Source organism: Streptomyces sp. NPDC054872, assembly GCF_053610705.1.
Window position 1 is genome coordinate 225,206 of the sequence record NZ_JBSGYY010000008.1, and the last position, 42,068, is coordinate 267,273.

At 70.9% G+C, this 42,068-nt stretch carries 33 protein-coding genes and 1 riboswitch (1 of these 34 cut by a window edge); of the genes, 9 read left to right on the plus strand and 24 right to left on the minus strand.

The genetic code is table 11. The features are described 5' to 3' along the window. The 10 genes from ACWGIH_RS12955 to ACWGIH_RS13000 form a co-directional block, all read right to left on the minus strand. On the minus strand, window positions 1-995 hold the 5' portion of the coding sequence (locus ACWGIH_RS12955) for a quaternary amine ABC transporter ATP-binding protein (RefSeq protein ID WP_453448026.1). It extends 115 nt beyond the left edge of the window; the window shows 995 of its 1,110 coding nt (coding positions 1-995); the start codon lies at window positions 993-995; its stop codon lies beyond the left edge, outside the window. Then, window positions 992-2,539, minus strand: coding sequence for a GMC family oxidoreductase (locus ACWGIH_RS12960; RefSeq protein ID WP_453448025.1), 1,548 nt, complete (start codon window positions 2,537-2,539; stop codon window positions 992-994). Before ACWGIH_RS12960 ends, ACWGIH_RS12955 begins: the two co-directional genes overlap by 4 nt. Before the next feature lie 138 nt (window positions 2,540-2,677). After that, window positions 2,678-4,198: an aldehyde dehydrogenase family protein gene (locus ACWGIH_RS12965; RefSeq protein WP_453448104.1), complete on the minus strand. Its 1,521-nt coding sequence runs from the start codon at window positions 4,196-4,198 to the stop codon at window positions 2,678-2,680. Window positions 4,199-4,370: 172 nt separating this feature from the next. Further along, the gene (locus ACWGIH_RS12970; protein ID WP_453448024.1) at window positions 4,371-4,916 is read right to left on the minus strand and encodes a hypothetical protein; all 546 of its coding nucleotides are present in this window, start codon (window positions 4,914-4,916) and stop codon (window positions 4,371-4,373) included. Continuing rightward, a complete protein-coding gene (locus ACWGIH_RS12975; RefSeq protein WP_160506754.1) occupies window positions 4,913-5,161 on the minus strand; it encodes a helix-turn-helix transcriptional regulator in 249 nt (82 codons plus the stop codon). The genes ACWGIH_RS12970 and ACWGIH_RS12975 overlap by 4 nt, the downstream gene beginning before the upstream one ends. A gap of 56 nt (window positions 5,162-5,217) precedes the next feature. Further along, window positions 5,218-5,880, minus strand: coding sequence for a hypothetical protein (locus ACWGIH_RS12980; protein WP_453448023.1), 663 nt, complete (start codon window positions 5,878-5,880; stop codon window positions 5,218-5,220). 133 nt (window positions 5,881-6,013) lie between these two features. Next, complete coding sequence (locus ACWGIH_RS12985; RefSeq protein ID WP_365823383.1) at window positions 6,014-7,003, minus strand: malate dehydrogenase; 990 nt, start codon at window positions 7,001-7,003, stop codon at window positions 6,014-6,016. A gap of 484 nt (window positions 7,004-7,487) precedes the next feature. Then, window positions 7,488-8,582, minus strand: coding sequence for an XRE family transcriptional regulator (locus ACWGIH_RS12990; RefSeq protein ID WP_453448022.1), 1,095 nt, complete (start codon window positions 8,580-8,582; stop codon window positions 7,488-7,490). 583 nt (window positions 8,583-9,165) lie between these two features. Then, entirely contained in the window at window positions 9,166-9,852 is a 687-nt protein-coding gene (locus tag ACWGIH_RS12995; RefSeq protein WP_453448021.1) for a response regulator, read from the minus strand. Further along, on the minus strand, window positions 9,853-11,007 hold the full coding sequence (locus tag ACWGIH_RS13000; RefSeq protein ID WP_453448020.1) for a sensor histidine kinase: 1,155 nt from the start codon (window positions 11,005-11,007) through the stop codon (window positions 9,853-9,855). It abuts the gene before it with no gap. 265 nt (window positions 11,008-11,272) lie between these two features. Between ACWGIH_RS13000 and ACWGIH_RS13005 the strand changes: the two genes are divergently transcribed. Then, complete coding sequence (locus ACWGIH_RS13005) at window positions 11,273-11,680, plus strand: peptidoglycan-binding domain-containing protein (RefSeq protein WP_453448019.1); 408 nt, start codon at window positions 11,273-11,275, stop codon at window positions 11,678-11,680. A gap of 81 nt (window positions 11,681-11,761) precedes the next feature. Here ACWGIH_RS13005 and ACWGIH_RS13010 read toward each other — a convergent pair whose 3' ends face one another. Together ACWGIH_RS13010 and ACWGIH_RS13015 are read right to left on the minus strand one after the other, a co-directional pair. Beyond that, window positions 11,762-12,295: a DUF3017 domain-containing protein gene (locus ACWGIH_RS13010; RefSeq protein ID WP_453448018.1), complete on the minus strand. Its 534-nt coding sequence runs from the start codon at window positions 12,293-12,295 to the stop codon at window positions 11,762-11,764. A 19-nt stretch (window positions 12,296-12,314) separates the two neighbouring features. Further along, window positions 12,315-13,181 carry a bifunctional methylenetetrahydrofolate dehydrogenase/methenyltetrahydrofolate cyclohydrolase gene (locus ACWGIH_RS13015; RefSeq protein WP_453448017.1) on the minus strand — a complete coding sequence of 289 codons (867 nt, stop codon included), beginning with the start codon at window positions 13,179-13,181 and terminating at the stop codon, window positions 12,315-12,317. A gap of 266 nt (window positions 13,182-13,447) precedes the next feature. Between ACWGIH_RS13015 and ACWGIH_RS13020 the strand changes: the two genes are divergently transcribed. Further along, complete coding sequence (locus ACWGIH_RS13020) at window positions 13,448-14,080, plus strand: hypothetical protein (protein ID WP_453448016.1); 633 nt, start codon at window positions 13,448-13,450, stop codon at window positions 14,078-14,080. Window positions 14,081-14,149: 69 nt separating this feature from the next. On the opposite strand, the gene purH is transcribed toward ACWGIH_RS13020, so the two are convergent. Further along, window positions 14,150-15,721 (minus strand): bifunctional phosphoribosylaminoimidazolecarboxamide formyltransferase/IMP cyclohydrolase, encoded by a 1,572-nt coding sequence (gene purH, locus ACWGIH_RS13025; protein WP_453448015.1) that lies wholly within the window; start codon window positions 15,719-15,721, stop codon window positions 14,150-14,152. Beyond that, complete coding sequence (gene purN / locus ACWGIH_RS13030; RefSeq protein ID WP_453448014.1) at window positions 15,718-16,347, minus strand: phosphoribosylglycinamide formyltransferase; 630 nt, start codon at window positions 16,345-16,347, stop codon at window positions 15,718-15,720. The genes purH and purN overlap by 4 nt, the downstream gene beginning before the upstream one ends. A 282-nt stretch (window positions 16,348-16,629) precedes the next feature. On the opposite strand from purN, the gene ACWGIH_RS13035 reads away from it, so the two are divergent. Further along, on the plus strand, window positions 16,630-17,463 hold the full coding sequence (locus tag ACWGIH_RS13035; protein ID WP_453448013.1) for a hypothetical protein: 834 nt from the start codon (window positions 16,630-16,632) through the stop codon (window positions 17,461-17,463). Window positions 17,464-17,839: 376 nt separating this feature from the next. Here ACWGIH_RS13035 and ACWGIH_RS13040 read toward each other — a convergent pair whose 3' ends face one another. Next, on the minus strand, window positions 17,840-19,423 hold the full coding sequence (locus tag ACWGIH_RS13040) for a cell division protein PerM (RefSeq protein WP_453448012.1): 1,584 nt from the start codon (window positions 19,421-19,423) through the stop codon (window positions 17,840-17,842). 150 nt (window positions 19,424-19,573) lie between these two features. Between ACWGIH_RS13040 and ACWGIH_RS13045 the strand changes: the two genes are divergently transcribed. Next, window positions 19,574-20,791: a helix-turn-helix domain-containing protein gene (locus ACWGIH_RS13045; protein WP_453448011.1), complete on the plus strand. Its 1,218-nt coding sequence runs from the start codon at window positions 19,574-19,576 to the stop codon at window positions 20,789-20,791. 160 nt (window positions 20,792-20,951) lie between these two features. On the opposite strand, the gene sucD is transcribed toward ACWGIH_RS13045, so the two are convergent. The 7 genes from sucD to ACWGIH_RS13080 all read right to left on the minus strand — a co-directional run bounded on the left by sucD (window position 20,952) and on the right by ACWGIH_RS13080 (window position 30,780). Continuing rightward, a complete protein-coding gene (gene sucD, locus ACWGIH_RS13050; RefSeq protein ID WP_160506736.1) occupies window positions 20,952-21,836 on the minus strand; it encodes a succinate--CoA ligase subunit alpha in 885 nt (294 codons plus the stop codon). A gap of 22 nt (window positions 21,837-21,858) precedes the next feature. Next, window positions 21,859-23,037: an ADP-forming succinate--CoA ligase subunit beta gene (sucC, locus tag ACWGIH_RS13055; RefSeq protein WP_453452420.1), complete on the minus strand. Its 1,179-nt coding sequence runs from the start codon at window positions 23,035-23,037 to the stop codon at window positions 21,859-21,861. 383 nt (window positions 23,038-23,420) lie between these two features. Next, window positions 23,421-24,362, minus strand: coding sequence for a hypothetical protein (locus ACWGIH_RS13060; protein ID WP_453452421.1), 942 nt, complete (start codon window positions 24,360-24,362; stop codon window positions 23,421-23,423). A gap of 132 nt (window positions 24,363-24,494) precedes the next feature. Next, the gene (locus ACWGIH_RS13065; RefSeq protein ID WP_453452422.1) at window positions 24,495-25,490 is read right to left on the minus strand and encodes a hypothetical protein; all 996 of its coding nucleotides are present in this window, start codon (window positions 25,488-25,490) and stop codon (window positions 24,495-24,497) included. Between the two features lie 155 nt (window positions 25,491-25,645). Then, window positions 25,646-26,797: a VWA domain-containing protein gene (locus ACWGIH_RS13070; RefSeq protein WP_453452431.1), complete on the minus strand. Its 1,152-nt coding sequence runs from the start codon at window positions 26,795-26,797 to the stop codon at window positions 25,646-25,648. A 251-nt stretch (window positions 26,798-27,048) separates the two neighbouring features. Then, complete coding sequence (locus ACWGIH_RS13075) at window positions 27,049-29,526, minus strand: DUF5682 family protein (protein WP_453452423.1); 2,478 nt, start codon at window positions 29,524-29,526, stop codon at window positions 27,049-27,051. A 75-nt stretch (window positions 29,527-29,601) separates the two neighbouring features. Then, window positions 29,602-30,780: an ATP-binding protein gene (locus ACWGIH_RS13080; RefSeq protein WP_453452424.1), complete on the minus strand. Its 1,179-nt coding sequence runs from the start codon at window positions 30,778-30,780 to the stop codon at window positions 29,602-29,604. A gap of 155 nt (window positions 30,781-30,935) precedes the next feature. Between ACWGIH_RS13080 and ACWGIH_RS13085 the strand changes: the two genes are divergently transcribed. Then, a complete protein-coding gene (locus ACWGIH_RS13085; RefSeq protein WP_453452425.1) occupies window positions 30,936-32,318 on the plus strand; it encodes an SWIM zinc finger family protein in 1,383 nt (460 codons plus the stop codon). Between the two features lie 192 nt (window positions 32,319-32,510). Then, window positions 32,511-34,187, plus strand: a complete 1,677-nt coding sequence (locus ACWGIH_RS13090; protein WP_453452426.1) for a DUF5691 domain-containing protein — start codon at window positions 32,511-32,513, stop codon at window positions 34,185-34,187. 128 nt (window positions 34,188-34,315) lie between these two features. Here the strand turns inward: ACWGIH_RS13090 and ACWGIH_RS13095 are convergent, their stop codons facing one another. Next, entirely contained in the window at window positions 34,316-34,732 is a 417-nt protein-coding gene (locus ACWGIH_RS13095; protein ID WP_160506729.1) for a cobalamin B12-binding domain-containing protein, read from the minus strand. A 404-nt stretch (window positions 34,733-35,136) separates the two neighbouring features. On the opposite strand from ACWGIH_RS13095, the gene ACWGIH_RS13100 reads away from it, so the two are divergent. Together ACWGIH_RS13100 and ACWGIH_RS13105 are read left to right on the plus strand one after the other, a co-directional pair. Further along, on the plus strand, window positions 35,137-35,991 hold the full coding sequence (locus ACWGIH_RS13100) for an esterase/lipase family protein (protein ID WP_453452427.1): 855 nt from the start codon (window positions 35,137-35,139) through the stop codon (window positions 35,989-35,991). 207 nt (window positions 35,992-36,198) lie between these two features. Beyond that, entirely contained in the window at window positions 36,199-37,845 is a 1,647-nt protein-coding gene (locus tag ACWGIH_RS13105; RefSeq protein WP_453452428.1) for a M23 family metallopeptidase, read from the plus strand. 21 nt (window positions 37,846-37,866) lie between these two features. On the opposite strand, the gene pcrA is transcribed toward ACWGIH_RS13105, so the two are convergent. Further along, on the minus strand, window positions 37,867-40,395 hold the full coding sequence (gene pcrA, locus ACWGIH_RS13110) for a DNA helicase PcrA (RefSeq protein ID WP_453452429.1): 2,529 nt from the start codon (window positions 40,393-40,395) through the stop codon (window positions 37,867-37,869). Between the two features lie 243 nt (window positions 40,396-40,638). Further along, a riboswitch (cyclic di-AMP (ydaO/yuaA leader) is annotated at window positions 40,639-40,795 on the plus strand. 8 nt (window positions 40,796-40,803) lie between these two features. Here pcrA and ACWGIH_RS13115 point away from each other — a divergent pair. After that, window positions 40,804-42,006: an NlpC/P60 family protein gene (locus ACWGIH_RS13115; RefSeq protein WP_453452430.1), complete on the plus strand. Its 1,203-nt coding sequence runs from the start codon at window positions 40,804-40,806 to the stop codon at window positions 42,004-42,006. The last annotated feature ends 62 nt before the right edge of the window (window positions 42,007-42,068 follow it).

Consider the following 42,068-nt stretch of genomic DNA (forward strand, 5'->3'; position numbering starts at 1 on the left):
TACGCGCCGCTGCGGGCCACGGCCTCGATCGCGTCGACGACCAGCGTGTCCGGGCCGACCGCGGCACCGGACTCGGCCTCGTCGCCCTCGGCGGGGCGCATGGCGCGGCGCACGGTGATGACCTGCTCGCGCGACACGTCCTGGACGAAGTCGCGTACGTAGTCGTCGGCCGGGTTGGCGACGATCTCCTCGGGGGTGCCGAGCTGCACGATGGCGCCGTCCCGCATCAGCATGATGCGGTCGCCCAGGCGCAGCGCCTCGCTCAGGTCGTGGGTGATGAAGACCATCGTGCGGCCCTCTTCGCGGTGCAGGCGGATGACTTCTTCCTGCATGTCCCGCCTGATCAGCGGGTCGAGGGCGCTGAACGGCTCGTCGAAGAGCAGGACTTCGGGGTCGACGGCGAGGGCGCGGGCCAGGCCGACGCGCTGCTGCTGGCCGCCGGAGAGCTGGGTGGGGCGGCGCTCCTCCATGCCTTCGAGGCCGACCTTGGCGACGACCTCCAGGGCCTTGGCGCGGCGCTCGGCCTTGCCGACACCCTGGATCTCCAGGCCGTACGCGACGTTGTCGAGGACCGAGCGGTGCGGCAGCAGGCCGAAGTTCTGGAAGACCATCGCGGCCTTGTGGCGGCGCAGTTCACGCAGCTGGTTCTTGTCCATGCCGAGCACGTCCTGCCCGTCCATGGATATGGAACCGCTGGTCGGCTCGATGAGCCGGGTCAGGGTCCGCACCAGGGTCGACTTGCCCGAGCCGGAAAGGCCCATGACGACGAAGACCTCGCCCCGCTTGACGTCGAAGCTGACGTCCCGCACGGCGGCCGTGCAGCCGGTGCGCTCGCGCAGCTCGGCGGCGGAGAGACCCGCGAACTCCTCGTTGCCCGGGACGCGCTGGGCCTTGGGCCCGAAGACCTTCCACAGGTCCCGGACGGCGAACACGGACGCGGCCTCGTCGGACGCGGGCGTCTCGGGGGCAGGCGTCTTGTCAGTGGTGGTGGTCATCGGACATCACTCCCGGTCAGTAGTTCCGCGCACTTTTCCCCGACCATGAGCACTCCGATCATCGGGTTCACGGCAGGCATCGTCGGGAAGACGGATGCGTCCGCGATTCGGATTCCCTCGAGACCCCGGATCCGCAGCTCCGGGTCGACCACAGCAAGTTCATCAGCGGAAGCTCCCATTCGGCAGGTTCCCGCCGGGTGGTACACAGTGTGCGCCGCTTTGCGCACGAGCTCGCTGATCTCGGCGTCGTCGGTGACATCCGGGCCGGGGAAGACCTCGCGCTTGAGCCACTTGGCGAAGGGCTCGGCCTGCGCGACCTTGCGGGCCAGCTTGATGCCGTCGACGAGGGTCTGGCCGTCGTAGTCGACGCCGTCCTCGTCGTACTCGAAGTACTTGAAGTCGAGGGCGGGCTTCACCTCGGGGTCGGCCGACGTCAGGTAGACACGGCCGCGCGCACGGGACTTGGGGATGTTCGGCGTCATCGAGACGCCGTGCTCCGGGCGTTCGTAGCCCAGGCGCTCCGGGTTGTCCGTGAACGGGATCTGGTAGAAGTGGAACATCAGGTCAGGGCCCTTGTGGTCCGGGTCCCGCTTGACGAAGAGGCCCGCGTCGGAGTCCATCGCGGAGTTGCCGGGGATCGGCCCGTTCGTCTCCCAGACGATGACCGACTCGGGGTGGTCAAGGAGGTTCTCGCCGACGCCCGGCAGGTCGTGCGTGACGGGGATGCCGAGCGCTTCGAGGTCCCGCGCGGGGCCGATGCCGGAGTGCATGAGCAGGCGCGGCGTGTCGACGGCGCCCGCGCAGACGAGCACCTCGCGGCGGGCGGTGAGCAGCTGTTCGGCGCCGTCCTTGGTGCGGATGTGGACGCCGCGCGCGGTCTTGCCGTCCAGCTCCAGCTTGGTGGACCAGGTCTCCAGGAAGAGGTGGAGGTTCGGGCGGTCGCCGGCCTCCATGTGGGGGTGGAGGTAGGCGACGGAGGCGGAGGAACGCTTGTTGTTCTCCGGGTGGTACGAGAGGTCGAAGAAGCCGACGCCCTCGTCGAAGGGCTTGTCGTTGAAGCCGACGACCTCGGGGACGCCGAGCGCGCTCTTCGTCGCCTCGACCCAGTCGGTGGCGATCTGGTTCTGGTCCTTCTTGGCGACGCGCACGATGTTGTTGCGCAGCTTGCCGAAGAAGGGGTCCATCGCCTTGGCGTTCCAGCCGGTGGCGCCCGCCTCCTCCCACTCGTCCCAGTCGGACGGCAGCGGCTTGAAGGAGATCAGGGTGTTGTGCGACGAACAGCCGCCGAGGACCTTGGCGCGGCTGTGCAGGATGTGCGAGTTGCCGCGCGGCTGCTCGGTGGTCGTGTAGCCGTAGTCGAGGTCGCCGCCGAGCAGGCCGAGCCAGCGGCGCAGCGTGAGGACGTCCTCACGGTCGATGTCGCTGGGGCCTCCCTCGATGACGGCGACGGTGACGCCGGGGTCCTCGGTGAGGCGGGACGCGATCACCGACCCCGCGGTACCGCCGCCGACGATGACGTAGTCGTACTCGGTGGTCTCAGCCATGCGTACTGCTCCTCTTCCTGCGAGGTGTGGTGCCAAGGTGCTTGCGCGTAGAGAGCTGGGGGTGCTCGGACGTACGGACATAGATACGTGCGCGGGGGCGGGACTGCCGCCCTCGCGCACGCCTCTACGAGTCGGGCCTCAGCCCGCGAACCAGCGGACCGGCCGCGGGGCGAGGTTCTGGTAGATGTGCTTGGACTCGCGGTACTCGGCGAGTCCGGCGGGTCCGAGCTCGCGCCCCACGCCGCTCTTGCCGAAGCCGCCCCACTCCGCCTGCGGGAGGTAGGGGTGGAAGTCGTTGATCCAGACCGTGCCGTGGCGCAGGCGCCGGGCCATGCGGCGGCCGAGGCCCGCGTCGTTGGTCCAGACGGCGCCCGCGAGACCGTACTCGGTGTCGTTGGCGAGCGCGACCGCTTCGTCCTCGGTGCGGAAGGTCTCGACGGTCAGGACCGGGCCGAAGACCTCCTCGCGCACGACGCGCATCTCACGGTGGCACTGGTCCAGGACGGTCGGCTCGTAGAAGTAGCCGGTCGCGGGGCGCACTTCGCTGGGCTCGGGGCGCTTGCCGCCGGTGCGCAGGACCGCGCCCTCCTCCAGCGCGGAGGCGACGTACGACTCGGTCTTCTCGCGCTGCTGCTGCGAGACGAGCGGGCCGCACTCGACGCCGTCCTCGGTGCCGCGGCCGAGCTTGATGCGGCTCGCGCGGCGGGCGAGTTCGGCGACGAAGCGCTCGCGCACCGACTCCTCGATGATGAGGCGGCCACCGGCGGAGCAGACCTGCCCGCTGTGGATGAAGGCGGCGTTGAGCGCCTGGTCGACGGCGGTGTCGAAGCCCTCTTCGGTGGCGCAGGCGTCGGCGAAGACGACGTTCGGGTTCTTGCCGCCGAGCTCGAGGGCGACCTTCTTGACGCCGAGGGCCGCGGCCTGGGCGACCTTGGTGCCGGAGACGAGGCCGCCGGTGAAGGAGACCAGGTCGACGTCGGGGTGGTCGGAGAGTCGCGCGCCGACGGTGTGGCCGGGGCCGGTCACGATGTTGGCGACACCGGCCGGGAGGCCCGCCTCGACGAGCAGCTCGATCAGCGCGACCGTCGTCAGCGGCGTGACCTCACTCGGCTTGATGACGAAGGTGTTGCCCGCGGCGAGCGCGGGGGCGATCTTCCAGCTGGCCTGGAGGAGCGGGTAGTTCCAGGGCGTGATCATCGTGCAGACGCCGACGGGCTCGTGCACGACGACGCTGTGGATGTCGTCGGACCCGGCGTCGACCACGCGGCCCGCGCCCTCGCCGATCACCAGATCGGCGAAGTAGCGGAAGGCGTCGGCGACGCAGTCGACGTCGACGCGGCCCTCCTCGACGGTCTTGCCCGCGTCACGGCTCTCCAGGAGCCCGATCTTCTCGCGGTCGCGTACGAGGAGGTCTGCCACGCGGCGCAGCAGCGCGGCCCGTTCGGCGACGGGTGTGGCCGGCCACGGTCCGTTGTCGAAGGCCTCGCGGGCGGCGGCGATGGCCGCGTCGGTGTCCTCGGTGCCGCCCTCGGCGATCGTTGCGAACGGCTTGGCATCCGCAGGGTCGAGGATCTCGCGCGTGGCGCCGGAGAGGGCGTTACGCCACTCTCCGCCCACATGGATGGTCTGTTGTGCGGACACGTCCCGTTTGCCTTCCATTCCTGTCATACGCCCCGCCTGTCACTCGCGGTAGCCGGGGGCACATGCCCCCAGGCGGAGAAACCATGCGCATTACATAACCGAAAGTGCGCTGTGTCACTGCGCGTGCAGGCACCTGGGGCAATACGTCCGCATGAAGGGGCAATTGGGAACAGGGTGGCGCTATGGACTGCTACGCGTCGATGTCGTCAAGATCCAAGGGCTCGTCCTGCACGGCGAGTCCAGCCACCCAGAGTGGCATCAGCCAGTGCACGACGAACGCGGTGAACAGGACGGGGAAGAGCAGTTCTTCGGTGTCCCATCCCTGGTACGCGGCGATGCCCGCACCCACGGCGGCGGCCAGGAGCAGCCACAGCATGACCTGCCGGGCCTGCGCGGCGACCCGCACCCGCTCCGCGCGCTGCCGCTCGTCGAGGGCGCGTTCGCGCAGTTCGAGGAGGCCGCGCGTGGCGCCGTTGATGACACCGGTGGCGACGCACCACGGCAGCAGCAGCCCGAGCATCGTCCACATCGCCCAGCGCTGGTCGCCCATGACCGTGAGCAGCCAGGCCGCGACGCTCGCCACCGTCAGCGCGATGTGGGCGCCGACCGCGAGCCGCCTTCGCATGGCGGTGGCGTACATCGGCGCCCCTTCGCGCCGGTTCATGAGCGCGAACATCCGCCGGTCGTAGCCGGTCATCCGCTGCGCCCCCGTCTCCCGCACCTGCTGATCCGTCATCCCTGACTCCTCCCGTAGACCTCGTCCGTGAGCGGGCGGAACGGCTCGAGGGAGAACAGCGCCTCCACCGGCAGTCCGAAGAACACCGCGATCTTCAGCGCCAGGTCGAGGCTCGGGTTGTACTGCCCACGCTCGATGTAGCCGATGGTCTGGTAGTGGACGCCCACCGCCTCGGCCAGGCTCTGGCGCGACACCTTCCGCTCCGCGCGCACCATCGCCAACCTGTTGTGCACTTGCTCGCTCATGTATAAGAAGTACTACATCAGTGAGCAGGTTGGCAACGGACGGAGGCTGTTCGTGATCAAGGAGCGGGACAGATCTCGTCCGGCGGGCAGAACCACGACAGGGCGGTGGCCATGAGCTTCTCCTCGTCGTCCCTGCCGTCCGCGTCGGAGCCGTACACCGCCAGGGCGTACAACTCGCCGTCCACCGACTCGAAGCGATGGTCGATGACGTGCCACTTCCCGATGTCCGGCTCGCCCTTGAACGTGTCGGCCACGTACTCGAGCCGGGCGGCCGGGCGGCCCTGTTCGTCCAGGCGCTCCAGCGGCGCCAGTTGGTCGAAGGCGCCCGGCATCGATGTCTCGTCCAGCCAGGTCCGCAGCGACTCGTACGGCGAGGGCTCACTCACCCGGTACACCTGAAGGCGCCGGTCACCCCGCGGGCTGCGGTAGTTGACGACGTTGAAGTCCTCGGTCGGTTCGACCAGTTGACGGACCCAGCCCCGTGGCACCGCGAGCCGGAAGCCCTCCTCGTCGAACACCTCCTCGTACGGGGCCGGCGGCACGCCCGCGGGGGACGGCGCCGCCGTATCGCCCTCGGTTTCGGTGCCCGCGCCCTGTGCGGGCCGCTCGACAACCGCCAGGTACCCCGTGGGACGCGGCTCGTCCTTCCAGCCGAGCGCCCAGCCCCCGAAACCCAGACCGCACACGGCGAGCACCGCCGCCTCGGTGTTACCTGCCATGGCCAACTCCGTCTGGGTAAATTCGCCCCGGACGCACCACGCCGAACGCACCTCGCCCCCGGCAGCCGATGAGCGGCCGCCGGGGGCGAGGTGGACGAGCTGCCGTACGGACCGGGCCGTACGGGAGGGCGTGCTAGATGAGGCCGAGGCCGCGAACCGCCTCGCGCTCCTCGGTGAGCTCCTTGACGGACGCGTCGATGCGCGTGCGCGAGAACTCGTTGATCTCCAGGCCCTGGACGATCTCGTACTTGCCGTCCTTGGTGGTGACGGGGAAGGAGGAGATGAGGCCCTCCGGAACGCCGTACGAACCGTCCGAGGGGATACCCATGGAGGTCCAGTCACCAGCGGCCGTGCCGTTCACCCACGTGTGGACGTGGTCGATGGCGGCGTTGGCCGCGGAGGCGGCCGAGGACGCGCCACGGGCCTCGATGATCGCGGCGCCGCGCTTGGCGACGGTCGGGATGAAGTCGTCGGCCAGCCAGGACTGGTCACTCACGACGTCCGCGGCGTTCTTGCCGGCGATCTCCGCGTGGAAGATGTCGGGGTACTGGGTGGCCGAGTGGTTGCCCCAGATGGTGAGGCGCTTGATGTCGGAGACCGGGGCGCCGGTCTTCTTCGACAGCTGCGACAGCGCGCGGTTGTGGTCCAGGCGGGTCATCGCGGTGAAGCGCTCGGCCGGTACGTCCGGGGCGGCGGCCTGCGCGATGAGCGCGTTGGTGTTGGCCGGGTTGCCCACGACGAGGACCTTGATGTCGTCCGCGGCGTTGTCGTTGATCGCCTTGCCCTGCGGCTTGAAGATGCCACCGTTGGCGGAGAGCAGGTCGCCGCGCTCCATGCCCTTGGTGCGGGGGCGGGCGCCGACGAGGAGGGCGACGTTGGCGCCGTCGAAGGCGACGTTCGGGTCGTCGCTGATCTCGATCGAGTTCAGCAGCGGGAAGGCGCAGTCGTCGAGCTCCATGGCGGTGCCCTCGGCGGCCTTCAGGGCCGGAGTGATCTCCAGGAGGCGAAGGTTGACCGGCACGTCCGCGCCGAGCAGGTGGCCGGAGGCGATGCGGAAGAGCAGCGCGTAGCCGATCTGGCCGGCCGCGCCGGTGACGGTGACATTCACGGGAGTGCGGGTCATGGCGATCTCCGTAAGACAGCAGGCGGTGGGGGGTCCCTGCCCCTTGTGCGGGGTCCCCTTGTGCTGGATCCCCACCGACGCCCTCGATGATCGATCTCTTGGCATCAAGAGAGATCCGCCGCTCAGGCTATCGCGCCCCGCCGACCCCCGAACCCCGGGAGGGTGTGGCCCACCCCACAAAGATCGCGCCGTGCCACCTGACTGCCACCCGACTGCAGCCCGACGGCCGTCCCATCCGCGCCCGACGGCCGTCCAACCTGCGCCCGGCTGCCCTCCGACGAAGAAAATCCGCCGGAAAACAGCGGCTCAGAGGCCCGCGAAAAATTTCTGCGAAATCGACAGGCATGTTGTGCGTGGGCGAGGGCACACGCAGCTATACCCCCACGGGAGTGGTCACACCCCCAGGCGGCCGCCACGCTCCCCCCCCCTGTGTTGGCGGCCGCCACCTCCCGGTGGTCATTCCCGACGTCCGGCCCGGCTGCGCCTACTTGGTGCAGCCGGTCTGGCCGGCCTCGAGGGTCGCACACGCCTCCGCCGACGCACCGTCCTTGACGGCCACCATCGGTGTGTAGGCGTCGAAGTCCGCGTTCACGGTGCCGTTCTGCTTCGCGCCGTCGCCGGTGATCGTGACCTTGTCACCCGGAGCGGCCTGCGTGATGCGCGCCCACGCCGCCCCGCACGTCTTGCTGTAGCGGACCTCGACCAGGGCCTTGCCCACCGTCGCGCGTGTCGTCGTGGTGGCCAGCTCGCCGCCGCAGCCCATGGTCTCGGGGTCCTTGCCGGTGCAGCTCTTGCCGCTGCACTCGACGCCCGCGGGCAGATCCTTGTCGCTCGTGCTCGGCGAGGCAGGCGGCTTTGAGCTCTCGTTGCCCTTGTCGTCCTTGCCGAGGCCGGTCAGGAAGACGGCGGCGGCTATGACGACGAGCGCCCCGACGATGCCCGCCAGGAACATCGTCAGCTTCCTGCGCCGCCGCTGCCGGTCGGGCGAGTCACCGCCATGGGCCGGCTGGGCCGGACCGGGAGGCGCCGCGACACCGCCCCCGCCCACGTACGACGGGGTCTGCGGAGGCACCGTCGGCGAGACGCCCGCGGGGCCCGCGACCCCGGTGACGCTCCCGCCCGGCCGGGAGGGACGGTCGGCGGAGTCGACACCGGTGCCGGTGCCGGCTCCGGCACCCGCGGCCCCGCCGCGCACCGCGCCGCCGTTCCCCTTGCCCTTACCTGCGGGCGGGTTCGGGCCCAGCTCGCCGAGCGCGGCCCGTGCCTGGGAGATCCGGATCGCCTGCATGGTCATGTCGTGCCGCATCTCGGAGCGGCTCCAGGCGCGCTCGGCGAGTTCCCACATGGTGATGAGGTGCACCGGGTTGGTGCCCGTCACCTCGGCAAGCGCGACGATGGCACCCTTCGGGGCGAGCAGCCGCCCGTTCAGATACCGCTCCCACGACGTCTTGCTGTACCCGGTGCGGTCCGACACCGCGGCAATGCTGAGACCACTGCGGTCGACGAGCCTGCGCAGCTGACTGGCGAACTCCCTGACCTGCGGATCCAGCTCATCCGGTAGTGCCTTCCAACGAGGCATTACTCCCCCTCATCCCCCCGTACGTGCCAACGTGCCCCCGCGCGTGGTTCCCCCCGCTCTGCCCATGAGGCAGCCCCCGCTTGTCCTGTCATGGGCTACCCAGAGGGATGCCAAAAGTCAGGATGTCAGTTCCCGGACCGGGGGCGCGCGGGAGCATTCGGGCCACTGGCGTGCACCGTCGCACTCCGGGCGGTCCGGCGTCCAGTGTCCCATCGCTGTCCCGCTCCACGATGCGGAACCCCTGGTAGCGACTTGGGACGTCCAGAATCGTCCTGATTGTGCCGGTTGCCCCTTCTGCGGAACGCCCCTCCGCGCCCCGGTCGCCTCCTGTCTCCTCCTGTCCCGCCCTCTCTCGCACCCCCTCGCACCCTGTTGCGGGCTGGGAACAGCGTTGCGGAATGGTCACCTCCGTGCCACAGGGGCAAGGCATCCCTTGAACGGAATTGGCGGGGGCATGACGCTGGTTCCCGTTGGAGCGGCCCCCCACAGACCGGCGGCGCCCGTCCTCCCACGGGGGTGAGGACGGGCGCCGTCCCCTGTTCCCGGCCGCGGCCGGGAGCTGTCAGGGGTTGTCGGACGCGATTCAGCGACCGTTGCCGCCCGGCGTGACGAGGCCCGTCTCGTACGCCACCACCACCGCCTGCGCCCTGCTGTCCAGGTCGAGTTTGGACATCGTCCGGTTGAGGTGGGTCTTCACGGTGGCCTCGCTGATGTAGAGGCGGTCGGCGATGTCCGCGTTGGACAGACCCGTGGCGATCAGTTTCAGGACCTCGACCTCGCGCAGGGTCAGCGCACGCAGGTCCGGCGGCGGCTCGGCGCAGTCACCGGAAGACCCGGCCCCGGCCTGCCGGGCGAAGGCCTCGACGAGCCGGCAGGTGACACTGGGCGCGAAGAGCGCGTCGCCGCCGCCCACGGCGGCCACCGCGGCGAGCAGGCGTTCCGGTCCGGAGTCCTTGAGCAGGAAGCCCGACGCCCCGGCCCGCAGCGCCCCGTACACGTACTCGTCGAGATCGAACGTGGTCAGGACCAGGACGCGTGGCGGCGGTTCGGGCGCCTCGGCGAGGATCTTCTCGGTGGCCACGATGCCGCTCATGCCGGGCATGCGGATGTCCATCAGGATCACGTCGGGCCGTGTCGTCGCGGCGAGCGCGACGGCTTCCGCTCCGTCCCCCGCCTCACCGACGACCTCGATGCCGGGCGCGGCACGCAGCAGCCCCACAAGGCCGGCCCGGATGAGGAACTGGTCGTCGACCACGAGCACCCTGGTCATCTAAGTCGCGCCGTCCCCCTGCGGTGCGGCCTGCGCGGAGGTCGGCAGGGTCAGACGCACGGCGAACCCTCCCTCGCTCCGCGGGCCGATGCTGATCGTCCCGCCGTAGAGCTTGGCCCGCTCCCGCATCCCAATCAACCCATGGCCGCTCCCTGTGCCCACTCTGTCCGGAATCACCCCCTCCCCGTCATTGGTGACCGAAACCGTCACATGGTGGGGCTGATAGCGGAGTTGGACCGCCACGCCGGCCCTTGGCGCGTGCTTCAGTACGTTGGTCAGCGCCTCCTGGACCACGCGGTACGCGCAGAGTTCGACCCCGGGGGCCAGCTGCCGCGGGGTCCCCTCGACGCGCAGCTCCACGTCGACTCCCCCGGCCCGCACCCGCTCGACCATCTCACCGAGCCGCGCGAGACCCGGCATCGGAGCGTCGGGCGCGCCGTCCTCCTCCTCCCGCGCCCGCAGCACCCGCAGCATGCGGCGCAGCTCCTCGAGGGCCTCGCCGCTGGTGCCGGAGATGGTGGAGAGCGCGGCGTGGGCGGTGGCCGGGTCCGAGGCGAAGACGAACTTCGCGAGGCCCGCCTGCACGGATATCACCGACATGTGATGGGCGACGACGTCATGCAACTCCCTTGCTATGCGCCCGCGTTCCTCGGCGACCTCACGCCGCGCCCGCTCGTCCTGCTCGCGCTTCAGCTGCCGGGCCAGTTCGGCGGCGCGGCGCGCGACGTGCCCGAACCGCCAGATCACCAGGGGGAAACCGATGGCCTGCCCGACCACGGAGGCCATGGCCGCGCCTTCGCTCACCACGCCTGAGTAGATCCAGACGGCGCTCATCAGGGCGGCGCAGGGCAGGGAGGTGCGCGGAGGCTTCAGGGCGGCGACCGTGTAGACGGCGAGCATGGGGCCGAAGGTGTTCACCACGGGCCAGTAGCCAGCGGTGACGTACACGATCCATGCCAGGTGCACGGCGAGCAGGACGGTGAGCGGCGCTCTGCTCCGGGCAGCGATCGGCACGTTGACCAGTGCCACCAACAGGTAGCCCCACGCGTCGAGTTCGGGCCACCCCTGCCGCTCCGACTCCTGCCCGAGGAGTACGGCGACCGTGGTCAGGGCGACCGCGATCGACGTATCGGCGACGAGGGGGCGGATCCGCATCGCCGCAGCGTAGCCCGGGTGCGGGCACCGCCACGTCAAACCACCGCGGTACAGCGGAAGTTGCAGGAACCGCGGCGGTACCGCGCCGGACGTGCCCGAAGCTCAACCCGACACGGGACGACGTCCCCCGCCCCGGCGCCGTAGCTTCTTGCTCCAGCACCACGGCACCGGCCGACCACCGGGGCCGCACGGATCGCGGGCCGTCGGGGGACCCAACGGGGGGACCCGGCCCGGGACCTGAAGGGACAGCATCACCATGAGCAACATGACCATCCGCAAGCGCGTGACGACCGGCCTGGTCTCCGCGGCCTTCATCGGCGGCACCCTGGCCCTGGCACCCGCGGTGCAGGCCGCTCCCGCCCCTGTGTCCGTCTCGGCCGCGGCCGTCAACGCCGCCGCCGAGAAGTGCCCCTGGACGACGGGCGTCGGCTTCTACTGCGGCTACGACAAGCGGAGCAAGTACACCGACTTCGGCGACAACGGGCGGCAGGTGAAGGAGGTGCAGGCCCTCATCAAGTACACGGCCTACTACAACGGCCGTCTTACGATCGACGGCGACTTCGGCCCGGACACCCGCAAGGCCGTCAAGTACTTCCAGAAGAAGTTCATGGGCGACAACACGCCTGACGGCATCGTCGGCCCGCAGACCTGGAAGGCGCTGCGCCTCAAGTAGGCACTCCGCCACAGACGACGGTGGCCCGTCCTCCTCCGGGGGAGAGGACGGGCCACCGTCACGTCCGGGTGCCGCCCACGGCTAGGTGTCGATCGTCCGATGCAACGCGTCGCCCAGGAACGGAAGCTCCAGCCACGGGCTCGGCTGCGCCATCAGCGCGAGCAGCACGATGACGACGCCGAGCGCGCCGTACGTGACCATGTCCGTGAAGCGCGACCGTACGGCCAGCATGCCGACGCCCGGCAGCATCCACCGCATGACGGCACCCGTGATCAGCGCGAGGCCGATCAGTATCGTGCCGACGCGGAACACGTCGAAGGCCGTGAGCAGCAGCCCGAGTCCCACCATCGAGAGCACGGTGAGCAGCGGCCACTGGCGGGCGGGCGCGGGGGCGTCGCCGCCCGCGGCCCGGCCGCCGCCCTCGGGCCGCGCGGTGTCGCGGGTCAGGAGCGGAAAGCGCCGCGTGGTCTTCTTCGGCCCGCCGGGACCGGGAGCGCTGACGGCGCCCTTGGCCTCGGTGTCCTCCACGGCCTCGGCCTCGCGGACGTCGGACTCCTTGACGTCGGACTTCGTGACATCGGCCGGTGACGCCCCGTGGTCAGGTTCGGCGCTCATGGGCTCACCCCTTCCCGGTTCAGCTCGCGGCAGCGGACGCGGCGCGCTCGGCCGCCTCGACGACGTTGACGAGCAGCTGGGCGCGCGTCATCGGGCCGACGCCGCCGGGGTTCGGCGAGATCCACCCGGCGACCTCGCGGACGCCGGGATGCACGTCGCCGACGATCTTGCCGGACTCGTCGCGCGAGACGCCGACGTCCAGGATCGCGGCGCCCGGCTTCACGTCCTCGGGCTTGATCAGGTGCGGGACGCCCGCGGCGGCCACGATGATGTCCGCCTTCTGCAGGTGGAAGGAGAGGTCGCGCGTACCGGTGTGGCACTGCGTCACCGTCGCGTTCTCCGAGCGGCGGGTGAGCAGGAGCGGCATGGAGCGGCCGATCGTGACACCGCGGCCGACGACCACGACCTCGGCGCCGTTGATCTCCACGCCGTACTGGCGGAGGAGCTGGATGATGCCGTAAGGCGTGCAGGGCAGGGGGGCGGGCTCGTTCAGGACGAGGCGGCCGAGGTTCATCGGGTGCAGGCCGTCGGCGTCCTTGTCCGGGTCCATCAGCTCGAGGACGCGGTTCTCGTCGATGCCCTTGGGCAGCGGGAGCTGCACGATGTAACCGGTGCAGGCCGGGTCGTCGTTGAGCTCGCGGACGACGGCCTCGATCTCCTCCTGGGTCGCGGTCGCGGGCAGCTCGCGCTGGATGGAGGCGATGCCGACCTGCGCACAGTCGCGGTGCTTCCCGGCGACGTACTTCTGGCTGCCCGGGTCGTCACCGACCAGGACAGTCCCGAGGCCGGGCGTATAGCCCCTCTCCTTCAGGGCCGCCACGCGGGCGGTCAGTTCGGACTTGATCGCGGCTGCGGTGGCCTTGCCATCGAGAATCTGGGCGGTCATGACTCCATCTTCCCGGATGAGGCCCGCCCGGTACCAATCAGGTCGCCCGCGCGGGCCGACTGTGTCTCAGCTGTGTCCCGAGACCTGACCAGCTCTGTTGCACTTGCACAACGCATAGGGAATGCGGCTGGACAAATAAGCCTGGCCTAAAGAACGATATGCGGCACAGTGCCGCGGGCAGTGTCGGGGGGACGGACCGCATCTGTAGAACATTCCTCCGTGATGTGCCGCGTCGTCCCCGCATTACCCGACGGAGGAAGACCGCCATGAGTTACGGCGACCCGAACAACCCTTACGGGCAGCCGCCCCAGCAGCCCCCGGCCGCTCCCGGATACGGCTACCCCCAGGCCCCGCCCGGCGTCCCGCCGCAGCAGGGCTACGGCTACCCGCAGCAGCAGCCGGCGTACCCCGGCTACCCGGGCGGCGGCGGCAACATGATGCAGCAGTCGATGCCGGGGCTTCTGATGACGGCTCGCGTCTTCCTGTTCCTGATCTCGGCGACGCAGATCCTGAGCGCGATCTTCCTGCTCTACGGCGCCGCTGTCGCCAACGACGTTTCCGACAGCGCCGACGACTTCGGCTTCGCGGGCACAAGCGACTTCGGTGACGCGGCCGCCGGCCTGTTCGTGGTCTTCGCGCTCGTCGCGGCAGCGCTGGCCGCCCTGTCGATCACGCTCGGCGTGAAGTTCAGCCGCGGCGGTCAGGGCATCCGGATCACCACCGTCGTCTATGGTGCGCTCGGAGGTATCTTCGGCCTGATCTACCTCTTCGTCGGTCTGGACACCGGCCTCGCGAGCGCGATCATCCTCCCGCTGATCTGGGTCGTCTTCGCCGTCATCATCACGATCGCCCCAGTCGTGCCGAGCGGCACCGCGTGGTTCAACCGCCCCCGCTACTGAGGCGAGAACGAAGCAACGGTGGCCGCGCCCTTGGAAAAGGGCGCGGCCACCGCTCTGTACGGGACCCGCTCAGTGGAAGAAGTGCCGCGTGCCCGTGAAGTACATCGTCACGCCCGCCTTCTTCGCGGCCTCGACGACCAGCTCGTCACGGACCGAACCACCCGGCTGCACCACGGCCTTGACGCCCGCGGCGGTCAGGATCTCCAGGCCGTCGGGGAACGGGAAGAACGCGTCCGAGGCGGCGTACGCGCCGTGCGCCCGCTCCTCGCCCGCCCGCTCGACGGCGAGCTTCGCGGAGTCGACACGGTTGACCTGACCCATGCCGACGCCGACCGAGGCGCCGTCCTTGGCGAGCAGGATCGCGTTGGACTTGACCGCGCGCGATGCCTTCCAGGCGAAGGCCAGTTCGGCGAGCTCGCCCGCGTTCAGGGCGTCGCCCGTGGCGAGCGTCCAGTTGGCGGGGTTGTCGCCGTCGGCCTGGAGTCGGTCGGTGACCTGGAGGAGCGCGCCGCCGTCGATCTGCTTGACCTCTACCGCGTTGGACGGCGCCTGGTGGCAGCGCAGGACGCGGATGTTCTTCTTCTTGGTGAGGGCTTCGAGGGCGCCGTCCTCGTACTCCGGCGCGACGATGACCTCGGTGAAGATGTCGGCGACCTGCTCGGCCATCTCCTTGGAGACCGGGCGGTTGACGGCGATCACGCCGCCGAACGCGGAGAGCGGGTCACAGGCGTGCGCCTTGCGGTGCGCCTCGGCGACGTTCGAACCGATCGCGATGCCACAGGGGTTGGCGTGCTTGATGATCGCGACGCAGGGGTCGTCGTGGTCGTACGCGGCACGGCGCGCGGCGTCCGTGTCCGTGTAGTTGTTGTACGACATCTCCTTGCCGTGCAGCTGCTCGGCCTCGGCGAGGCCGCCGTTGCCGTCGACGTAGAGGGCGGCGCCCTGGTGCGGGTTCTCGCCGTAGCGCAGGACGTTCTTGCGCGTGTACGCGGCGCCGAGGAACTCGGGGAAGCCGGAGCTGTCGTCCGCCGCGTAGTCATCGGCGAACCAGGAGGCGACCGCGAGGTCGTACTCGGCGGTGTGGCGGAACGCTTCGGCAGCGAGGCGCTTGCGCGCGGTCAGGTCGAACCCGCCGTCACGGACGGCGGCGAGCACGTCGGCGTACCGGTCGGGGCTCGTGATGACCGACACCGAGGGGTGGTTCTTGGCGGCGGCGCGGACCATCGAGGGGCCGCCGATGTCGATCTGCTCGACGCACTCGTCGGGCGTGGCGCCCGAGGCCACGGTCGCCTTGAAGGGGTAGAGGTTCACGACGACCAGCTGGAACGGCTCGATGCCGAGTTCGGCGAGCTGGCGCTGGTGGTCGTCGAGGCGCAGGTCGGCGAGGATCCCGGCGTGCACGCGCGGGTGCAGCGTCTTGACCCGGCCGTCCAGGCACTCGGGGAAACCGGTGAGCTCCTCGACCTTGGTGACGGGCACCCCGGTGGCGGCGATCTTCGCGGCGGTCGAACCGGTCGAGACGAGCTCGACGCCGGCCTCGTGCAGCCCGCGCGCGAGCTCCTCGAGCCCGGTCTTGTCATAGACGCTGATGAGCGCGCGCTTGATGGGGCGCTGCGAACCGTGCGTACCTTCGGCGGTCACGGGATAAGTACCTTTCGTCCCTCAATGCGGTAGCCGTTACGGGCCAGACGCCCCACGACATCGACGAGCAGCCTTCGCTCGACTTCCTTGATGCGCTCGTGCAGAGCGCTCTCGTCGTCCTCATCCCCGACCGGGACCACGCCCTGGGCGATGATCGGGCCGGTGTCGACGCCGTCGTCGACGAAGTGGACGGTGCATCCCGTGACCTTCGCGCCGTACGCGAGCGCGTCGCGCACGCCGTGGGCCCCGGGGAAGCTGGGCAGCAGGGCGGGGTGCGTGTTGACGAACCGGCCGCCGAACAGAGCGAGGAATTCCTTCCCCACGATCTTCATGAACCCGGCCGACACGACCAGGTCGGGCGCGTACGAGGCGGTCGCCTCGGCCAGCGCCGCGTCCCACTCGTCGCGGGTCGCGTGGTCCTTCACCCGGCAGACGAAGGTGGGAATCCCGGCCTGCTCGGCACGTTCGAGCCCCGCGATGCCGTCGCGGTCGGCGCCGACGGCGACGATCTCGGCGCCGTAGCCGGACGTACCGTCCGTCGCGATCTTGTCGAGCAGAGCCTGCAGATTCGTGCCTGATCCGGAGACCAGCACGACCAGGCGCTTGGCCACAGGGCTCTTGGCCACAGCGGGGCCCTTTCTCGGGAGGTGCGTCTTTGTAGGGTCGTACAAAGGCTTCGCATCTTCCGATACGGGGAACTCTACGAAGCGGCCGACCGTCAGCAACGATACCGGCACACGGTGCGGCCCCTCACGGGACGGGGGCGCGGCCGGAAGGTAGCGTCTGCACCAAGACGTCACATGACGTCACACCGTCCAGAAGCCCGCTCGCCAGGCTCGCTCGACCGGGCTCGCTCGACCGGGCCTGTTCGACCTGGCTTGCTCGACCAAGGGGAAGACGCACACCTGATGCCGGACCGTAGCCTCCGCCTTCCGCTGTCCCTCGCGTTCGGACTGACGCACGCAGGGGAGCGCGGCTCGACGCTGCTGCGCGACGGCCGCCCGTCGTCCCCGCCGCAGGACTCCCAGGGCTCCGGGGGCTCCGGCTCCTCGGGCGACTCGGGCAGTTCCGGGTCCTCGAAGGGGTCCTCGAAGGACGACAATCCCTTCGCGCCGCCGCCGGAGGGAACCCCGGACCAGCCGTGGCGGCCCCGCCCCGGCAACGGCGGCGACAGCCCCGACGACCGGGGCCGTTCCCCCTGGGGCAGCCAGTGGAGCGACCGTCAGCCCGGCCGCTCCCAGGGCGGCGGCTTCGGCGAGCGCCCCGGCAAGGAGGGCGGGGGCCAGGGCCCCGACGGAAACTCCGGGCCCGGCTCCGGCATGCGCTGGGACCCGACCGACCCGGCCCAGCGCCGCGCTCGGTACGCCCTGCTCTCCGGCATGTGGGCCTTCTTCTTCGCACTCTTCGGCTGGCGGTACGTGGCCCTGCTCCTGGGCGCGCTCGCGCTGCACTGGGGCATCAGCTCCCTGCGGTCGAAGCCGAAGCAGCCGGACCCGACGGCACCGGCCACGCAGCAGCCCGCGGCCGACCCCACCGGCACGAAGCCGCAGACCACGGCGGCGGTCAGCGGCCTGGTGACGGCGTCGCTCGCGCTGGCGATGGTGGCGGCGACGTTCGCGGCGCAGCTGGTGTACCGGGACTACTACACCTGCGTGAACGACGCCCTCACGAGCCAATCGAAGCAGGAGTGCAACGACCTCCTGCCAAAGCAGCTGCGCCCACTGCTGGGGGAGCGGGACTGATCCTGGCCGGGGGCCTTGGGCCGGGCGACCGGTTGCACCCACTCCCTCAAGCCTCCGGCCGCCGCCTCCCTTGACGCCTCGTCGTGTCAGTCCGCCACCGGCGCCTCCGCTGCCGCGGGCGACTGCGGCAGGCGGCTGCTGCGGCAGGAAGTCGTCGGTCCCGGCCGCCCGCCCCGCGCGGGCACCAGACCGCCTGCCCCCAACCCTCCGGTGGCCGCCCCCCGGTCACGTCCCTCAAGGCCGCCCAGCGTGCCTCGCGTGACGCCTCGTCGTGTCACTCCGCCACCGGCGCCTCCGCTGCCGCGGGCGACTGCGGCAGCGGCAGGAAGTCGTACGGTCCCGGCCGCCCGCCCGCGCGGGCACCGCACCGCCCCCCTCAAGCCCCCGGCGGCCGCTCCCCGCTCGCGTCTCTCAGCGCCGCCCAGCGTGCCTCGCGTGATGCCTCGTCGTGCCAGTTCGCCGGCGGCGTCTGTGCTGTCGGAGGCGACTGGGGCAGGAAGTCGTACGGCTCGAACGGGTCCGGTGTGGGCGGTGTCGGAGGCGGCGGGTTCTGACGGCGGCGGGGGATCCGGGGCAGGCGTAGGCGGGGAGAGCGCAGCCGCAGCTGGGGGACCCGAGGCTTCGGCAGCCGGAGCCACGGCCGGCGTGGCGTAGCCCTGCGGGTCCGCAGGCGCCAGGACCGCGCCACCAGCGCGAACGGCACGCCCACCACCGCCGTCCAGCCCAGCGTCGCCGCCCCCGTCAGCCACCACACCGGGCCGAACTCGGCCAGGACGGCCACCCCCATCGGGCCACCCGCCAGCGCCGCGAGGACCGCCATGAACACCCCGCACAGCGCCGCCCCCGCCACGGTGACCAGCATCGTCCGGACCCGGGTCCACGCCTCGCCCCTCTCTCCGGACGCAGGCGCCGCCGCCCCCGCCGTGAACCACGCCAGAACGAGCCCCCCGGCCAGCGGCACCGCGCCCGCCGCCCACGTCAACGGCGTACCGGGCCCCTGCGTCGGCACCGCCGCGAGCAGCGGGAACTCCGGCAGCATCGGGGCCGAACTCACTGCGAGCGGCCCCGCCACGCTCCCCGTGCCGAGCGCGAAACCCGGGCCGAGGCCGTACGCCGCGCCCCACACCGCCGCGTTCGGCACCAGCGCCACGGCCAGCAGCAGCACCGCGAAACGGCCCGACCACACGTCCGTGACCTGCGCGAACGACGCCCTCGCCAGACCGCCGTGCAGCACGAGCGACACCGCGACCAGCAACGCTCCCCCGCCGACGAGCACCACCGCCCCGGCCGACGCGGCCCGCGTGACGGCGCGGACGTGCCGGCGTACGAGGAAGGGACGTACCGCCGCGGGCAGCGCACGCAGGCCGCCCCGCACCACACCCGGCAGCGGCTCCCGGGGCCGGCCCACCGCGGTCCACACCCCCACCGCCGCCGCACAGGCCACGACCATCGGCAGGTGCAGCACCGCGCTCGGCCACGACGGCCGCAGCTCGCCCCCGGCCGCGTACAGCGTCGCGGCCGTGCCCACCAGCAGGTAGCCGCCGACGACCCCGCACCACGCGGTCCGCGGCGCCATGCCGCGCTCCTCCGGGTCCGCCGCGTCCCGCGCGGCGCGGTGCGCGAGCCAGCCCGGCAGCACCATCAGGAGCAGCGGCGTGACGCCGACCGGCGCCGGGGCCCCGGAGACCGTGTCCGTGCGGATCAGCTCCGTGCCGTGGGCGATCAGCCACACCGCGGCGGCGACATGCAGCGCTCCGTCGGGCCCGCTGTCGGGATAGGGCGAGCTGATCCAGAGGACCATCACCAGGACGGCACACGAGCCGAGGCCGAGCCCGGCCGCGACAGCACCGCCGAACAGGCACGTCGCCAGTCCGGGTGAGCGGTCCCGGAACCGTTCGACGAGCGTCTTGAGGGGCGGCAACGGTGAGGTGCGGTCGGTGAGGTGCGTCACACCGGCCATGCTCCCAACGACACGCGCTTTCTCCCTGTAACAGGCGAATACCCGATGTGTCGCACAAGATACGTTTATGTACTTTTTCGTACGACGGACCGGCCGCGCCCGGCTGCCCGCCGCACGAACGCCCACGGCCCACGGCGCGGAGAGTCCGACATGACCCAGAGCCCTGCCACACCGTTGCCGTCCCCCAAGGAACGCCGACGTCTGCGCGAGGCGAAGTCCCTGAGCCAGGCCGAGATCGCCGCGCGGGTGGGCGTCACCCGGGAGACGGTCCGCTCCTGGGAGGCCGGCCGCTCGAAGCCACGCGGCCGCAGGCGTGACATCTACGCGAAACTCCTTGCCGAGCTAGCGAACGAGCAGACCGTAGCGGGCGAGCGTTCCGCACGGCGCCCCAGCTGGGCCCGGGACGCGCCCCCCGCCATCGACGCCAAGGACGGCAAGGCCCCCGCGCGCATCCCGGTGGGCGCGGCGATGAACGGCCACGCCCGGCCCGACCCGCTGGTGCGGACACCGGCCGCCGCCCCACCCGAGCGCGGGCGCGAGCCCGAGCCGTCCAGGTTCCCCACGGGAGCCGCCACCCCCGCCGAAGCCTTCGACACGCTCTGCGTGACCTGCGCCCCCGGCCTCGTACGCCAGACCTACCTCCTCACCGGCCGCCGCACCCTCGCGCAGGAATCGGTGGAACGCGCCTTCCAGCTCGCCTGGCAGCGCTGGCCCGAGGTCGCCGTGGACCGCGACCCGGCGGGTTGGGTGCGCGCGGCGGCGTACGAGTACGCGATGTCCCCCTGGCACCGCCTCCGCCCCACCCACCGGCACCCCGACGCCCCGCCCGCCGAGGCGGCCGACCGCGCCTTCCTCAAGGTTCTGATGAGCCTGCCGCCCGCCCAGCGCCGCACCCTCCTGCTCTACGACGGCGTCGGCCTCGACCTGCCCGAGACCGCGGCCGAGACGGAGGCGAGCACGCCCGCGACGGCCAACCGGCTGCTGCACGCGCGCGAGACGATCGCCGAGAAGCTCCCCGACCAGGCGTCGACGCCCGAAGCCCTGCACCAGCGCCTCGGCGAACTGTGCGGCGCGGAGAAACTACGGCCGCCGAACGCGGTCCGGGTGCGCACCGGCAGCGAGCACCGCGCCCGCTTCTGGACCCGCGCGGCGATCGCCTTCACCGCCCTGATCGTCGGCGCGACGGCCCTCACCCTGAGATCGGCCCCCACGCACTACGAACCACCCCAGTCCCCGGGCAAGGCCATCAGCGGAGTACCCCCACACATGGGCCCCGGCCACCTGACGTACGCGGACCAACTCCTCCACAAGAAGCTCCGCGAAAACTTGACCAGCGGCCCGGAAAAACTGACACCACAGGCGAGATAGTGCGCGGGCGGCGGTCTTTCAGGGGCGCGGGGAACGGCGCAGTCTTTTAGGGGCGCGGGGAACGGCGCGACCAGCCACGCTCGGCCGGCAGCCAAGAAAAGTGGGCCCGCACCTCTCCCATGAGAGGTGCGGGCCCACTTTTCAAACGGTTCAGGCAAACTCAGCCCGCGAGAATCGCCCGCGCAAGCTTCGCCGTCTCGGTAGGCGTCTTGCCGACCTTGACGCCCGCAGCCTCAAGCGCTTCCTTCTTGGCGGCAGCCGTACCGGAGGAGCCGGAGACGATGGCGCCGGCGTGGCCCATGGTCTTGCCCTCGGGCGCGGTGAAACCGGCGACGTAGCCGACGACCGGCTTCGTCACGTTGGCCTTGATGTAGTCCGCCGCACGCTCCTCGGCGTCGCCGCCGATCTCGCCGATCATGACGATCAGGTCGGTGTCGGGGTCGGCCTCGAACGCCTCGAGGGCGTCGATGTGCGTCGTGCCGATGACGGGGTCGCCACCGATGCCGACGGCCGAGGAGAAGCCGATGTCACGGAGCTCGTACATCATCTGGTACGTCAGCGTGCCGGACTTCGAGACCAGGCCGATGCGGCCCGGCTTCGTGATGTCGCCCGGGATGATGCCGGCGTTCGACTGACCCGGGGTGATGAGACCGGGGCAGTTCGGGCCGATGATGCGGGTCTTGTTGCCCTTCGACTTCGCGTACGCCCAGAAGGCGGCGGAGTCGTGGACGGCGATGCCCTCGGTGATGACGACCGCGAGGGGGATCTCGGCGTCGATCGCCTCGACGACGGCGGCCTTGGAGAAGGCCGGCGGCACGAAGAGGACGGACACGTTGGCGCCCGTGGCCTCCATGGCCTCCTTGACCGAACCGAAGACCGGTACCTCGGTGCCGTCGAAGTCGACCTTCGTGCCCGCCTTGCGCGGGTTCACGCCGCCGACGATGTTGGTGCCGTCACCCAGCATGAGCTTGGTGTGCTTCATGCCCGTGGCACCGGTCATGCCCTGGACGATGACCTTGCTGTCCTTGTTGAGGAAGATAGCCATGGTGGTGTCTTAACCTCTTCCCTTACTTCGCAGCCGCGAGCTCGGCGGCCTTGTCGGCCGCGCCGTCCATGGTGTCCACGCGCTGCACGAGCGGGTGGTTGGCGTCGCTCAGGATCTTGCGACCCAGCTCCGCGTTGTTGCCGTCAAGGCGCACGACCAGCGGCTTCTCGACCTTCTCGCCCTTCGAGGCGAGCAGCTCCAGGGCCTGCACGATGCCGTTGGCGACCTCGTCGCACGCGGTGATGCCACCGAAGACGTTGACGAAGACGGACTTGACGTCCGAGTCGCCCAGGATGATCTCCAGGCCGTTCGCCATGACCTCGGCGGAGGCGCCGCCACCGATGTCGAGGAAGTTGGCCGGCTTCACGCCGCCGTGGTTCTCACCGGCGTACGCGACGACGTCCAGGGTCGACATGACCAGGCCCGCACCGTTGCCGATGATGCCGACCTCGCCGTCGAGCTTCACGTAGTTGAGGTTCTTGGCCTTGGCGGCAGCCTCGAGCGGGTTGGCTGCGTCCTTGTCCTCGAGGGCCTCGTGGTCGGCCTGGCGGAAGTCGGCGTTCTCGTCGAGCGAGACCTTGCCGTCCAGGGCCAGGATGCGGCCGTCCTTGGTCTTCACCAGCGGGTTGACCTCGACGAGGAGCGCGTCCTCGGCGACGAAGGTGTCCCACAGGGTCACCATCGCCTCGGCGACACCCTCGGCCACCTCGGCCGGGAACTTCGCCTGGGCCACGATCTCGCGGGCCTTCTCGATGTTCACGCCTTCGACGGCGTTGACCGGGACCTTCGCGAGGGCCTCGGGAGTCTTCTCCGCGACCTCTTCGATGTCCATGCCGCCCTGCACCGACGCCATGGCGAGGAAGGTGCGGTTGGTGCGGTCGAGGAGGTACGAGACGTAGTACTCCGCCTCGATCTCCGGGGACAGCTCGGCGATCATCACCTTGTGGACCGTGTGGCCCTTGATGTCCATCCCGAGGATGTCCGTCGCGCGAGCGACGGCCTCGTCCGGGGTGTCGGCCAGCTTCACGCCGCCGGCCTTGCCGCGGCCACCGACCTTCACCTGTGCCTTGACGACCGACTTGCCGCCCAGCTTCTCGGTGGCCTCGCGCGCCGCCTCAGGCGTGTCGATGACTTCACCGGCCAGCACCGGTACACCGTGCTTGGCGAAGAGGTCCCTCGCCTGGTACTCGAACAGGTCCACGCGCGTCCGTCCCTTTTCCGTGATCTCGCTGCGATCTCGCTGCTTTGTGGTCAGCTGTCTGCGTGGGCGTGCCGCGGAGGGCAACGTGACTGCGCTGTCACAAGGGAGGCGTAGGACGGAGTCCGGTACGCGGCATGTCCGTCTCGCAGGTTATCGCCGTGGGCCGTTGGTCCCTAAATCACAGATCACATTTGGGCGGTGATGACTGTCACAGATCGCGGGCCCGGGGTCGGAGCGGGCGGCCCCTGCGGTGACAGGGGCCGCCCGTTTGCTGCTGTTACGACTGGTACAGCTCTTACTGATGGTGCAGCTCTTACTGCTGGTGCTGCTTTTCACGCCGCATCGCGCTGCGGGGGCATGAGCTGTCAGCTGGGCATGAGCTGTCAGACGGCGTACGTCGCGTTGTACGCCTCCTCGTACGTCGGCAGGTAGTCCGGGGTGACCGAGCCGGCCACGCCCTGGACGCCGGAGACGGCGTTCCCGGTGAGGGTCTGCGCGTCGGGGGCGACGGTGCCCGTCAGGTCCTGCGCGAACGGAGAGACCTGGCCGAGGACCCCACCGGCGAACGGCTGGACGTCGCCCGTGACGCCGTACGCGAGCTCGCCCGCGCTGCCGCCGACGCCCCGCACGACCGGCCGCACCTGGTCGGTGACGGTCTGCACGAGCGGCGAGACCGAGCCGACGACTCCGCCCGCGAACGGCTGGACGTCGTCGCCGACGACACCCTGCACGAACGGCGGGACCTCGCCGACGACCCCACCGGCGAACGGCTGAACGTCACCGACCACACCCTGCGCCAGGTAACCGGCATCGCCGACCGCCTGCCCGGCGACCGGCACGACACCGTCGACCGCGGTGGCGGCGACCGGCGGCAACACGGCGGCGGCGGTCTCGTCGACGATGGGGGTGGCGGTCGTCGTGGCGGTCTGCGCGGCGGACGCGGGTGCCTTCTTCGCGGCGGCTTCGACCTCCGGGGCGAAGGCGGAGAGCGGACCGAAGAGGTAGTCGACGTCGACGGAGTCTTCGGGGACGCTGACGTCCGGGGTGCGGACCTCGGGGGCCTTCACGTGCTCGGGGGCCTTGACCTGCTCGGAAGCCTTGGGAGCGGCGGTCTTCGCTTCGGTGACGGCGGTCTTCGCTTCAGCGACGGTGGACTTCGCCTCGCCCTTGACGTCGTCGACCGCGTCGACCGCGTCGGACGCGTTGTCGGGCAGGGCGACGGAGTGCTGCGGCAGCTCGTCCGCACTGGCCACGGCGGAACCGAGTGCCCAGGCGCCCGTGACACCGGCGGCTATGACGATGGAACGACGAATGTTCTTGTTCATGCGTGCTTCAGATCCTTCGAACTCTGGCTGTGGATCCGACCTGGACACGTACGTGTGTACGTATGTGCGTCCGGTCGGCGGGCAGACCTTTGCCACCCCCGCGCGGCAGGTCTTCGCGGGGAAAGGGCTGCCCTAGCCAGGGAATTCGGGAATGTCCCGGTGTCGTTCGCGGACCGGCGCGGAAACCTGAGCGGCTTCGACGCCCCGCAGAAGCCGCACGGGCGCACGGCTGTCGGAGGAGGCGGCACAGGGATCACCGTGCCGCGTCGAACTGCCGTCACCGGCCGACTGCCCGCCCAGCGTCCGCGCGGGATCACCGGGCACGGACGGGAACGGTTCCTGCCCGGTTCGGTTCGCGTCACCCGGACCGACGTCACTCACCTGCTGACCGGCCAGGTACGCCTCGCCGGTAGCGGCGAACGTGAGGGTGCGAACACGGTCGCCTGTTCCGTACGAGGACTCGGCGGCCCGCGCCTCGTGCCTCCCGGAAGCCGCCGCCTCGCCCTGCCCGGCATGGGGTGACCGGAGCTCGTCGCCGCCTTCGCCCTCGCCCGCACCGGGGCCAGGGCCGGGCTGCGGCAGCTCAGGCATGCCGGGAACGCCGGGCGCTCCGGGGACGCCGGGCATGCCGGAGAAGTCCGGGGCTTCGGGAAGGACCCGCTGCGGCGCGCCCTCGACGATGCCGCTGACCCCGCCCACGACCGGCCGCACAACACCTCGCGCGGTCCGCACAACGGGCTCGGCGGCATCGACCACAGGCTCGGCCACGGACTCGGACTCGGCGGCGGACTCGGCCACGGACTCAGCAGCGGACTCGACCGCGGCATGACGCACAGCGGCATGACGCACAGCGGCATGACGCACGGCGTCGCGCCCGTCCCGCGCGGCCTCGGCCACCCGCTCCCGCACCGGTTCCGCAGACTGTGCTGGTTCCGCCGACCGCACCGACTCCACACGTTCCGGAGCCGGCACACCGCCCACGTCCGCCGCCTGCGCACGCTCGCCCCAGATGAACCCCAGCGCGAGCAACCCGGCCAGCAACAGCACCACTTGCAGCGCACGCCGCCCGGCCACGGCGCGCGTCATGCGCACAGCGGCATCGGGCGGAACGACTGCTGCGGGAGTCAAGACGAGGGGGTTCCTCTGCTGGGCCGGGGGTTCCCGGGTCACTGGGTGGTGGGGTCCCGGACGCTGGGCCGGGCGGGCCCGAAGCACGACGCTCGCTCCGGGAGTGAAGCCCGCCGATCCTCGCACGGGCTGACCGCCCTCGCGCAAGCCCCCTGTTACCGATGCGTATTCATGTCCGGTATGGGCAGCGGGCGCTTCTCGATCGCCGCTGCCATCACCTCCGGGAAAAGGTCGGGGGTGCAGGCGAAGGCCGGTGCGTCCATCGCCGCGAGGGCCGCCGCGTGCTCACGGTCGTACGCGGGTGTCCCCTCGTCGGAGAGCGCGAGCAGCGTCACGAACTGCACACCGGACGCCTTCATCGCCGCGACCCGCTTCAGCATCTCGTTGCGTATGCCTCCTTCGTAGAGGTCGCTGATGAGGACGACGATGGTGTCCGCGGGCCGGGTGATCTGCGACTGGCAGTACGCGAGCGCCCGGTTGATGTCGGTGCCGCCCCCCAACTGCGTGCCGAACAGGACGTCCACCGGATCGTCGAGCTGGTCGGTCAGATCGACGACGTTCGTGTCGAAGACGACGAGCCGGGTGTCGAGCGACCGCATCGAACCGAGCACGGCGCCGAACACCGAGGCGTAGACGACGGACGCGGCCATCGAGCCGGACTGGTCGATGCAGAGGATGACCTCCTTCTTCACGGACTGCGCTGCCCGTCCGTACCCGATGAGGCGCTCGGGCACGATCGTCTTGTACTCCGGCAGGTAGTTCTTGAGGTTGGCCGCGATCGTGCGGTTCCAGTCGATGTCGTGGTGGCGCGGCCTGCTGACCCGGGCGCTGCGGTCGAGCGCGCCGGTGAGGGTGGCGCGGGTGCGCGTGGCGAGCCGCTTCTCGAGGTCCTCGACCACCTTGCGCACGACGGCCCGCGCGGTCTCCTTGGTGGTTTCCGGCATGGCCTTGTTGAGGGAGAGAAGGGTGCCCACCAGGTGTACGTCGGCTTCCACGGCCTCCAGCATCTCGGGCTCAAGGAGCAGCGTCGACAGGCCGAGGCGCTCGATCGCGTCGCGCTGCATCACCTGGACGACGGACGTGGGGAAGTACTTCCGGATGTCCCCGAGCCAACGCGACACGGACGGCGCGGAGGCCCCCAGCCCCGCCGAACGGTCCCGCGACCGCTCCTTCTTCCCCCCTCCGTCCCTGCCCTCTCCCCCGTACAACGCACCGAGCGCCCCGTCCATCGCCGCGTCCCGCCCGGCGAGCTCACACCCCGTCCCCTCGCCCTCGCCACCGCCCAGCACAAGCCGCCACCGCCGCATCCGCTCCTTTGCCGCATCCCCGCCCTGACCGCCCACATCCACCGCCGAGTCACCCCTCACCGCGCCAACTCCCGCCCCCGGGCCCACCACAGCGCCCCCACCCTGAACCACCGCACCCTGCGCACCTCGAACCCCCGCACCCCGCGCACCTCGCCCCGCCGCATCTCCCCCATCTTGAGTTGCCGCACCTCCCGCGCCCCCAGCCGCCCTTGCCTCGGCGCCCCGCGCCCTGCCCTGCGCGAAGTCCCGCATCATCGGCTCACCCCCACAAGTTCGTTCCCGTCGTTGGCCCCAGGCCCGCCCTCCTCGGACCCGCTCTCCGTATCGGTCCCGCTCTCCGCCCCGGACCCGATCCCGACCCCCAGCAACAGACTCAGCACCGGCAGAACCGCGTCCGCCCGCTCCCCGTCGAGCTTCGTCCCGAAGCCAGGTATCCCACCGGTGACGGTCGCGCCGCCGCCCGCCGCCGAGCCTCGCCGGACCAGTTCGCCCAACGTCCGCCGCACTCCCGGTTCGTACGCCGAGAACGTGCGCCGCAGCAGGGGGAGTACGTCGGTGAAGGCGCTGTCGGAGACCCCGGTCAGCCAGTCGTCGACGAGCCCGAGCAGCCGCTCGTCGTGCACGAGCAACATGCCGCCCCCCGAGCCACCGCCCACGAACCCCTCGATCCAGGCCGCGGATTCAGCGGGTTCGGTTCCCCGTGACAGGGCGAGCCCCATGAACCGGGCGGTCTCCTCCTCGGCCAGTTCCCCGCTGTCCGTCAGGATCCGCACACACCGCCCACGGACCACCCCCGCAACGCTGTCCCGCTCCCCCAGCACCCGCAGCACGGAGGACCAACGCCCCCGCATACCGGCTCCCGGCGGAGACAGCCGCGGCCCCGATTCCCCCTCTCCCGCCCTGTCTTCGCCCAGTTCCCCCAGCAGGCCCACCGCCTGGTGAACGGCGTCCACATGCCCCCGCATCTCGAGCGCCGCGTCCCCGTCGAGCCCCGCACACGCCGGAGGCAGCCCGACGAACACCCGCTCGGCGAGGCCCACGGCCACCTCACCGAGGGCAACGGTGTCCGTGCCCCGCACGTCCCCGTACCGAAGGGACCGCACCAACGCGGGCAACGCCTGCGCCAGGTGTCCGACATCCGCGTCCAACGCCGCCCGGTCCGCGAGAACCCGCATCACCACAGGCAGTGCGTCCGGCAACTCGGCCAGCAGACACCGCTCGGCCAGTGCGGTGACATCGGACAGCGCCCTGGCCCCGACGGCATCGGACTCCGCCCGCGCGGTGGCCGCCGCCATCACGGTCGTCCCCCAGACCCCCGCCTCCGCCACCCGCACGGAAAGCTCCGGCTCCCACCGCAGCCGCCACGTCTCCCGGAACGTGCCCGTACTCCCCCGCGACTCCACTGGCTCGCCCCAGCCGATACCGAGCAGCCGCAGGCGATGCAGCAGCCTGCTGCGTGCCGCGTCCGTGTCCTTGCGCAGGTCGAGCTCCACCTCCCGCTCGAGCGCCTCGGGCTTGAGCCGGAGCTTTCGCTGGAGCCGCGTGAGGTCCCGCTGCAACGGCACCGCCGGCGCGGAGTCCGGCACCTCCCCCAGGACATCCCCGACGACGAGCTTGTCGTGCACGAGGGAGAGCGGCACGTCCGACCCCTCGCACATCACCGCCCGGATCGCGTCCGTCGTCTCGGTGAGGCCCGGCAGCGGACGCCCCCGCATCACCGCGAGCGTGTCCGCGAGCCGCACCGCCTCGATGACATGCGCGGACGACACCATCCTGTCCTCGTCCCGGAGGAGCCGCGCGACCTTGGTCAGCCAGCGCTCGACGGGCCGGTCGGGCGCGCCGAACAGATGCCCGTACCAACCCGGCGACGCGATCCCCGCGCCGTATCCGCTGTCCCGGGAGAGGCGGCGGTGCGTCCAGGGCACCCAGGTCATGTCGACCTTCACCTTCGGCAGACCCTTGAGCAGCGCCCGGTCGGCCGCGACCGTCACCTTCTGCCGCAGTGCGGGCACGTGCCAGGCCCCGCACACGACCGCGACCTCGTCCGCCCCGAAATCCCGCTGTGCCGAGCGCAGTTGGATGCGCATGTACGCCTCACGCACCGGGTCACGCTCGTGCCCGCCCGTCCCGTACTCCTCACGCAGCGCCCCCATGGCCTCGCCGAGGGCCTCGAACGGCGCGAAGGCGTCCCCGCCTCCGTCCCGGTGCTCGACGACGTCCTCCCACCACCGCTCCGGATCGTCGTACCCGGCGGTCTCGGCGAGCACCGCCAGCGGATCGATCCGCACCGCGGTCACCTCCGCGTCCCCAGCGGCCCCGGGTTCGCCCGGCTCCCCCTCCGCGGCGTCCTGAGCCCCCTCCGTCCCCTCGGCCCGCGCCAGCGAATGCGCTGCCGGAAGATCCATGAACCGGACCGGAACCCCCGCCTCCGCGGCCCACTTGATCGCGACCCACTCCGGTGAGAACTCCGCCAGCGGCCAGAACGCCGAGCGGCCCGGCTTGTCCACCACATGCGCGAGCAGCGCGACCGGCGGCCGCATCCCCTCGTCCGCCGCGAGCGCCACGAGCTCGTCGGCTTCCGGCGGGCCCTCGATCAGCACCACACGCGGCGTGCCCGCCTCAAGCGCGGCCCGCACCGCACGCGCCGAACCCGGCCCGTGATGCCTCACTCCCAGCAGCAAGGGCCCCTCGCCAGCCCGTGTCGTCGCTTCCCGCACCTCGCCGCTCATGTCCGCTCCTCCCCGTCACCCGCGAACCAACCACCGTCACGCCCACACCAACGTCCACACCCACGCCCCCATTCGTCACGCACTCACCTCACGGCAGGCGCGGTAGAAGTCCTTCCACCCGTCGCGCTCACGGACCACCGCCTCCAGGTACTCCTGCCAGATCACCCGGTCCGCCGCCGGGTCGCGGACGACCGCGCCGAGAATGCCCGCGGCGACGTCGCCCGGCCGCAGCACGCCGTCCCCGAAGTGGGCGGCCAGGGCAAGGCCGTTGGTCACCACGGAGATCGCCTCGGCCGTCGAGAGCGTGCCGCTCGGTGACTTCACCTTCGTACGCCCGTCGGCCGTCACCCCGTCCCGCAGCTCGCGGAAGACGGTCACGACGCGGCGTATCTCGTCGATCCCCTCGGGCCCGGACGGCAGGTCGAGCGAGCGTCCGATCTGGTCGACGCGCCGCGAGACGATCTCGACCTCGGCCTCGGCGGTCTCGGGAAGCGGAAGGACCACCGTGTTGAAGCGGCGGCGCAGCGCGCTCGACAGGTCGTTGACCCCGCGGTCGCGGTTGTTGGCCGTGGCGATGAGGTTGAAGCCGCGTACGGCCTGCACCTCTTGGCCCAACTCCGGTATGGGAAGGGTCTTTTCCGACAGGATCGTGATCAGCGTGTCCTGTACGTCCGCGGGGATGCGGGTCAGCTCCTCGATCCGCGCCGTCATGCCGTCGGACATGGCCCGCATGACGGGACTCGGTACGAGCGCGTCGCGGCTGGGGCCGTGCGCGAGCAGCTGCGCGTAGTTCCAGCCGTACCGGATCGCCTCCTCCGGCGTGCCGGCCGTGCCCTGTACGAGCAGCGTCGAGTCTCCGCTGACGGCGGCCGCCAGATGCTCGGACACCCATGTCTTCGCGGTGCCGGGCACGCCGAGCAGGAGCAGGGCGCGGTCCGTGGCGAGGGTGGTGACGGCGACCTCGACGATGCGGCGCGGCCCCACGTACTTCGGCGAGATCACCGTCCCGTCGGGCAGCGTGCCACCGAGCAGATACGTCGCGACCGCCCACGGCGAGAGCCGCCAGCGGGCAGGCCTCGGCCGGTCGTCCTGCGCGACGAGCGCGGCCAGTTCGGCGGCGAACGCCTGCTCGGCGTGCGGCCGCAGCGCCTCCGCGTCCCCCGCGGGCGAGGCCGTGGGAACAGCGGATGCGGCGATCGTGGACGCGGGCTGGTTCTCGGTCGACGAGGTCGTCGAGTCGACGGACACGGTCATGGAGCGATCCCCCCTCCAACTCGTCCGGGCACATCTGGCCCGGATGTGGTTCCACCGTGCACCACGCCACTGACAATCGACCCTCGCACGCCGCTGACCTGCACAGACTCCGAGCGCGGGGTCGATTGTCAGTGGCGGGATCTACCTTCGATGACATGACTCAGCAGGGGGTGCGCTGGACGGCGGATCAGGTGCTGGCACTGGCGCCTGACGCCCCGTCACGCAAGGCGGGAAGCAAACTCGGCGTTGCCGGCCCATGGTCGGAGGCGGGCAGTTCGGGCGAGGGGGCGGTGTGGGGACTGTGCAAGGGCAGTGGCAGCAAGCCGTATCAGACGGTCGTCGACATCGCGGACATCACCGGCGCCGCGGGCCCGGCATACAAGTGCAGTTGCCCGAGCCGCAAGTTCCCGTGCAAACACGCGCTCGGGCTGCTGCTGCTCTGGTCGGGCGAGGACGGGGCGGTCGGAGCGGTGCCGGACGCGCAGCCGCCGGGGTGGGCCGAGGAGTGGCTGGCGGGGCGCCGTAAGAGAGCGGAGACGAAGCGGGCCCCGGACACCGGGGCGGGCTCGCCGGTCGCCGATCCCGAGGGCGCACGCCGCCGGGCGGAGCGCCGGGCCGAGCGGGTCACGGCGGGGGTGACGGAGCTGGAACAGCGCCTCTCCGATCTGCTGCGAGGCGGCATAGCCGCCGCCGAGCAGACGGGTTACGGCCTGTGGGAGGAGACGGCCGCCCGCATGGTGGACGCCCAGGCGCCCGGACTGGCGGCCCGTGTGCGGGAGTTGGGTGCCATTCCGTCCTCGGGCCCCGGCTGGCCGGTGCGGATGCTGGAGGAGTGCGCGCTCCTGCACCTCCTCGACCAGGGCTGGCTGCACCGCGAGCGACTGCCGGAGGCACTGGCGGCCACGGTCCGTTCCCGCGTCGGTCTGCCCACACCGGCGCAGGGCACGTCGGCGCGGGACCAGTGGCTGGTGCTCGCGCAGTACGACACGGCGGACAGCAAGCTCACCACCCGCCGGATATGGCTGTACGGCACGGAGTCCGGACGAACGGCCCTGCTCCTCTCGTACGGAGCCGCCGGTCGCGCACCGGCACTCGCGCTGCCGGTGGGTCTCGCGCTGGACGCCGAACTGACCTCGTATCCGGGCGCCGGGCAGTTGCGGGCCGAACTGGGTGAGCAGTTCGGTGCCCCCGCGCCGACTGCCGTCCGGCCACCGGGCGTGCAAACGGAACAGGCCGCGCGCCGCTACGGGGAAATGCTGCGGGACGACCCCTGGCTGGATTCCTGGCCGGTGACGCTGAGCGACGTCATACCGACCCCTCACCCGGGGCCGGCGTCCGGCAGCTGGCAACTGGTGGATGCGGAAGGCGACATGGCGCTGCCCATCACGCCGTCCGCGGCATCCCGAGCCGGCCTGTGGCGGCTGGTGGCACTTTCCGGAGGCGCTCCGGTGACGGTCTTCGGCGAGTGTGGTCATGAGGGCTTCACCCCTCTGACTGCCTGGCCGCGCGGAGCGGGAGAGGCAGTCGCCCTGCGCTGACCGCTCCGGCAGATCCGGGGCCCGGCAGATCCAAGGCAGCACCACCGGACGAAGACCCGACCAACCCGAAAGCCCGGAAAACCAGAAGGACGCGGAACCGCAGAACACGCGGAAGACGCGGAAGTCCCGAAGGCCCGTAGAGATCCGAAAGATCGAGAAGACCCGAGAGTCCCGCCCGGGTGAGGAGTCCACATGACCGGCACCACCGCACTCACCGAAGCGACCGCCACCCCCTGGGAGGGCCTGGTCACCGCCGCGCTCCTCGGCACCGACCGCCGCACATTCCCCGTACGCGCCCAGGACAAGGACGCACCGTCCGCCCTGTTGGACGCCGCCGCGGTACAGACCGTGCGGCGCAGAGCCGGGCTGTCCCCCGCGCCCGCGGCCACCCCTCCCGAGCCTGCCGCGGACGACCCGAGGCCCGTGGTGCCGCCCTCGGCGCGGCGCAGGCTCGCCACTCTTCTCACCGATCACCCCGGAGCGGGCGGCGGCGGGCGCCGGGGCGCTGTGCCCGACCTGATGGAACTGCTGCCCCAGTGGCTGGCGCTGGCCAACGACCGCGGCTTCGCGGCGCCGCCCGAGCTGCTTCCCGCCCTCCTGAACGCGGCCCGCGGGCGCACCGACCTCCGACCGCAGGCCCTCGCCTTCGCGGGCCCGCGGGCTCTGTGGCTCGCCCGGCTCAACCCTGACTGGAAGTTCGCGCTCCGCTCGACTCCGGGCGGCGGTGTGGCACTGCCCGCCCCGGAGGAGACAGCGCAGGTCCAACAGCTTTGGGAAGAGGGCCTGTTCGCCGAGCGCGTCGCTCTGCTCGGCGCCGTGCGGGCGCACGACCCGGCCGCCGCACGGGACCTGCTCGCCTCCACCTGGAGCACGGAGCGTGCGGAGGACCGCCTGATGTTCCTCGACTCCCTGCGCACCCATCTGCACGACGCTGACGAGCCGTTCCTGGAACAGGCCCTCACCGACCGCAGCCGCAACGTCCGCGCCACCGCGGCCGAGCTCCTCTCCGCGCTCCCCTCGTCGGCTCTCGCCGCGCGGATGGCGGACCGGGCGGCCTCCTGCGTGGCCATAGACCATGCGCAGGGCACGAAGAACCTGCCGACGCTCACCGTCGAGTCACCGCACGAGTGCGACGCGGGCATGGAGCGCGACGGCGTCACCCCGAAGCCTCCGGCCGGCCGGGGCGAACGCTCCTGGTGGCTCGGCCAGTTGGTGGAGGCGGCTCCGCTCGGCATCTGGCAGGAACGGCTCGGCAATCGTTCCCCCGCTGAGATCGTGGCGCTCCCCGTGGCCGACGACTGGCAGAGCGAGCTGCACGCCGCGTGGTGCCGCGCGGCCGTGCGGCAGCGCGACGCGGTCTGGTCCCGGGCACTGCTCGGGGCCCCCTCGTCCCCCGACGCGGCGGGGCCCGGCGCGGCGTCGCTCGCCGAGCGCGCGAAGCTCCTCGCCGCGTTGCCGGCCGGGGAGCGGGCCGACTGGGTCGCCGGGTTCATCGCGACGCACGGCCTCTCGGAGGCGTTCCAGCTGCTGGGCGTGTGCGCGCTGCCCTGGTCGGAGCCGCTGGGCCGGGCAGTGGTGGACGCGCTGAACATCGCACGCGACGCCGGGAGTTATCCCTGGAGCTTCAGCGGGGTGATGGGTCTGGCGGAGCGCTGCCTCGACCCGGCGGAGGCGGTCCGGCTCGACGTACTGACGGCGATACCGGACGAGCCGGAGGACGCGTCGCCCGGCGCGGGCGGCTACTGGTCGGAGGCTTTCCAGCGGCTGGTCAGTACGTTGCGTCTACGCGCGGCGATGCGGGAGGAGCTGGGCGCGGAGCCGGTCAGGAAGGGCGCGGCGACGGAAGATCCGGGGGTGCCGTCATCTTAGGCACCCCCCTTACGAGGCCGGGCCATGGATCGATCGACAGGCCCAGGCAGCCGCTGGCCCCTGCCCACGCCCCCGCGAAGGAGCGAGGGCGGCGACCGGACGATCCCAGCATCCCGACACGGGGGCCGTCAGGCGCCCGCCGGCTGACGGACGTTCGCCCGGACCCAGTCCACGATCGAAGCCGTCGTGGCGCCGGGAGTGAAGATCTCCGCGACACCCTTCTCCTTGAGCGGCGCGATGTCCGCCTCGGGGATGATGCCGCCGCCGAACACCTTGATGTCCTCCGCGTCGCGCTCCTTGAGGAGCTCGATCACGCGGGCGAAAAGCGTGTTGTGGGCGCCGGAGAGGATGGACAGACCGATCGCGTCGGCGTCCTCCTGGATCGCGGTGTCCACGACCTGCTCGGGCGTCTGATGCAGGCCGGTGTAGATGACCTCCATACCCGCGTCACGCAGTGCCCTCGCGATCACCTTGGCTCCGCGATCATGACCGTCGAGACCCGGTTTGGCCACCACCACGCGGATCGGACCGGCTGCCACACCCATCACTGCCTCCATGTACCGATATCCATCTGTCCAAGCACTGGCACCCCGTGCCGCACCGGCCGGGGAAGTGAACGAACGTTATCTCCAGCATCTCGCACCCGGCAGTTTCACGGTGGTGAGCGAGGGGGAAATCACACGAAGGGACACGTTCGCTGCGCGCCACTCCCGTATCCAGCGGCTTTGGGACCGCCCGCGGGACGGCGCAAGGGGAGCCGCAACGAGGTCGCCGTGCCACCGCGCCGTCCGCCGCGCGCCGTGGTGATGCGGCGCATCGGCGATCGCGCCGGTACAGAGTGCGCCGCCGGTGCTGACCACGCACCGCCGCACGACCTCCGCCACGCCTCCCCACTACGGGCACACGGGGGTCAGAGCCGTCCCCCGGCGTGCCGACCGGGAGGTCGACCATGACCATCACGAGGGTCCTGCCCTTTCGTCCGCCCTGCTCTCTGCTGCCCGCCAGACTGGCGGGGCTCTCCATCGCCCTGCTGAAGGCGACCGCGTTGGAGGTGGCGATCCTCGCCGGCCACCTCCTCCTCTACCCGTCGGGCATCGCGCAGGAACGCAGGATCGCCGCCGAACTGCCGCCTCCCGACGCCCCCCGGCTCCCCACGGAGAGCCGGCCGCCGGTCGTCCTCCTGCACGGCTTCATCGACAACCGCTCGGTCTTCGTCCTCCTGCGCCGCTCCCTTGCCCAGCACGGCGGCCAGCACGTGGAATCCCTCAACTACTCCCCTCTCACCTGCGACATCCGCACCGCCGCCGAGCTGCTCGGCCGCCACATAGAGGAGATCTGCGAACGCACGGGCCACCACCAGGTGGACATCGTCGGGCACAGTCTCGGCGGCCTGATAGCCCGCTATTACGCGCAGCGTCTGGGCGGCGACGAGCGCGTCCGCACGCTGGTCACCCTCGGTACCCCGCACGAGGGGACGCGGGTCGTGCCGCTCGCCGACGCGCACCCGATCGTGCGCCAGATGCGTCCCGGATCAGACGTGATCGAGGAGCTGCGGGAGCCCGCTCCGGGTTGCCGGACCCGTTTTGTGAGCTTCTGGAGCGATCTGGACCAGCTGATGGCCCCGCTCGAGTCGGCCTGCGTCAACCACCCCGACCTGATCGCCCAGAACGTACGTGTCTCCGGTATCGGTCATCTCGCCCTGCCGGTCCACCCCGCGGTCGCCTCCGGAATCCGCCAGGCCCTCGATCTGCCTGCTCCGGGGACCTCCGCAAAGGGTGCCGAGAACGGACTCACCGTGGCCTGAGGAGCAGCTCGCGCACCCCGCGGCGAGGAAAATTTGTCGAACGGAGCTCGAACGCAGGGCCAAAGCTGTGCCCGCCGTCCGCCGAAAGACGGCCGAATGCCCGTTTCCTGAGAGCACGAAACCTGCCGAAGATTGTCGCGCCCGCATACCGCCGGGTACAGTCACCGCACTGCTCTGCCCCCTGCTGCCGAGGCGAAAGAGAAGTTGGTGAACGACCGTCACCCGTCGGGGAGCTCGACACCCCCGGCCTCGGCACCCGCCGACCATGCGCCCTACGCGGCGTATGACCCGCAGAGCACCCAGCACGGCGCCTACCCCGGTTACGACAGCTACTCCACCGGAAGCTTCGACACCACAGGCAGCTATGCGACGGCCGGTCACGACACCGGAAGCTTTGCGTCCGACCCGCTCTTCGGCGACATGCCCGGCAGTTCGTACGACACCGGCCAGTGGTCCACCACGGGGACCCAACAGACGCTGAACCACGACCCGTACGCCGCGCAGCACCAAGCCGCGTACGACACCAGTGGGTTCGAGACCGGTGGCTACGACACCGGCGGTTACGACACCGGCGCCCTGTGGTCGACCGGCGGCCATCAGCAGCTCTCCGCCGAAATCCCGACGCAGCAACCGGGCCCCGACGCCACGGGCCAGTGGGACGCGGGCGCCTGGGACCAGCCGCAGCAGACCGGCCAGTGGGAAACCCAGGCCTTCGACACCGGCGCCTACGACGCGACCGCGTGGAATTCCGCCGGCCAGGACATGACGTACGGGGCCACCGCCACGCACGAGGCGTACGGCAGCACCCCCGAGACACTTGAGGCGCACGAGGCACTCGGCACCTACGAGGCCCAGGACACGCCCGGAGCGCCCGACACGTACGAGGCCCCCGAACCGTACGAGCATTCGCCTTACGACACCGGGTCCTACGCAACCGCTTCGTACGACTCCGGCCCGCACTCCCCCGACGTTTACGCACAACCGGTCCCCGCCGAGCACGAGTTCACGCCCGACGAAGCTCCCGCCGATTCACTCGGTCCGGTCGAGCCGACCCGCAGGGCTTCCGCAGGTGACGCAGAGCCTCCGCTCATGGACCGTTCGCACGGCTCCCGTTCCCGGGCCCGCCGCCGCTCCCCCGCCAAGCGCTCCGCGCTCTTCACCGTCGCCGTGCCGTCCGCCTGTGTGATGGGCGTCGCGGGTATCGCCGCCGCGTCCGTGGGCGACTTCGGCGGCGACGACGGCAAGGAGACGCAGGCGGCAACGGCCCCGGACCCCGCGTCGGTGCAGCCCTCCGCCGCCAACAACAAGCTCGACACGCAGCTGGCGAACCTCTCGGCGGACGCCGGTGACTTCGCCGACCGCGCGAGCCGCACCCAGGAGCGCATCGACCTCAAGGCGGAGAAGGTCGCCGCCGAGAAGAAAGCCGCAGAGGAAGCCGCGCGCAAGGAGCGCCTGCGCCCGAAGTTCTCACTGCCGGTGAAACAGCACGGTCTGAGCGCGTACTACGGCCAGGCCGGCGTCAACTGGATGTCCGCGCACTCCGGAATCGACTTCCCGGTGTCGTACGGCACCGAGGTGCTCGCCGCCACCGACGGCACGGTCTCCACGAAGTGGAACAGCGCCTACGGCAACATGGCGATCGTGACCGCCAAGGACGGCACGGAGACGTGGTACTGCCACCTCTCCACGCACAAGATCTCCAGCGGCCCCGTCAAGGCCGGCGACCCCATCGCCTTCTCCGGGAACTCCGGCAACTCCACGGGCCCGCACCTGCACTTCGAGGTGCGTCCGGCGGGCGGCTCGGCCATCGACCCGCTGCCGTGGCTGCGCAGCCACGGCCTCGACCCGACGTAACTCCGGCCGCCCCCGCGGCCCTTAGAGCTTCTCCACCGGTGCGTACCGCAGGAGGAGCCGCTTCGGCTTCGGCTCTCCGAAGTCCACCGTCGCCTCGGCGTTCGCGCCCGTCCCCTTCACTCCGACCACGGTCCCGAGGCCGAACTGGTCGTGCGTGACCCGGTCCCCGACCGCGAGCGCGACCACCGGCTTCTCCGATGCGCGGCGCGTGGCGAAGCCCTGGGCGCCCCCGGTCCTGGATCGGGACGACGACAAGGAGGAGGCGATCCCGGCCGCGGGGCCGGAAGTCGCCGGCGCGCCGACGGAACCCTTCCGCTTCCAGTCCAGGTGGACCTCGGGGATTTCCTCCAGGAAGCGCGAGGGCGGGTTGTACGAGGGCTGTCCCCAGGCGCTGCGCATCGAGGACCGCGTCAGATAGAGCCGCTCACGCGCGCGCGTGATGCCCACATACGCGAGGCGGCGCTCCTCCTCCAACTCCTTGACCTGGCCGAGGGAGCGCATGTGCGGGAAGACGCCGTCCTCCATGCCGGTCAGGAAGACGACCGGGAACTCGAGGCCCTTGGCGGTGTGCAGCGTCATCAGTGTGATGACTCCGGAGCCGTCGTCCTCCTCGTCCGGGATCTGGTCGGAGTCGGCGACGAGGGCGACCCTCTCCAGGAACTCCGAGAGCGTGCCCGACACACCCGTGCCCGCGCCTTCGGCTGCGTCCTCGGCCTCACCGCCGTCTTCACCCTCGCCCTCGGAGGCGGCCGCACCGCTGTCCTGCTCGAACTCCAGGGCGACGGCGGCGAGTTCCTGAAGGTTCTCGATGCGGGTCTCGTCCTGCGGGTCGGTCGAGGCCTGCAACTCGGCGAGGTACCCGGTCCGTTCGAGCACGGCCTCCAGGACGACGGCGGGCCCCGCGCCGGACTCGACGATGGTCCGCAGCTCCTCCATCAGCACGTTGAAACGCTTGACGGCGTTCGCCGAGCGGGCCGCCATTCCGTACGCCTCGTCGACGCGCTTCAGTGCCTGCGGGAAGGAGATCTTCTCGCGCTGCGAGAGCGCGTCGATCATCGCCTCCGCGCGGTCACCGATGCCCCTCTTGGGCACGTTCAGAATGCGCCGCAGCGGGACGGAGTCCTCCGGGTTGGCGAGCACCCGCAGATACGCGAGGACGTCCCGGACCTCCTTGCGCTCGTAGAAGCGGACGCCGCCGACGACCTTGTACGGCAGGCCGACGCGGATGAAGATCTCTTCGAAGACACGGGACTGCGCGTTCGTCCGGTAGAAGATCGCGACGTCGCCCGCCTTCGCGTCGCCAGCGTCGGTGAGCCGGTCGATCTCGTCGGCGACGAACTGCGCCTCGTCGTGCTCGGTGTCCGCGACGTACCCGGTGATGCCCGCGCCGGCGCCCGCGTTGGTCCACAGGTTCTTGGGGCGGCGGCTTTCGTTGCGCTCGATGACGGCGTTGGCCGCGGTCAGGATCGTCTGCGTGGAGCGGTAGTTCTGCTCCAGGAGGATCGTGGTCGCGTCGGGGTAGTCCTCCTCGAACTGGAGGATGTTGCGGATCGTCGCGCCGCGGAAGGCGTAGATCGACTGGTCCGCGTCACCCACGACACACAGCTCGGCGGGGCCGTCGACATCAGCGCCCTCGCCACCGGAGGGGCCCACCAGCTCGCGCACGAGGGCGTACTGCGCGTGGTTGGTGTCCTGGTACTCGTCGACCATCACGTGGCGGAAGCGGCGGCGGTAGTGCTCGGCGACGTCCGGGAACGCGCGGAACATGTGGACCGTCGTCATGATCAGGTCGTCGAAGTCGAGGGCGTTCGCCTCGCGCAGCCGCGACTGGTACATCGCGTACGCCTGGGCGAGCGTCTTCTCGAAGCCGTCGGCGGCCTGACCTGCGAAGGTCTCCTCGTCGATCAGCTCGTTCTTCAGGTTCGAGATCTTGGCGCTGAAGGACTTCGGCGGGAACTTCTTCGGGTCGATGTCCAGGTCACGGCAGACCAGCGCCATCAGCCGCTTGGAGTCGGCCGCGTCGTAGATCGAGAAGGAGGAGGTGAAGCCGAGCTTCTTCGACTCGCGGCGCAGGATGCGGACGCACGCGCTGTGGAACGTCGACACCCACATCGCGTTGGCCCGCGGCCCCACGAGCTGCTCGACGCGCTCCTTCATCTCGCCCGCGGCCTTGTTCGTGAACGTGATCGCCAGGATCTGCCCCGGGTGCACGTGCCGCTCGGCCAGGAGATACGCGATGCGGTGCGTCAGGACCCGGGTCTTGCCGGAGCCCGCGCCCGCGACGATGAGCAGCGGGGAGTCCGCGTGCACGACGGCCGCGCGCTGGTTCTCGTTCAGCCCGTCGAGCAGGGCCGCCGGGTCGATCACGGGGCGCGGGGCGCCGCCGCGGTAGTGCGCGTCCCGGGGTGCGGGCGCGTCGAACTTCCCGTCGAACAGATCATCCGGAACGGATTCCGGGCCACTGTCCTCGGGCGGCGGCGGGGGCTCCTCCTCGGAAGCCCGTGAGGGCTTGAGGTCCGCCAGGAAGCTGTCATCAAAGAGGCTGCTCATCGCCTCCCGAGTCTAGGCGGCCCCACTGACAACCCGCCCCGGGTTCCGGCCACGTCCACCCGCCTACGCCCCGCCCGCGGATCGTCACGTTCCGCAACGGCACTGTGTGTCCGCGTCAAGAGCTTCGTAAAGTAACGAAAACGTATCGGGCATATCGAACATCAACCTTCACACGGACCACACGAGTTGGCTACCGTGCTCCGCGGGCTGCTCGTACTCCCACCGGCGAACCCCGCCGGGAACGGGTGGCCTCCGCCGAGTTCGATCTCCTCGGAGCCGGGGACCCACCAAGAACTTGGGGTGAATCGGTCCCGTACGCAGTACGGGACTGTAGGGCAACCTTCCGGAACCACCCGCCCGAACCCGACAGCTAACCCGGTAGGCGGTCTACGGAAGGAGTCGCCTCCCTTGGCGTCGCACCGCAAGCCGCGGGCCCGCATCACCGGCCTACGCACCGCCCCGGCCCTCGGCATCACGACGGCAGCCCTCACCTCCGTGGCTCTCCTGTCACAGAGCGCGCAAGCGGCACCGTCGGCACCCCAGAAGCCCAGCCTCGAAGAGGTGCAGAAGAAGGTCGACGACCTGTACCACCAGGCGGGCGTGGCCACCCAGAAGTACAACTCGGTCAAGGAACGCACCGACAAGCAGCGCAAGAAGGTCGACACCCTTCTCGACGATGTGGCCAAGCGCACCGACAAGCTGAACGAGGCCCGCCAGCAGCTGGGCACGTTCGCCGCGGCCCAGTACCGCACCGGCGGCGTCTCCGAGACCGCCACGATGATGCTGGCCGACGACCCGCAGGGGTACTTCGACCAGAACCACCTGTCGGACCGGCTGACCGCACGCCAGAAGAAGGCGGTCGACGACTACCAGACGCAGCAGGCCTCGGCGACGAAGCAGCGCACGAAGGCCGCGAAGAGTCTGGAGACGCTGAGCGACTCGCGGGACGATCTGCGGACGAGCAAGCAGACCGTCCAGAAGAAGCTGGGCGCGGCGCGCACGCTGCTCTCGGAGCTGACGGCCGAGGAGAAGGCGCGGCTCGCGGCGATCGAGAAGAAGAAGGAAGAAGAGGCCAAGCGCAAGGCCGCCGAGCTGGCGCGCAAGCAGGAGGCCGAGGCGGAGGCCAAGCGCAAGGCGGCGGAAGAGGCCGCGGCCAAGGAACGCGAGAAGGAGACCCCGGACTCGGGGACGGGCACCGGCACCGGCACCGGCACGGACGCCGGCACGGGTTCCGGCTCCGGCGACACGGACAGCGGCTATGCGACGAAGGCCGCGAAGGTGATCAACTTCGCCGAGGCCCAGATCGGCAAGCCGTACGTGTGGGGCGCGACCGGGCCCGACTCGTACGACTGCTCCGGGCTCACCCAGGACGCGTGGAAGGCCGCGGGGATCTCCCTGCCGCGTACGACGTGGGACCAGGTGAAGGTCGGCACGACCGTGAAGACGGCCGACGCCAAGCCCGGCGACCTGGTCTTCTTCTACGACGACATCAGCCACGTCGGGATCTACATCGGCGACGGCAAGATGATCCACGCCCCGAAGCCGGGTACGAACGTCCGCGTCGAGTCGATCTACTACATGCCGATCCACAGTGTGGTGCGGCCCGCCTGAGCGCTCGCCGACCGGCCCGCTACGCGCGCGTGGCCCGCATTCCCGGGGGGATGCGGGCCACG

Coding starts and splice junctions, on each gene's coding strand:
- ACWGIH_RS12960 (WP_453448025.1), bottom strand. CDS start 2,539: ATGGCTGAGACCACCGAGTACGACTACGTCATCGTCGGCGGCGGTACC.
- ACWGIH_RS12965 (WP_453448104.1), bottom strand. CDS start 4,198: ATGGAAGGCAAACGGGACGTGTCCGCACAACAGACCATCCATGTGGGC.
- ACWGIH_RS12970 (WP_453448024.1), bottom strand. CDS start 4,916: ATGACGGATCAGCAGGTGCGGGAGACGGGGGCGCAGCGGATGACCGGC.
- ACWGIH_RS12975 (WP_160506754.1), bottom strand. CDS start 5,161: ATGAGCGAGCAAGTGCACAACAGGTTGGCGATGGTGCGCGCGGAGCGG.
- ACWGIH_RS12980 (WP_453448023.1), bottom strand. CDS start 5,880: ATGGCAGGTAACACCGAGGCGGCGGTGCTCGCCGTGTGCGGTCTGGGT.
- ACWGIH_RS12985 (WP_365823383.1), bottom strand. CDS start 7,003: ATGACCCGCACTCCCGTGAATGTCACCGTCACCGGCGCGGCCGGCCAG.
- ACWGIH_RS12990 (WP_453448022.1), bottom strand. CDS start 8,582: ATGCCTCGTTGGAAGGCACTACCGGATGAGCTGGATCCGCAGGTCAGG.
- ACWGIH_RS12995 (WP_453448021.1), bottom strand. CDS start 9,852: ATGACCAGGGTGCTCGTGGTCGACGACCAGTTCCTCATCCGGGCCGGC.
- ACWGIH_RS13000 (WP_453448020.1), bottom strand. CDS start 11,007: ATGCGGATCCGCCCCCTCGTCGCCGATACGTCGATCGCGGTCGCCCTG.
- ACWGIH_RS13005 (WP_453448019.1), top strand. CDS start 11,273: ATGACCATCCGCAAGCGCGTGACGACCGGCCTGGTCTCCGCGGCCTTC.
- ACWGIH_RS13010 (WP_453448018.1), bottom strand. CDS start 12,295: ATGAGCGCCGAACCTGACCACGGGGCGTCACCGGCCGATGTCACGAAG.
- ACWGIH_RS13015 (WP_453448017.1), bottom strand. CDS start 13,181: ATGACCGCCCAGATTCTCGATGGCAAGGCCACCGCAGCCGCGATCAAG.
- ACWGIH_RS13020 (WP_453448016.1), top strand. CDS start 13,448: ATGAGTTACGGCGACCCGAACAACCCTTACGGGCAGCCGCCCCAGCAG.
- ACWGIH_RS13035 (WP_453448013.1), top strand. CDS start 16,630: ATGCCGGACCGTAGCCTCCGCCTTCCGCTGTCCCTCGCGTTCGGACTG.
- ACWGIH_RS13040 (WP_453448012.1), bottom strand. CDS start 19,423: ATGGCCGGTGTGACGCACCTCACCGACCGCACCTCACCGTTGCCGCCC.
- ACWGIH_RS13045 (WP_453448011.1), top strand. CDS start 19,574: ATGACCCAGAGCCCTGCCACACCGTTGCCGTCCCCCAAGGAACGCCGA.
- sucD (WP_160506736.1), bottom strand. CDS start 21,836: ATGGCTATCTTCCTCAACAAGGACAGCAAGGTCATCGTCCAGGGCATG.
- ACWGIH_RS13060 (WP_453452421.1), bottom strand. CDS start 24,362: ATGAACAAGAACATTCGTCGTTCCATCGTCATAGCCGCCGGTGTCACG.
- ACWGIH_RS13070 (WP_453452431.1), bottom strand. CDS start 26,797: ATGCGGCGGTGGCGGCTTGTGCTGGGCGGTGGCGAGGGCGAGGGGACG.
- ACWGIH_RS13075 (WP_453452423.1), bottom strand. CDS start 29,526: ATGAGCGGCGAGGTGCGGGAAGCGACGACACGGGCTGGCGAGGGGCCC.
- ACWGIH_RS13080 (WP_453452424.1), bottom strand. CDS start 30,780: ATGACCGTGTCCGTCGACTCGACGACCTCGTCGACCGAGAACCAGCCC.
- ACWGIH_RS13085 (WP_453452425.1), top strand. CDS start 30,936: ATGACTCAGCAGGGGGTGCGCTGGACGGCGGATCAGGTGCTGGCACTG.
- ACWGIH_RS13090 (WP_453452426.1), top strand. CDS start 32,511: ATGACCGGCACCACCGCACTCACCGAAGCGACCGCCACCCCCTGGGAG.
- ACWGIH_RS13095 (WP_160506729.1), bottom strand. CDS start 34,732: ATGGGTGTGGCAGCCGGTCCGATCCGCGTGGTGGTGGCCAAACCGGGT.
- ACWGIH_RS13100 (WP_453452427.1), top strand. CDS start 35,137: ATGACCATCACGAGGGTCCTGCCCTTTCGTCCGCCCTGCTCTCTGCTG.
- pcrA (WP_453452429.1), bottom strand. CDS start 40,395: ATGAGCAGCCTCTTTGATGACAGCTTCCTGGCGGACCTCAAGCCCTCA.